55 protein-coding genes and 2 pseudogenes (2 of these 57 only partly in view) are annotated in these 57,671 nt (G+C 42.9%); 7 read left to right on the forward strand and 50 right to left on the reverse strand.

From position 1 onward, the window contains the following. The 9 genes from AOU00_RS04935 to AOU00_RS04975 form a co-directional block, all read right to left on the reverse strand. Positions 1–381, reverse strand: partial view of an aminoglycoside adenylyltransferase domain-containing protein gene (locus AOU00_RS04935; protein WP_061829670.1) — the beginning only. The gene continues 408 nt to the left of window position 1, outside the view; the window shows 381 of its 789 coding nt (coding positions 1–381); its start codon is at positions 379–381; its stop codon lies off the left edge, out of view. A gap of 203 nt (positions 382–584) precedes the next feature. Further along, entirely contained in the window at positions 585–1,118 is a 534-nt protein-coding gene (locus AOU00_RS04940) for a YfiT family bacillithiol transferase (protein ID WP_061829669.1), read from the reverse strand. Positions 1,119–1,384: 266 nt separating this feature from the next. Beyond that, positions 1,385–1,816, reverse strand: a complete 432-nt coding sequence (locus AOU00_RS04945) for an NUDIX domain-containing protein (RefSeq protein ID WP_061829668.1) — start codon at positions 1,814–1,816, stop codon at positions 1,385–1,387. Positions 1,817–2,153: 337 nt separating this feature from the next. Next, positions 2,154–2,612, reverse strand: coding sequence for a GNAT family N-acetyltransferase (locus AOU00_RS04950; protein WP_172828264.1), 459 nt, complete (start codon positions 2,610–2,612; stop codon positions 2,154–2,156). Between the two features lie 330 nt (positions 2,613–2,942). Next, complete coding sequence (locus AOU00_RS04955) at positions 2,943–3,635, reverse strand: hypothetical protein (protein ID WP_237166279.1); 693 nt, start codon at positions 3,633–3,635, stop codon at positions 2,943–2,945. Between the two features lie 214 nt (positions 3,636–3,849). Next, positions 3,850–4,785: a hypothetical protein gene (locus AOU00_RS04960; protein WP_069290072.1), complete on the reverse strand. Its 936-nt coding sequence runs from the start codon at positions 4,783–4,785 to the stop codon at positions 3,850–3,852. Positions 4,786–5,154: 369 nt separating this feature from the next. Then, complete coding sequence (locus AOU00_RS04965) at positions 5,155–6,156, reverse strand: hypothetical protein (RefSeq protein WP_069290073.1); 1,002 nt, start codon at positions 6,154–6,156, stop codon at positions 5,155–5,157. A 223-nt stretch (positions 6,157–6,379) separates the two neighbouring features. Continuing rightward, positions 6,380–6,877, reverse strand: a complete 498-nt coding sequence (locus AOU00_RS04970) for a hypothetical protein (protein ID WP_069290074.1) — start codon at positions 6,875–6,877, stop codon at positions 6,380–6,382. Between the two features lie 200 nt (positions 6,878–7,077). Beyond that, a complete protein-coding gene (locus AOU00_RS04975) occupies positions 7,078–7,281 on the reverse strand; it encodes a helix-turn-helix domain-containing protein (protein WP_010345194.1) in 204 nt (67 codons plus the stop codon). 171 nt (positions 7,282–7,452) lie between these two features. On the opposite strand from AOU00_RS04975, the gene AOU00_RS26530 reads away from it, so the two are divergent. Next, positions 7,453–7,740, forward strand: a complete 288-nt coding sequence (locus AOU00_RS26530) for a hypothetical protein (protein ID WP_061829662.1) — start codon at positions 7,453–7,455, stop codon at positions 7,738–7,740. Between the two features lie 292 nt (positions 7,741–8,032). On the opposite strand, the gene AOU00_RS04985 is transcribed toward AOU00_RS26530, so the two are convergent. From AOU00_RS04985 to AOU00_RS05020, 8 genes and pseudogenes are all read right to left on the reverse strand, one after another. Then, positions 8,033–8,500, reverse strand: coding sequence for a GNAT family N-acetyltransferase (locus tag AOU00_RS04985; RefSeq protein ID WP_061829661.1), 468 nt, complete (start codon positions 8,498–8,500; stop codon positions 8,033–8,035). Positions 8,501–8,651: 151 nt separating this feature from the next. Then, positions 8,652–9,469 (reverse strand): annotated as a pseudogene (gene xerA, locus AOU00_RS26950) (site-specific tyrosine recombinase/integron integrase). Between the two features lie 505 nt (positions 9,470–9,974). After that, the gene (locus AOU00_RS05000; RefSeq protein ID WP_069290076.1) at positions 9,975–12,038 is read right to left on the reverse strand and encodes a methyl-accepting chemotaxis protein; all 2,064 of its coding nucleotides are present in this window, start codon (positions 12,036–12,038) and stop codon (positions 9,975–9,977) included. Positions 12,039–12,389: 351 nt separating this feature from the next. Next, positions 12,390–12,929, reverse strand: coding sequence for a CueP family metal-binding protein (locus AOU00_RS05005; RefSeq protein ID WP_061829658.1), 540 nt, complete (start codon positions 12,927–12,929; stop codon positions 12,390–12,392). A 142-nt stretch (positions 12,930–13,071) separates the two neighbouring features. Beyond that, a complete protein-coding gene (locus tag AOU00_RS05010; protein WP_069290077.1) occupies positions 13,072–15,459 on the reverse strand; it encodes a polyprenyl synthetase family protein in 2,388 nt (795 codons plus the stop codon). Positions 15,460–15,694: 235 nt separating this feature from the next. Further along, entirely contained in the window at positions 15,695–16,633 is a 939-nt protein-coding gene (locus AOU00_RS05015; protein WP_069290078.1) for an ADP-ribosylglycohydrolase family protein, read from the reverse strand. Between the two features lie 129 nt (positions 16,634–16,762). Further along, positions 16,763–16,954, reverse strand: coding sequence for a hypothetical protein (locus AOU00_RS25650; RefSeq protein ID WP_081112441.1), 192 nt, complete (start codon positions 16,952–16,954; stop codon positions 16,763–16,765). Positions 16,955–16,956: 2 nt separating this feature from the next. Further along, positions 16,957–17,949: a hypothetical protein gene (locus tag AOU00_RS05020; RefSeq protein ID WP_061829656.1), complete on the reverse strand. Its 993-nt coding sequence runs from the start codon at positions 17,947–17,949 to the stop codon at positions 16,957–16,959. A 212-nt stretch (positions 17,950–18,161) separates the two neighbouring features. On the opposite strand from AOU00_RS05020, the gene AOU00_RS05025 reads away from it, so the two are divergent. Then, positions 18,162–18,812, forward strand: coding sequence for a hypothetical protein (locus tag AOU00_RS05025; protein ID WP_069290079.1), 651 nt, complete (start codon positions 18,162–18,164; stop codon positions 18,810–18,812). A 32-nt stretch (positions 18,813–18,844) separates the two neighbouring features. Next, complete coding sequence (locus AOU00_RS05030) at positions 18,845–19,414, forward strand: DUF1697 domain-containing protein (protein WP_061829654.1); 570 nt, start codon at positions 18,845–18,847, stop codon at positions 19,412–19,414. Between the two features lie 115 nt (positions 19,415–19,529). On the opposite strand, the pseudogene AOU00_RS05035 reads toward AOU00_RS05030, so the two are convergent. Beyond that, a pseudogene (locus AOU00_RS05035) lies at positions 19,530–20,441 on the reverse strand (methyl-accepting chemotaxis protein); the annotation flags it as partial. Between the two features lie 271 nt (positions 20,442–20,712). On the opposite strand from AOU00_RS05035, the gene AOU00_RS05040 reads away from it, so the two are divergent. After that, positions 20,713–21,297, forward strand: coding sequence for an RBBP9/YdeN family alpha/beta hydrolase (locus AOU00_RS05040; RefSeq protein ID WP_061829653.1), 585 nt, complete (start codon positions 20,713–20,715; stop codon positions 21,295–21,297). Positions 21,298–21,376: 79 nt separating this feature from the next. On the opposite strand, the gene AOU00_RS05045 is transcribed toward AOU00_RS05040, so the two are convergent. The 13 genes from AOU00_RS05045 to AOU00_RS05105 all read right to left on the reverse strand — a co-directional run bounded on the left by AOU00_RS05045 (position 21,377) and on the right by AOU00_RS05105 (position 34,352). Continuing rightward, positions 21,377–21,913, reverse strand: a complete 537-nt coding sequence (locus tag AOU00_RS05045; protein WP_061829652.1) for an SMI1/KNR4 family protein — start codon at positions 21,911–21,913, stop codon at positions 21,377–21,379. A 56-nt stretch (positions 21,914–21,969) separates the two neighbouring features. Continuing rightward, positions 21,970–22,629 carry a DUF2625 domain-containing protein gene (locus AOU00_RS05050; RefSeq protein ID WP_061829651.1) on the reverse strand — a complete coding sequence of 220 codons (660 nt, stop codon included), beginning with the start codon at positions 22,627–22,629 and terminating at the stop codon, positions 21,970–21,972. A 36-nt stretch (positions 22,630–22,665) separates the two neighbouring features. Further along, positions 22,666–23,184 carry a hypothetical protein gene (locus AOU00_RS05055; RefSeq protein ID WP_069290080.1) on the reverse strand — a complete coding sequence of 173 codons (519 nt, stop codon included), beginning with the start codon at positions 23,182–23,184 and terminating at the stop codon, positions 22,666–22,668. Between the two features lie 32 nt (positions 23,185–23,216). Then, positions 23,217–24,371, reverse strand: coding sequence for an immunity 26/phosphotriesterase HocA family protein (locus AOU00_RS05060; RefSeq protein ID WP_069290081.1), 1,155 nt, complete (start codon positions 24,369–24,371; stop codon positions 23,217–23,219). Between the two features lie 79 nt (positions 24,372–24,450). After that, positions 24,451–25,461, reverse strand: a complete 1,011-nt coding sequence (locus tag AOU00_RS05065; protein WP_069290082.1) for a phosphotransferase — start codon at positions 25,459–25,461, stop codon at positions 24,451–24,453. A gap of 258 nt (positions 25,462–25,719) precedes the next feature. Beyond that, entirely contained in the window at positions 25,720–26,163 is a 444-nt protein-coding gene (locus tag AOU00_RS05070; protein ID WP_013311306.1) for an Hsp20/alpha crystallin family protein, read from the reverse strand. Between the two features lie 214 nt (positions 26,164–26,377). Then, the gene (locus AOU00_RS05075) at positions 26,378–27,379 is read right to left on the reverse strand and encodes an ABC transporter ATP-binding protein (RefSeq protein WP_013311307.1); all 1,002 of its coding nucleotides are present in this window, start codon (positions 27,377–27,379) and stop codon (positions 26,378–26,380) included. After that, positions 27,363–28,352, reverse strand: a complete 990-nt coding sequence (locus tag AOU00_RS05080; protein WP_069290083.1) for an ABC transporter ATP-binding protein — start codon at positions 28,350–28,352, stop codon at positions 27,363–27,365. The genes AOU00_RS05075 and AOU00_RS05080 overlap by 17 nt, the downstream gene beginning before the upstream one ends. Positions 28,353–28,413: 61 nt before the next feature. Continuing rightward, positions 28,414–29,349 (reverse strand): DUF1177 domain-containing protein, encoded by a 936-nt coding sequence (locus tag AOU00_RS05085; RefSeq protein ID WP_069290084.1) that lies wholly within the window; start codon positions 29,347–29,349, stop codon positions 28,414–28,416. Positions 29,350–29,362: 13 nt separating this feature from the next. Further along, positions 29,363–30,634 (reverse strand): M20 family metallopeptidase, encoded by a 1,272-nt coding sequence (locus AOU00_RS05090; RefSeq protein WP_069292006.1) that lies wholly within the window; start codon positions 30,632–30,634, stop codon positions 29,363–29,365. 134 nt (positions 30,635–30,768) lie between these two features. Continuing rightward, positions 30,769–32,361, reverse strand: a complete 1,593-nt coding sequence (locus tag AOU00_RS05095; RefSeq protein ID WP_069290085.1) for an ABC transporter substrate-binding protein — start codon at positions 32,359–32,361, stop codon at positions 30,769–30,771. 35 nt (positions 32,362–32,396) lie between these two features. Beyond that, entirely contained in the window at positions 32,397–33,305 is a 909-nt protein-coding gene (locus AOU00_RS05100; protein ID WP_061829644.1) for an ABC transporter permease, read from the reverse strand. 36 nt (positions 33,306–33,341) lie between these two features. Next, on the reverse strand, positions 33,342–34,352 hold the full coding sequence (locus AOU00_RS05105; RefSeq protein ID WP_172828265.1) for an ABC transporter permease: 1,011 nt from the start codon (positions 34,350–34,352) through the stop codon (positions 33,342–33,344). Between the two features lie 309 nt (positions 34,353–34,661). Between AOU00_RS05105 and AOU00_RS05110 the strand changes: the two genes are divergently transcribed. Continuing rightward, the gene (locus AOU00_RS05110; protein ID WP_061829643.1) at positions 34,662–35,663 is read left to right on the forward strand and encodes a hypothetical protein; all 1,002 of its coding nucleotides are present in this window, start codon (positions 34,662–34,664) and stop codon (positions 35,661–35,663) included. Here AOU00_RS05110 and AOU00_RS26195 read toward each other — a convergent pair. Both AOU00_RS26195 and AOU00_RS05115 read right to left on the reverse strand, forming a co-directional pair. Continuing rightward, complete coding sequence (locus AOU00_RS26195; protein ID WP_155729697.1) at positions 35,641–35,802, reverse strand: hypothetical protein; 162 nt, start codon at positions 35,800–35,802, stop codon at positions 35,641–35,643. The genes AOU00_RS05110 and AOU00_RS26195 overlap by 23 nt on opposite strands. A 171-nt stretch (positions 35,803–35,973) precedes the next feature. Continuing rightward, the gene (locus AOU00_RS05115) at positions 35,974–37,176 is read right to left on the reverse strand and encodes an MFS transporter (RefSeq protein ID WP_069290086.1); all 1,203 of its coding nucleotides are present in this window, start codon (positions 37,174–37,176) and stop codon (positions 35,974–35,976) included. A gap of 504 nt (positions 37,177–37,680) precedes the next feature. Here AOU00_RS05115 and AOU00_RS05120 point away from each other — a divergent pair. After that, complete coding sequence (locus AOU00_RS05120) at positions 37,681–39,417, forward strand: methyl-accepting chemotaxis protein (RefSeq protein WP_039274425.1); 1,737 nt, start codon at positions 37,681–37,683, stop codon at positions 39,415–39,417. A gap of 304 nt (positions 39,418–39,721) precedes the next feature. After that, a complete protein-coding gene (locus AOU00_RS05125; RefSeq protein ID WP_061829641.1) occupies positions 39,722–41,299 on the forward strand; it encodes an S-layer homology domain-containing protein in 1,578 nt (525 codons plus the stop codon). Positions 41,300–41,387: 88 nt separating this feature from the next. Here AOU00_RS05125 and AOU00_RS05130 read toward each other — a convergent pair whose 3' ends face one another. The 17 genes from AOU00_RS05130 to AOU00_RS05215 all read right to left on the reverse strand — a co-directional run. Then, the gene (locus AOU00_RS05130; protein ID WP_069290087.1) at positions 41,388–42,350 is read right to left on the reverse strand and encodes a helix-turn-helix domain-containing protein; all 963 of its coding nucleotides are present in this window, start codon (positions 42,348–42,350) and stop codon (positions 41,388–41,390) included. A 147-nt stretch (positions 42,351–42,497) separates the two neighbouring features. Beyond that, positions 42,498–43,472 (reverse strand): sensor domain-containing diguanylate cyclase, encoded by a 975-nt coding sequence (locus tag AOU00_RS05135; RefSeq protein WP_069290088.1) that lies wholly within the window; start codon positions 43,470–43,472, stop codon positions 42,498–42,500. A 24-nt stretch (positions 43,473–43,496) separates the two neighbouring features. Beyond that, entirely contained in the window at positions 43,497–44,303 is an 807-nt protein-coding gene (locus tag AOU00_RS05140) for an alpha/beta fold hydrolase (protein WP_061829638.1), read from the reverse strand. Between the two features lie 86 nt (positions 44,304–44,389). After that, positions 44,390–44,740 (reverse strand): hypothetical protein, encoded by a 351-nt coding sequence (locus AOU00_RS05145; RefSeq protein ID WP_061829637.1) that lies wholly within the window; start codon positions 44,738–44,740, stop codon positions 44,390–44,392. A gap of 112 nt (positions 44,741–44,852) precedes the next feature. Continuing rightward, positions 44,853–45,689 (reverse strand): methyl-accepting chemotaxis protein, encoded by an 837-nt coding sequence (locus AOU00_RS05150; protein WP_061829636.1) that lies wholly within the window; start codon positions 45,687–45,689, stop codon positions 44,853–44,855. A gap of 266 nt (positions 45,690–45,955) precedes the next feature. After that, a complete protein-coding gene (locus AOU00_RS05155) occupies positions 45,956–47,413 on the reverse strand; it encodes a glycoside hydrolase family 1 protein (protein WP_069290089.1) in 1,458 nt (485 codons plus the stop codon). Positions 47,414–47,444: 31 nt separating this feature from the next. Continuing rightward, positions 47,445–49,358: a beta-glucoside-specific PTS transporter subunit IIABC gene (locus tag AOU00_RS05160; protein WP_069290090.1), complete on the reverse strand. Its 1,914-nt coding sequence runs from the start codon at positions 49,356–49,358 to the stop codon at positions 47,445–47,447. Between the two features lie 106 nt (positions 49,359–49,464). Beyond that, complete coding sequence (licT, locus tag AOU00_RS05165) at positions 49,465–50,298, reverse strand: BglG family transcription antiterminator LicT (protein WP_069290091.1); 834 nt, start codon at positions 50,296–50,298, stop codon at positions 49,465–49,467. A 586-nt stretch (positions 50,299–50,884) separates the two neighbouring features. Then, positions 50,885–51,901, reverse strand: a complete 1,017-nt coding sequence (gene moaA / locus AOU00_RS05175) for a GTP 3',8-cyclase MoaA (protein ID WP_069290093.1) — start codon at positions 51,899–51,901, stop codon at positions 50,885–50,887. A 43-nt stretch (positions 51,902–51,944) separates the two neighbouring features. Beyond that, on the reverse strand, positions 51,945–52,178 hold the full coding sequence (locus AOU00_RS05180; protein WP_069290094.1) for a MoaD/ThiS family protein: 234 nt from the start codon (positions 52,176–52,178) through the stop codon (positions 51,945–51,947). Beyond that, complete coding sequence (locus AOU00_RS05185) at positions 52,171–52,614, reverse strand: molybdenum cofactor biosynthesis protein MoaE (protein ID WP_039274531.1); 444 nt, start codon at positions 52,612–52,614, stop codon at positions 52,171–52,173. The genes AOU00_RS05180 and AOU00_RS05185 overlap by 8 nt, the downstream gene beginning before the upstream one ends. Positions 52,615–52,699: 85 nt before the next feature. Then, positions 52,700–53,719 carry a ThiF family adenylyltransferase gene (locus tag AOU00_RS05190; protein ID WP_069290095.1) on the reverse strand — a complete coding sequence of 340 codons (1,020 nt, stop codon included), beginning with the start codon at positions 53,717–53,719 and terminating at the stop codon, positions 52,700–52,702. After that, a complete protein-coding gene (locus AOU00_RS05195; protein WP_013311332.1) occupies positions 53,712–54,866 on the reverse strand; it encodes a nitrate/nitrite transporter in 1,155 nt (384 codons plus the stop codon). The genes AOU00_RS05190 and AOU00_RS05195 overlap by 8 nt, the downstream gene beginning before the upstream one ends. Before the next feature lie 165 nt (positions 54,867–55,031). Continuing rightward, complete coding sequence (locus tag AOU00_RS05200; protein ID WP_172828330.1) at positions 55,032–55,562, reverse strand: hemerythrin domain-containing protein; 531 nt, start codon at positions 55,560–55,562, stop codon at positions 55,032–55,034. Between the two features lie 22 nt (positions 55,563–55,584). Further along, positions 55,585–56,232, reverse strand: coding sequence for a response regulator transcription factor (locus AOU00_RS05205; RefSeq protein WP_023989699.1), 648 nt, complete (start codon positions 56,230–56,232; stop codon positions 55,585–55,587). Positions 56,233–56,239: 7 nt separating this feature from the next. Further along, positions 56,240–57,304 (reverse strand): PAS domain-containing sensor histidine kinase, encoded by a 1,065-nt coding sequence (locus tag AOU00_RS05210; RefSeq protein ID WP_039274412.1) that lies wholly within the window; start codon positions 57,302–57,304, stop codon positions 56,240–56,242. Further along, positions 57,305–57,671: the 3' portion of a GAF domain-containing protein gene (locus AOU00_RS05215; RefSeq protein ID WP_029515512.1), read on the reverse strand. The gene runs 86 nt beyond the window's last position; 367 of the gene's 453 nt are visible here — the last part of the coding sequence; its start codon lies beyond the right edge, outside the window — the gene reads right to left on this strand; its stop codon occupies positions 57,305–57,307.

Consider the following 57,671-nt stretch of genomic DNA (forward strand, 5'->3'; position numbering starts at 1 on the left):
TGAATACATTGTGAATGTATCGAGTTGATTCTTCTCCCACATCCGTTCTCCTCTCGTTCCCCACCACAATGCTCGTCCCTGTTCGCCGAAAATCAACTTATATGGTAAAAATGCACCTTCCAACATATCGGTATATAGATCTACCAATACATTTCTATATATGACCCTCTGTTCATTCAATCTCGTGATCTCTTCCATAGTAATATTCTCAGAAAGCAAAGCTAAAAAATCCAAATCTCCATAACCAGGACTCAAATCGTTATGTAACGATGAACCATATATGTAAACACTAGTTAATTTATCCCCGAATATAGCTCGTATATCCTGAATGAAAATACGAAGAGTTTCTTGAAGTTTTTCATCTTTAAAGTGTTTCTTCAATGTGTCATCTCTCCTTTGGTTTTTTAACGTTTTGCGCCATTTTCTTATAACGTTTCTGTATTCATGAACCCTAAAGGGGTTGTCTGCTGAAATTCCTCTCCGAAACCCTTCTCACAGACCCAGGCTCCAAAGGAGCCGCAGCTTGAATATTATGTTATGCGTTGTTACTGCCATCTTTGAACTCCTTACAATTACCCTCTTTCTTATATGTCTTTCCATTTCTCTCTTCTTATTAGGTTTTCGATTTGGGATGCATGGTGTTTGTTGTGCCAAATAAATCTTTGTATAGCTGTCTCTAATGTAATTATTCCTAATACTTCAGTCTGTATAGTCCGTTTATAGTCTTCTATACTAAGTTCATTCAGCAACACCAAAAAGCGATGATGCAATACTTCAATAAGTGATAGCGAATTCTCTACGGGCAACTTCTTGTAATCAATTAATTCTCCCCACAGATCTTCTCTATATGTATTTGCTAATGGATTATTTTCAGTTAATCCTCTTTTAAATCTTAGGTACGCATTCATATCATTATCAGCTAAGTGATGTATGACCTGCCTTACTGTCCAACCATTCGGCCGATACGGAGTCTCCAATTGGTATTGTTCGAGACCACTCAGCAATGTATTTAATCGCTTAATTAGTTCAGGAATTTGTTTAATAAGATTTATTATTTCATCATTTGAAAGATTGTTTTTGGGTTGAAATTGACCAATCGGATATTTGATTTGATCCATTGTATTTCTCCTTTCTTCTTTAGAATTGTAGTAATTACGCGTAACGTTCTTGTATTCACGACGTCCCACCACCTTAACCCCGAAGGGCGGCCGCGATGCGGTTAGGTGGTCCGGATGTGTCGGGCCGAATATGCTTCCCCGCTACTGAGATGCCTCTGCGAATAACATCGTACTTCTGCCGGACCGAGGGCCGGATGGACCGAAGCTTGAATATGGTGTTATACGCTGCCCTTGCCCTCTTAAGTGACTATCATATTGTTCTTTATTCATTCTATTACGAGGTAATTATCAATGTGTTGATCTTTAAATACGGTTTTATTGTTCGTTACTGCATCTATCAATCTTTCTACTGTAAAATTTGAAATCGGTCTTGGTAAATTATCAATATCAAAAAATCCATATTCATCTATTTCTTTATTATCAACTTCTATGCGACCAACATATCCATCTGACTTAAAAGTATAAATGTATCCATTCCGATGAGACATAAAATAGATACCTGATAAATCCATTTCATTGACTTCAATATTGACTTCTTCCTTCAGTTCTCTTCTTGCACCATCCCATACTGATTCCCCTTCTTCTACTACTCCGCCTGGTACAGACCATTGTTTCTTTCCATATGTTTGATGAACCAATAGCACTCTATTATGCTCATCAATAATGATAATTCCTGAGGCATCATGGGATCGCTTCATTTTGTACCTCTTTCCTTTTATTTACTCTAGCAAGGGTTGCGTATAACGTTTCTGTATTCACGAACCCAGCACTGCCTTAAGGTAGTGCTGGGTTGTCGCATAGATTCACTTCTTTGCCACTGAATTATCTACATAGTGAAATTGCTTCAATGACTTCGGGCAACCAAGGGGCGGCGCAGCCGACCCACAGCGTGAATACTTTGTTATCTGATTGACCGGTCCCACTTCTTCAAATAGAGACAGGACCTCGGCCCACATGATATTTATCTAATTTCCGATTTACCCACCGATCATTTACTGATTCAGTACACAAGGGTCGTTTGAATTTTCCCATATATTAGTTCTCAAGTATTTTTTCCATTATCACATTTCCATCATTGTCCTCAACTACTTTATATTTTAGTTTATTATATAGATTGTAGGCTGGTTCATTGAATTTAAATACACTAAGTCTGAGTTTTCTAATTCCTTTATCTTTGGCATTCTTCTCAATCAATTTCATAGTTTTAAATCCATATCCCTTATTTCTGTAATTTTGCATAACCAAAAAATCACAAATGAATCCTGATGTATTCTCTTTTTCATACCAAATAAAACCAATTTTTTCTAAACTATGATTTATCATTACATATAAGAAATTATTTTTTGTTGATAAACCCATCGGAAGTAGTTCATTGAATTCTTTTTCAGCACATTTATAAGCATCTTTATCGCTACTCATTTTAGATTTGATTAAATCTTTTGCATAGTCATTAACAGACCACTCTTTAAATTGTTCAAATTCCTTTTCTGACATATTTCGAATCTTTATCATTTATTAACCCCTATTCATTTAAATTTGAATTCCTTGTTCCTATTTTTCTACAAAACATGTTTGAGTTGTACAAAAAGAAAATCCTCTAAATAATTTTGTACATCAGGCAACAGGACGTTGCAAACGAATTACTTTCAAAGTTTTTGGGGCCGATCTTTCAGATAACGTTTGTGTATCTACGAACCCTCACCACCTTAAGGACCGTAGGTCCGGCCGCGATGCGGTTAGGTGGTGCAGGGTTGTCTGGTGAATAGGCTTCCTCGAAATCCCTCTTGCAGACCAAGGCCGTCAGGCCGCAGCGTATATACGGTGTTAACTGATGTTGCGGCCTCCTTCGAAATAATCAATACTCTGGTCTTTAAATAGTTCTTTCAATTCCCTTGATGTTTCACTAATAAAGATCTTAATAATTTCTGCTTTAAAATAGATAGGTGCTATATGAGGTTCATTCTTTAGATCTTGCAGCCATCTCACCTTACTATCCCTATACTGATTGACTTCAAGCTGCGTAATGTAAGGATTTATTGTATAGCCCTTGGCTTTTAAGAGTTTTGTAAACAGTTTTTCAGTACTTTCCATTGATCTTAAGAGATCAAATTCTACTTGGCTAACTTCAAGGTTATATGTCTTTCTAATATCATTCTTTTCGCCTTTGTAGTTTTTCTCAAAATCGAAATAGACGGTATCTGTCCACCTTAAATCTGTATAAATATGTGAAAAGTAACCTATAACAAAGTCCTTCCATTCTGGCCCCGCTTGCTTCAGTAAATATTCCTTGCACTTCTCCATGATCAATTCCTTGGCTGGTAATTTATCGTTATGTACGAGATGAGTCACACCTTTTTCTTCCCTGGATACCTTCCCTCTCATATGAATCGCATCCGGAGCAATACTGCCTAATAAAAAATTGGGTGAGGGGTCATTAATAGAAAGGTTTTCTGAGATTGCAAAGTGTACCATAGGCCAAGGCAAATTAATTCCTCCTTTGATATTTCCTTCAATCATGAACTTGCCGGAATTTCAATTAACGTTCCCGCATTCACGACGTTCAAGCAGCTTAAGGACCGTAGGTCCGGGTGGCTCTGCCACTTAGCTGGTTGAATGTGTCCGGTGAATTGACCTCCCTGAAATGCCCCTTCCGGACCATGGGTCGAGCTTGTCTCGGCCCGCAGCGTTGAATGCGATGTTAGGCGATGCTCTCGACTTCTTCAAAATACCTTCAATTTATATTGTTAATTATATAATTCAGTGCCTTCAAATGTGTTTTTGATAAACCGTTTTTGTTCTTTAGTTTTTCAATTGTCTCACTCTCACTATGCATCGGTCTTTGAAGCTCACTTCTAGCGCTCACATAGTCTCTACTAATATAAAAATTACATGTTACAATACTTGCATTATTCGCTAGAACATAATCAATTATCTTTAACAATTTTTCAGGATTCCTTGTTATTGTTTTAAAAGAATCAGTAAAGAAGATTGGATAACCTTCGCTTATTGCTTTAAGCACATTTGACAAATAAGGGTCAATATTAGGATCCATACCACTCAAGACTACTGTATTCTTCTTAAAATATTGGTCAATTCTTAATAAATTATCAGATTTCTGTTTCGAATTCTTAACTATGCTTTTGTTAGTCTTGTCATCAATAATCGAATATTTCTTATTTTGAAAAACGATTTTTCCTAATTCTTTTATAATGCCCCATGCTAGTGGATATGAAGACATTAGCTTACCGTAAACATCATTATCAGTAATAACACTTTTTGAGACTGTACTAATATCAATACAACAGAAATACTTTATTGCATCAGAGGTAAACTTTCTGATATCTCGTTCAGGAATAATTGTCTTCTGCAGCCCCATTAACTTTGCGGCTTCATTAGTGCTCGCAAGATCCTCTATTAGACTATTTCTAATAGTCAATACAACAAGACATCGAATTTCTATGTCTTCAGGAGGCTGATAATAATGTGCTTCCTCAACACTCGTAACTAACAACGCTCTTCTATTATCACAATTATTCCAGTTATTAAATAAAGACAAGAGCCGGGTCTTTATATCAAGTCCTACTCTTTCAATGATGTCTTTATTCATTTCATATTGTTCAAATCGTGGGAACAATACATTCTGTAGATAGTTATCAATAACTTCCATGTAATTCACTCTTTCAGTTAATATTTTTGAGAGTTTCGCCTAACATTCCTGTATTCATGAACCCCGAAGGGTTGTCTGCTGAAATGCTTCCCTGAAATCCTTTCTCGCAAACCAAGGCTCCAAAGGAGCCGCTGCTTGAATACTATGTTAGGCGATACTAACGGCATCTTCGAATAAATTTACCAGTTCTTCGTAAGTCTTTTTATTCTTTCTTTGACAAAATTCACAAGTACCTTGATTCAAATCCGATGATAATTTCAGTTAGCTTGCGGAGAATAGCCTTTTATTTGTTTTTTGATCGTTTCTATAAAAACCTTCAACAATTTCTCCTAACGCTCTTTAACAACACGGACTCGAGCGAGTGCGGTTCTAATAATGCCATTCTGACGTCCCATAATGTTCCATGGACATTCTAATTAATTCATTCCAAAAATCTTCCAAATCACTAAATAGACGGTTTGTGTTTACTAATTCAATCAATTGTGAAATATAACTACTAAAGCTCAGTTCATCTGCATTGAAGGACTTCATAAATCTCAATTTATCTATTTCGCTATCAGTAATACCGAGTTTTTTGACTTCTTCTACCGTTTCGAAAACATGACTAACCCAAAGCAGGGAATAGAACGATTTATACATACTCCTCCCTTTGATATTGGATTTTATTAATATTTCTCTGTAAATTTTCCTGATTGCGTCGAATATATATGCCGAATCAGGTAACTCATCTATTTCTTTTCTGACATACTTCGAAGTTTGAATATATCCACCCTCTACATCAATTACATTAGAAGGTCGGTATATAGCTCTGTCTCTTACATAACAAAGCTTTTCATAAAGCCCTTTAATACTTTCATTTGGTTTATTTTCATCAGCAAATATAAAGTTGTTATAAAGTATTCTAAATACCTCATCCAATTTTTCACTTTCTTCTCTTAAACAATCACAATATTCTTTAACGTCAGTATGTGTTATCAGTGTTGAAAGGTCTTGTTCAAGTAATTTAAACTCATTCCATACATTTGGTAATTCGGAGGGATCTGATAAATCATTAAAATTGACTCCAAGATTTACAATACCGTTCGAGCATAACCTTTTGGGAACTTTTAAGTTAAAACGCTCATCTAATAACATTAACGAAATAAATAAATGATACACCGAGTAGTAAGTCAAAACTGCCCTACTAATTCTTAATCCCCCAGCACTCTCTACATCTTTAACTGATTCAAGTGCCCTTAATTCTGATAAACCAATAAGAATTTTATGAAATGAAAGTGCAGAACATGAACACAAATAAACCATATTGGTGATATTAGTTCTATCCAAATAATTGAATTTCCCACTTTGTATATATGTAAGTTCTTCTTTCATTTACCTGTCTCCTTATATAACGTTTTGGTCTTCTAAAATCTATCTAACAAATCTCACAGCTTTTATACCAGCCATCTTCTCATTTTTATAGTTTTTCAAGAGTTTCGCCTAACGTTCCTGTATTCACGACCCAGCATATGCTGGGTGTCCGGCGCATGCCGGGCCAAGGACGAATGTCCGCAGCGTGAATATTATGTTATGTGATGTCTGCTTCTTCTTCGAACTACTTAGACAGCTTGTTTGATTTCTTTGCCATGCTTTTAAACTCTTCATATTTCTCTTTAGCAGCTTTAATTTTACTTTCCACTACATAAGGAGCATCATCTGAAAAACTGGGTAGTTTCTCATTTATGTAATCGTATAATGATTTTTTCTCAGCAGTCGTCGGAATTATCGGCGCAACAGGTATAGGTAGTGGCTTATCTTCTACTTCTATTCCTTCATGCAAATCAGCCATCCCAAAAGAAAGAAAATTATGAATAGCTCTTTTTCTATCTTCTTCTGTCTGTTTATAATTTCCGTCCGAATCTAAATGGAATCTATCAAATTCCACCATAAGTAGTTTATGCGGCTTCCTGTCTTTATTCCTGTAATATAAGATCACTTCAAGTACTTCCTCACCTGCTAATTGAGGAACAAATTTATGCTTATGATCTTTAGGTCGGGCGATCTTTATAACTTTGCCTGCACGAGATACAAATAAATATCTGCTTTGAATCATCTATCTCACTCTTTCTCTCTTATTTAAGCTGATTTCACATAACGTTTCTGTATTCATGAACCCCGTAGGGGTTGTCTGCTGAAATGCCTCTCCGAAATCCTTCCCGCAGACCAAGGCTCCAAAGGAGCCGCTGCTTGAATATTATGTTATACGATGGAATCTTCTACGATTAACCAACATTCATTCTTGATTCTAATCTGTCATTGTTCTGCTATATGTTCCAATAAATCTCCTGGCTGACAACCTAAAGCCGCACATAATTTATCAATCACTTCTAACGATACATATTCGTTTGTATTGAGTTTCGCCATTGTAGCAGACGAAATACCCGTCATTTTCAATAAATCCTGCTTCTTAATCTCCCTGTCGATCAATAATTTTTGAAAAGGCTTATAACTAATCATCTGATATTCCTTTCACACATCAAGTGAATTTTTCTTTAATTATATGAAAGTATATTTTCTTTATCAAAAACATCTTCAACATGTATTGACTTGATTATTTGACATGATAAAATTATATTTAATAAGTTGAACTTTTATTCATAAAATCAAATACATTGGATGGTGTTCAAAATGCATAATTCTTTAGAAGTCTTACTTGATTCACTGATTCAGACTCGAATTGAATCTTTATATGGCAAGCTTATCAAAAACAATCCCAGCTATAACCAGTTCTCATCCGAACGGAATCTCTACTTCAAGCAGTTACATGAAGGAGTACCGGAGAATATACAGAAGACCCTATTTCTTTACGATGATGCTGAGCTTTCTGTTCAAGCTATTTTAGAACGTGAAATTTATTTGCAAGGTTTTAAGGACGCTCTTCACCTGCATAACGAATTACATATATCTTTAAATTGAGAGCCTTCTGGCTCTTTTTCATTTGGATTCTGTCGTATAACGTTGTTGTATTCCTGAACCCGAGAGGCTTAAGGTCCGTCAGGACCGGGTGGCTCCGCCACTTAGCCTCGCAGAGTTGTCTGCCTGACTCCACTTCACTGGAAAACCTCGGGCAGACCAAGGTTCGGCGTAGTCATTCACAGCGGGAATACGTTGTTATACAAAGTCACTTAATTCACCGAATTTACTTTCAAAATCCTAAAATCAAAACACTATCCTTATTTGATATCTCTTAAAATCGTTCTTCGAGACCTTATTCCTTGATTAAATTCTTTGTCATTATTATATCTCTACCAAAATCTTCAGACTCTATTATTTCTAATGCATGGTATCCAAGCTTCTCATAAAATCCTTGTGCCGTAATGCTACTAGGAAGCTTAAGTGATGTAGTCCCGGAATCAAGAGCTATTCGTTCAATAAAATCAATCAGAACTCTACCAATTCCCTTATTGTGGTGGTGAATATCAATAAAGACTGTGTAAATGGTATCTTGATCAAGGCTTGCAGTACCGATTATCTTATTACCTTCAACTACAACATATACTTTTCTGATTTTTGATATCGAAGATATATATTCTGAGGTGAAGATTCTACTCATATTCTTTATTATCTTTTCTGGATAATCTTTGATGTTTACGTTTATTAAATTTTCTCTGATAATGCTTGATACCATTCCGGAATCATCGTCAATAAAATCCCGAATCAATAAATTAGTATTCAATAATCTCACCTCTTATTAGAATAGAATTAAATGTTTGGGTGGTTTCGTATTAACGTCTTATTTACGAACTTCAGAAAAAATGTTCTCTTCGTCATATTCACGAACTTCGTGAATCCTGCACTTTGTTCCTGATTTCCGCACTTTCTGCGTTTCAATCCTCCTGCCCGCTCATCCGATCCAACGGACTTTGAATCCGCACAATGTCCCGCCTGCTCACATGTGTATACCGCTCCGTCGTTCGCACACTCTGATGCCCTAGCAGTTCCTGAATATAGCGAAGATCAATCCCATTCTCCAGCAAGTGGGTCGCAAAGGAATGCCTTAGCGAATGGATACTCACCTGTTTGCGAATGTCCGCTTCAGCCAGCGCTTTTTCAAACACTTTCTGCGCTGAACGTTCCGTCAGGTGGCGGCCTTCCCTCTGCCCTGGAAACAGCCAGTCTTCTGGCCGCTCCCCCCTATATACTGCTCGACCACCGTAAAAGCCGCTTCGGAGAGCAGCGTTTGCCGTTCCTTCCTGCCCTTTCCCTGACGAACTTTCAGTACTTTCCGTTCACGGTCGCAGTCTTCAAGACGCAACCTCACCACTTCGCTTACCCGCAGCCCGGATGTATACGTCAGGTACAGAATAGCCTTATGCTTTGGATTTTTCACTACTTTCAACAGACGCATGACCTCATTCAGGGACAGCACATCCGGTAGTTTACTCTCCTTTTTCGGACGAACATAGGCGGAGGATTTGGGCTGCTTTAGCACATGGCGAAAATAAAATTTCAACGCACTGATCGCTTGGTTAACATAAGCGTGCGAAAGGCCTTTTTCGAGCAGCGCCAACGCATATTTTTGCACCGTCGCATCATTTATGCTTGCTTCGGTCCCTTGCAATCTTGCAAAAAAGCGTTCCGTTTGCGATATGTATGCTTTAATCGTCTTGCTGCTGTAGCCCCTTGCCACCAATGCATCGCGCATTTCTTGCCGCTGATCCGGGTTCCATTCGCCTCGTTCCGAAGAAGAGGGAACCGCATTAGCCTGCGTATCCCGTCGATTGTTTTTTCATCCCGATAAAGTAGGTTTATCTTCATCTCACTTGCCTCCTTAGTATATCAGCCGTTCAAAAAATTGGAAATCTAATTTCACACAAAAAAAGGGACTTAAGATGGATATTCATCTTAAGTCCCTGATTCTTTCAGAGTAAATTATTGATCCATTAAGTCCAATTTTCATCATCATAAAGTGTCTTGCCTTTACTTGTCCAGTTCTTCCGTCACATCATCCCATAGCACTGCCGCCACCTTTTCCAACAAATCCCCCGGCACAAGGTTCAGTAGGTATCCTTTTGGAACTCTCCCACATCACCGAAGAAACAAAAGAATAGCCTGATTATTTTATTAAGAAAATAAGGATAAGCCGCTAAAAAAGCCCGCGCAGCTCGCGGGCTTTGCTGTATATTTAGTCAAAATCATGCCTAGATTTGTTACTCCACCTTGAACTGTTTTAATTCGTCTTGAAGCTTATTGGACAATTGGTTTAATTGTTTGGATAGTTCAGCAACCTGTTCGAAGCTTTCCAATTGTTCCTGCGTGCTGGCGCTGACCTCTTCGGTTGAAGCTGAGTTTTCCTCCGTGGTGGAAGAAATGATCTCCAGCGCCTGCAAAATCTCATCTTTGTGCTTGTGGACTTTGGAGGTGTTGGTGCTGATCTGGATCATTCGCAATTTCAAATCTTCCAAATCCTTATTAATGCTAAAGAATACTTGCTTCGTGTCCTCCACCGATCTGGCATTTTCTTCTGCAATTTTCAGACCGTGAACCGTATGCTCAACCGATACGCTGGTTTTTTCTTCAATCACACGTACCTTCTTGTAGATTTCCTGTGTCGCCAGTGCAGTCTGCTCAGCCAGCTTGCGAACCTCTCCGGCAACCACAGCAAACCCTTTGCCCTGTTCTCCTGCACGTGCAGCTTCAATGGAAGCATTAAGCGCCAGCAGGTTGGTCTGCGTTGCAATTTGGTTGACCGTATCCACGATGCTTGAAATCTCATGACGGCTCAGATCAATATCCTGAATAATAGACGACATCGCTTGTGTGGAATTGTGATTTTCTTCCGCCCATCTGGATAACTGATCTACTACAGCAAGCCCCTGTCCGCTTTGCTCAGCAGAGATCTGCACCATCGTTTCGATGGCTTTGGCATCATTGGCAATTTCGTCAATTTGGCCGGATAATGCTCCGGTTTTTTGTAAAATGTTCTCCGTTTCGATGGATTGGTAGTTCGTTGCATTGGCAATCTCATTAATTGCTGTCGCCGTATCGTTCATCGTGATCGCGGTTCTGGAAGAAATGGATTGCAGATCGTGAGAAGACTGATTCAAGACTTGGGCTGAGCCACCCACCATTTGGAGCATGCCTTGAATTTTTTGAACCATATTGTAAACTCCTTGATGAATTTGCCCGATTTCGTTGTTGGAATGCGTATCAAACTGAACGGTCATATCTCCATTTTCAATCAGCTTGATTTTTGCAAGCAATTTCGGGATTGCTCTTAACTGATAGCGGAGCGTTATATAACAAATCACAACGAGCAGGATGGTGGCTGCCGAAAAACCGCCAATCGTAATCCAGGTAAAGGTTCTTAATTCTGAGAGCGCCTCTTGTTGCGAAATGGTTAAGCCTACAGACCACCCCGTATCTTTACTGGTTCCATACCCGATATAACGAGGTTCCCCATTATCATTAATCAACTGTACTCCAGACTCACCGGCAATCATTTTCTTGCCGATCTCGCCAAGATCATCTGTGGTTTCGTTAATCTTTTCTTTCAGCACTTTATTTTGATCAGGGTGATACAAAATATCACCTGTTTTGGATGCAAGAATCGAATAGCCTGTGCTTCCAAGCGAATAGCTTTGCATAATGGCAGGGATGTCTTTTAAGGCAATATCAACAACTGCAAATCCGATTAATTGGTTACTGCTATCCTTGATTGGATAGAAAATGCCCATGATCACATTACCCGAATTGACGTCCTTATAGGGTTCAGAGTAGTATAAACCGTCTGCTTCAACAGCTGGCTTGAAGTATGGGCGTGTATGAATATCGAAGTCCGACTTGGAAACAGCACCATCATTCTGAAGAAAGAAGCCTTTGCCAGATATTCCTGCAATCCAGGCATCGGCAAAAGATGGCTCTGCCTTTACAATCGCTGCTAAGGTCGCTTCGGTTTCCGCAGCATGTGGAGAAGTTTTCACCATCTCAACCGATTCAGTAGTCTCTATATATTTCTTAAAAAGATTGTTCGTTGACATTTGTTGGACAAGCGAGCCCTTTTCCTTAAATAACGCATCAAATTGACTGACGACCGCTTGCGTCTTGGCCTGAAGCATGGCCTCTTGCTGCTTGACAAGCATGCTTTGCGTGCTTGAATACATGAACGTCCCCAAGGTTGCAAAAACGAGAACGATAATGACTAACAAGACCATGGCCAATGTGTTGGCCATGCTCAATGATCTGAATAGGCGATTCTTAATACTTTGTGACATGGTGTCATCTCCCCAAGAATAGTGAGCGAAAAGCTCTTAAATAATATGTCGGAAGTTTACAGTTGTATTAATATACTTTTGAATGAATTTTAATGAATTTTTAATAAACGCAATTTAAGTTTTGCTATCTTAGTCTTAAGCTATGGCTCCAAAGAAAAGCTTGGCTTAACAACTTTAGTCGCCAGCTAACCCCTTATAGACCCCCTCAAGATTTGTTCTGCAACCTAACAAAAGCAGCACAAAGAGCCTCCGTTCAGACGCAGGCTCTTTTCCAAAAACTATGAACACGCAGGGTTATGCGGACTTAGAGCGTTCCAGCGATCAGTAAGCGTAATCCTTTATTCTCTGTCGTTAACCCAACTGCATCGTTGTGATACACGTATCGTTTTTCTCGTATGTAGAGAATTCAGTTTCAGCCGTTTTACCTTCACGATTCACGCTAATGCGGTATGTTTTATCCCTCGGTAGCCATAGATCAATAAAACCATTGGATTGTGATTTCATGGCGGCATTCTCCATGATGACATTCCCTTCGGAGTCGTGAACGGTCACATTGAACGCACCGTTTTTTATTTCGCCCTGGCAGCCCGTTAGACTATGAGTTGCACAAGGGTGGGTCTGTTCCACATATGGCGCAATCGAAACAAAAAACTCGTTGTCAGGCAAATCATAATTCACGGTCTGAGTATCGTCCCCTGTGACAATCAACTGACTGGAATTAATGGAAGCGGACTGGGCTGTTGCCTTGCCTGCACTGATATCATGCACCAATTGCTTGATATTTGTCTTCCCCGGGTTGTCCGTCCCTTCTCTCTGAATATTCCCTGCAATTAGGTACGTCCCCAATGCGGCAACAACCAACCCTGAAGCGACCAAGATTCCTTTTTTCATCTGGAGTTCATCTCCTCGTCTGTTTTGTATTATTATAAGGGAGAATGCACCATAATGGGCAAAATGGGGTGCTGAAGTCACCGGATATTCACATATCTGTGTTGTGTGCTCAGACATATTTATAATGGGATACACTCGTTTTTTAACGGTCCCGGTTCACGACATAATGTATTAAGTGCTTCAGAAAAGCAATATTGCGTGGGATCTCTTTCAATGCTTCCATCGCGAGGCAATAGTGTTCCCACATCTCTTTACTGGCACCTTCTAGACCAAGGATGGACACGAAATTCGAATTGTTGTTATCCGAATCTTGGCCAACAGGTTTTCCGAGTAAGAGCATATCTCCTTCCACATCAAGCAAATCATCTTTAATCTGAAAAGCAATCCCCATATGATAGGCAAATTTCTTCAAAGCAGCAATTTCCGACTCCTTGACCTGTGCAAGCATGGCTGGCATAACCAGACAAGCCTCAAACGCCACTCCTGTTTTGTAAAAGCACACCATATTCAGCTGCTCCAAGGTCAGTGCCTTTCCTTTGGAATCCAGATCCATCGCCTGCCCCATACACATATCTTCTGCTTTCTGGGCCGAGTATTGTATCAAAGAAAGCACCGTTTCAGCATTGAACTGGTCAAGGGACGATTGTTCCCCAATCGCCTTCTGGATCAGATACAGACCAGTTAGTTCCGCAGTGGCGCTATTGTGCACCTGATGCAAGGTCTGACGCCCTCTACGGGTAGACGCATTATCCTGGGAAGGAAGATCATCAAAGATCAGGGAGGCGGTATGCATATACTCTAGTGATCTCAGAAGTGGCACGATTGCCGATGCATCTAGTCCATATTCGTTCACGCCCATGACCCAAGTCAATATAGGCCGTATCCGCTTCCCGTCCCCTTCAAGACTGTAATTTGCAGCCTCAATAAGCTGTTCTTTCATGGCCGGAATCCCTTGAGGCTTGGTAATTTTCAATTGGTTGTTAATCTGCTCACGGACCATTTTGACCGTATTGAAAAAGTCTTCCTTTTCCCTCGCATCGTTTTTCAGATGGGTAATCATTTGGTCCCGAAGCAGCTTATCTAAGAAATCTACATCATCCGCTTTTTGTACCATCTTCTGAATGAGATTATTAAATTCTGGATTTCCGGATGCAAAGATCTCCATCATTTCATTATACTTTTCTATACCTACACGTTCTTTATAACGTTTGAGTCCATTCATTGCACGATCCAGTATCACCTCACGAGCCATGGCATCGGAGTCATATACGTTATGGATCAAATAGGAAATAACCGCCCAGTATAATTCAAAGGGATTGATCAAATCCGGTCTCTGATGATGATATTTTAAATAGTAGGTATAAGGTGTTACCGCACCGTCTCTCATATCGTCAACCATATCCGCAAAATCATCAGCAAGCTGGTTATAGATACCATAAAAGAATGTTCGTTGCTCAAAGCCCTCATCCGCAGAAGCACTAATCACGGAACGGACAATCAAGCGGGACGAAGAGGACTTCAAAATAACGGGTATATAAAGCTCTTCATTGGTATAAGTAGCTCGCGTTAGATCCTTAACACGGTCAATATCTTGAGAATGAAAAAAGACATAGGCCTGCTCGAAAAATGTTTGCTGTGTGTCCGGTCGCTGATGTTCCTTAATATACTCAAATGCATCCGAGAGCTCCGAATGTATGTATTGAATCAACTTCATATGATTTCCAGTCCAATTGCCCAACTCAGGCACAGATCCACTGAGAAGCGCGGCACGTATCATACGGGAATATTGTTCTTTCTCTTGAACGTTCAGAACCTGGGAATCGAGAAGATCATCGATGAAAGGATAGGTTAGACCATAGGAGTACCCAAGCCTGATGGCTTCATCAAGTCTGCGAGCACGTTCCATAGGCGACACTGTATCGTCCATTTCTTCCATCACATGCAGAATAACCCCGACAATGATCTTAATCAGTTTGCGCTGGGCTTGCTCGGCATCCATCTCCTTGGGAATATGGGAGGATACGGACCTAAGTTTGTTGATCACCCAAATTATCGCGGTCTCTATACCTTCCCTCTGGGCCCACCGATACACCCCGGCCAAATTCATAAATTCCGGTTGGTCTCCCCCGTTTGCACGGGTGGATTGGATCAAGTGTTTTTTTACGTCTGCAATCACACGCTGAATCCGGGTATGTGTGTCAGGAGAATCCAGAGCTTTGCCTAGGTCCCTCATATAAATATAGGAGACACTTCGGTCCAGATAATCATCCAATTTGCCTGTATAATTTAGCCATTGAATGTATCTATTATAGTCCCGAGTATCAGGTTTTCTTTTTCTCCGCGAAAAAAAGGATAACCATGAGGAATGTTGAAGATGATTTTCTTTCCACTTTTGAATGTCTTCTGTTAGGGTAGTCACATAAGATTTGTCTATGACCTGATCATACAGTAATGCAAAATACTGAATCGCCTTCCGCTCAGCCAGCTGATATCCTGTATTGGCTTGTAATTTTTCATTCATATGATGCATTACCTCTACTTCTCATTTTGTTAAACATGGTTGCATTTCTCCCTGAGGGAACGAATTCGGATCATGTTTTTATCTTTATACGGAAAATAATCTGTGAGGTTACGAAATTTAATGGGGTCGAGGCGATATAAGAAGTAATCCCAAGAGGTGAATCGTCATGAAATATAGTGAACAAAAAAAGCTGGGTTCTGCTTCATAAGAAAAGCAGACCAGCTTGATCTTTATAGATATCTCCTTAGAGTGTTTGGTCATTCTCAACCTTCTGCCATAAAGCCTCAGTCAGTTCATCTATCGTCTCCTTCATCGCCAGCTTCTCGCGCCAACGACTCGGGATACCACTTATTCCGTAATAAGCTCCTGCAATTTGCCCGTACACCGCCCCGGTCGTATCGGCATCATCCCCCAGATTCACTGCCAGCAGTGCGCCCTCTTCAAATGAAGTCGAATGGTGGAATGCCCACAACGCAGCCTCAAGGGAACGAATGACATAACCGGTTCCTTGTATTTCGGGCGGCCCTTTATGCCGGTAAGATCCCCGAATTATTTCTTCAATGGCTGCCGAATAAGCCGGCTCGTCCTGCCGCCACTTATAACAGACCTCCGCCGATAACATGGATTCTTTGTCCGCTCCTCGCAGACCTGCCACAAGGATTGAAGCAAGCACAGCACAAGCCTCCACACTTTCGACTGCTCCATGGGTGGTTCGCGAGCTCATCTCAGCGTACTTCACCGCCTCTTCCGGACGGTTCGCATAGGCCATAGCCACAGGTGCAAGCCTCATAATAGAGCCATTGCCGGCAGTCATGGGGTCAACGGACCCACTGTACGGATCTCCGGTAGCTTCGAAGCGATGCAGTGCTGCTCTCGTTGCACCACCGATATCAAAGCACGTTCCCGTACTACTCATATATCCCAAGTGGTACCAATTGGTGTATCGGCGCATTTGATCTGCCGGATCAAAGCCATCTTTACGTACCATACTCTCGGCCAAGCAGAGCGCCATCGACGTATCGTCTGTCCACTGGCCCGGCTTTAACCCAAATACACCGCCGCCCACGATATCCGTTACAGGTTCAAATGTACCTGGACTGCTGAATTCCACAGTGGTTCCCAAAGCATCGCCCACAGCCAGCCCAACCAGACATCCCAAAAAACGATCCTTGATAAGTGCCATTTTGGTTTACGCCCCTTTTCAAATGTAATAACTAACGCATATTTTCCCATCTCGCCAGGAAGGAAGCAAAAATGCGGTAACGCCTTTTATTCGTAGATCAAGGCTGTACAACGGCTATTCGGTTTTAATTCAATGAAAATCCCCGCCTCGTGACGGTAAACGAGTGCTGCCAGAGCGAAGTTCTAGTCTCCACAGTTCTGCTTGTGTGTTTAGTGCCAGCAGGGTTATGCTTTCCTGAGAGTCGCCCTGTAGTGGATGAATGGCTGTAAGGCGTCCGATAGACGGTGGTAAATCAGGTAAAGAAACGTGATGGAATGGCATCATTAAACCCCTTTTATTCTGGATAAATAATAATTTATACCCGCATTTGTGAAGCTGGATTTATCAACGAAAAATCTGATATCAAGCAATGCAGTCAATACTTTCATAAAAACTCCCGGTTTTTTCTTGCAAAACAACTTAAGATATGTAATTTCGCTAGGATCTCTTTTGAGAACAATATAGGAGTAATTCATCAAGATCAAGTTGGAGATGAACTGCTCTGTTGGAGATTGATGCTCATTGATACAGTCGATCAGCACCTCTAATACCCTATTTTTATTAGAGTTATAGGCTTGTATAAACATCGTTGCTTCTACAAACGGCTTGTTGAAATCATCGAATGGAAAATCATATACATCATGACTACCCAGCATGAAGTTAACCCATTGGCCTTGTAAAAATTTTATTTTTTCCAGCGCTGCTTGGGTATCCATATCCATCTTACTTTTGTGAATATGCTCATGCAAAATGTTAATAAGAATGTGCAGATCATAATGTTGTGCGTCTTCCATTCTGTACATAATCCTATTATTTTCAATCGTTAAACGATCATAAATGTCGTCACCTAAACCCAGTTCAAATAAAAGATGTTGAAGGAAAAATAGTCTGTCCTGAGCAAACGTGAATTCATTGCCTCTATCTGCTAGATGTGAAACTTGATATTGATAATAAAAACAAAATAAGTTTTTTCTCCTATAAGCAACATCTTTATGTATATCAAAAACATTAAAAATGAGCGAAAGCAATCGAATCAGGCGTTCAGCATCCAGTTCGCTTCGAATGACATGATCCATTTTTGTAAATTGCGACCTGTCAAACAGATCATGCCATCGCACTAGAGAAACATAATCCTGCTCGTTTATATTCAGGGTTAATATTCTTAAATTTTGCTCTTGATCGGGATAAGAATAAAATAGATATTCATGACTTAAATCAGAAATACGCTCATTAAAATAAGCTCTTAATTTGTAATCGTATATTTTAGAAAATGACATGCTTATCCTCCTTACAAGTAAGCCTGAGCATATTAAACTAAGCACAAAACATGTTCGAACTCCTATATTGTAAAATTAATCTGGTTAGACTGGCAAGGTGGCACAATTACAGAAACATATGTTCTCCATGTCTGTATTATGATATCTTTATGCTAGAAATGAAACGTTATTGTCGGAGGTCATAGCCTACAATTAGAAAGGAATGGAAATCCTTGAAACAACTAAGTGAAGCTTTGTCCCGTTTTGTACAACAACAAAACTTGTATAATGAAGCCTACGGGCTGTTCCAAAACCACGACATCCAGCCCCGGATGGAGAAAATTTCAGATTGCTGGGACAGCCAGATTCCTGTATCCCCCGAACTTGAGTATCTGTATAGCCATTATGAAATGATCGATGCTAAGGCAGCAGGTACACACAAATTGAAAAATGCGGCAGTTGAAATTGGGGATGCTGCTGTCCTCTTTTTTGCTGCACCAGAACATCTGTATCGCCAACAACTAGGCTATCGCTGGATTACATCTGGTGAGCTTGTCCAAGAATCTTCTTCGTGGCCGCCCCATCATGTCGTGATTGCCACTTTTAATGACGATCCAGTCATTGTCGATACTAGCGGACCCGATTCCCCTGTATATGCTGCATTCGAAGGCGGTGCGCCGCAGCAGGTGGCTGACTCTTTGGCTAACTTCTTTACTGCTCTTTCCATCCTGATTGAAGGTGCCTGTACCTTTAAGGGAGAAGTGAAAGATGAAGAAACATACGAAACCAAAGCAGCATATATCGAGCACGTAAAACCATTGCTGCATTCGCTGTTGAGCGAAAATCAAACTACGTTTTTATTGGAATACCTATCCCTTTGTTAGAAATCCTTTTTTTGAAGAGAGGTGGAGCTTATATGATCTATATCGCATTACTGCGGGGCATCAATGTCGGCGGCAATAACAAAATCGAGATGAAGAAGCTCAAGCAAACGTTTGAAAATGCAGGTATGGAGCATGTGACGACTTACATTAATTCTGGAAACATTATTTTTTCTAGTCAGACCCAGTCTAACCAGGAGCTTTCATTCATATTGGAACAGGCGATTCTGGAGGATTTTAGCTTACCCATTCGTGTCATCGTTCGTAATATGAAGGAGATTCAGAGCATTATGGAGGCACTGCCGAATGAATGGTCTAATGATACACAGATGAAAAGTGATGTATTGTTCCTGTGGGATGAAATTAACGATATTTCCGTTCTGGACAAACTTCCTTTGAAACCCGGAATAGGCCATGTAATATATACGACCGGCGCCGTTCTGTATTCTGTCAGCAAAGAACAAGTCACAAAAAGCGGGTTAACGAAATTAGTCGGCTCCAAGCTGTATCAGCAAATGACGGTGCGGAATGTGAACACAACACGACAGATTTACAAGCTGATGCAAATGGCTGAACAGGAAGAGTTACAGGATACGAGCTCCTGACTGTAGTCCAAAAGCAATCTTGGAAGAGTAAACTCAAAAAAGGGAGCCTTTTTACGGCTCCCCAACTGTTTTTCTTCGATGTAATGTTTTCCCTAGTCTTTGTGTATTGGCCTCGTTAAATTTTAAAACCTTCGACCAGTTCATTCAGTCGCGCAGCACTTTCCTTCACCTGATCAGACTGGTGTGCCACTTCAAGAGATTTCTCCGTCGATGAAACCATATTCTCTGCAATGTGCTGAGTGGATATAGCAGACTGTTCGCTGGCTGTTGCAATCTCATGGATTGCTCTCACCATGGTTTGGATCGTTTCATTCACCTGCTTAGAGGTGGCGTTCAAATCATTGACCGTGTTCGTATGCTCCACGGCATCATTGTAATATTGTCCTGCTGTATCCTCAAGCAGCTGATAATCCTTGCCTACCTGAGCTTGCAGGAAGTGCAATAATTCTTCGGCATTAGTAGTTAAATTCTCTACAGATTGCACAACTTCTTGAGTAACACTCTGAATTTGGTCTACCGCGTGTTTGGAGCCGTCTGCCAACTTGCGAATCTCGTTAGCCACAACCGCAAACCCTCGACCTGACTCACCCGCACGAGCTGCTTCAATGGATGCATTTAGAGCCAGCAAATTGGTTTGTGCCGTAATTTCTAAGATAGACTGAGAAAGTAAACGAATTTGGTCTACGCCCTTGGCTCGTTCTAGCGCTTCCTTCATCTTTTCATTGGCCTTCCGGTAAATTTCCTTGGCTGCTTTATTGGATTCACTAGCCGCATGCTTCAATGTTTCGGCTTTTACACTTGTATCATTGGCAGACTGAGCTCTTTCTTGAGTTTTGACCGAAATGTACTCTGCTGCCCGCTGCATTTCTTCCGCAGAATGGTTCATATTTTCGGTGTATGCCGAAGTCTCTTCCATAGCTGCTGACAGCTGTTCGACCGTGGCAGATACATCTCTAATCCGCTCATTGAGATCTGTCATATTATGATTCGTCTGGTCACTCAGTTGGTTAATTTGGCGTGACTCATTTCGTCTATGGATAATAGTTCACGCTGCAGATCACAGAACGTGATGATATATATATCTATATATCGGTAGAAAACGCTTAAATTTATAAGTAAAATAACGGTACTGCAAAAATAAGAATATTATAGTAGGCAACTTCATATTTGGATTTGCTATGTAACTCAAAATTTTAGATATTCATGGGCTTAAAGAATTTGTTAAACTAGAAGAGGAGTCCTTACACGAAGTGGGGCACATATAAACAACGACGCTGAATGATGGGAGAGAAAGTATTGTGACAAACATACAAAATAAAAAACAAGTATATATAATCCACGGATACACAGCTTCGCCAGCCGATCATTGGTTCCCTTGGTTACAAGACAAATTACAGGAAGATGGAGTATCGGTAGGTATACTGGAGATGCCCAACTCGCAATCCCCCAAACTTAATGAGTGGATCGAGCATCTATTACAAAATATTAAAGTTCTACATAAAGACACCTATTTTATTGGTCATAGCTTGGGATGTGTATCCATATTAAGATACCTACAGCAAGTAAGTATCCCAGAACCACTTGGTGGTCTCGTTTTCGTTTCCGGTTTTACTGATCCAGTGCCGAGTCTACCGTCATTAGATGAATTTACAAATGGCCATTTGGATTATCAGCAAATCATGGATTCGCTAAAAGCGCGTTCAGTTATCGCTTCAAAGGATGACACAATTGTGCCCTTTGCACTCAGCAAGAAACTAGCTGAAGACATCCAAGCCGATTTCCATGAAGTAGACCATGGAGGACACTTTTTACAAAGTGACGGTTTTACCACCTTACCGATGGTACATCAAGTGTTAATTGAAATGATGAATGCAAATAAGTAGCATGACAGGCTTAGTTTGAAAACTTACATAACCCGCAAAATGGAACCGGCGAAGGGTTCATTATTGCGGGTTCAATACATCAATATAATGCCCATTTTTCCGTACACAGCTCTATAAATGAATGGGCAACCTGTTCACATTCGTCATATCCCAAACTACCAGAATGAGCAAAAAGAACGGGATACTCATTGTTTCTTTTTTCCTCTCTCATATCAAACATATAGTGGTTTCCGCACCCATCCATCGCAAACGACACAGCACCCGGCATATATTCCGGTAACTCGTAGGCGAGGTTCATTTCTCTCAAATCTTCGGTATTGAAAAACTGAAAATAACGTTCTCCATTTTGAAACTCCCCGCCGTTAGAGTATCTCAAAAAATCCATATAGCTGTCAGGAAATTGCCCTTGGGGCAGATGCCAGCTCACAGGATCTAAAGGTTTATATTGATCATAGAATGGAGACGACTTTGGAAAAGGGTTCACTTGTCTTTGCTTGATTTCGTGAATCTCTTGTTCCGATAGCTTTATGTTCCATGTTTTTAAAAAATTCGCGATTTGTTCATCCGTTGCTTCCGGACTTTTTACAAATTGTTGTTCAAAGTGAATACTCCACATATCAACCAACCTCCATACCTCGATGCCTCTAAGAGTTGTTATTTCTACCGAGCAAGCTATTCCTTATCCACTACCGCCTGCCATACTTTTGTAATGTCTATAGGCGACTTGCTGCTAGTCTCCCCTCCACCTTCCTGAGTCCATAGCGGCGGATAATATGCAAATACCTCTCCCGGCTGAAGTTGCTCCATATCCTTCTGCCAACCGTTCCAGCGGAATGTCTGGTAGAACAAGTCCAAATCTCCCTCAGCCAACCAGCTCAAGAAACCGGAATAGGCCAGCTCTGTGGATTCCCATTCCAATGCATCTGGTGCAAAATAGTAGATATGACCGCTACGTCCGAATTTCCCTGTATCCAATCCAAAAAATCCACCTGCTGCATCATAAGCCACCATTAGCATCCCCTCAAGCGCAGGAACACTTTCCGGCTCTTGAAGCCCGTTCCATGAGGTCAAGCTACCAAAAATTCCAGAGCCACCTGCACCCAGCAAGGTGATCCAACCGTAATCAAACACGATTCCTCCTGTCTCATAGGCAACTGTTCCCAAATACGATTTCGTACTCACCTGCAAACGGTACAGCGTGTCCCCTGGAGCGGATTCCGATTTGGACGATACAATGTGATGAGAATTCCGGCCTTCTTTCAGAATATTTGCGACCTCTTCCCATGCATGGTTATCCTTATCCACCAGTTCATCAACCGTTAAAGTATGCATGTTCATTCCCCTTCCCGCATATCCTAAAATTCCCTTTCAACCTACAAACTGATGTTTGAAAACCTGCGTTTGATCTAAAATCACCCACTGATTCACTTCGTCGTATCCTTTTACAATTGCCGTGACCTCATGCTTCGGATACATCCACTCGGATGGTGGCTTTTCCTCATATGTACGAGTGTCTGACAATCCGACCGCATGATACTGGAAAATATGAATAAGCGTACCGTGTGGGAAAAATGCTTCAATATAACCCTTTACCTTAGTCCCAACGGGCAGGGCATTTTTGATTTGATGCCATTCCTTGTTGAAGGTGTGAAGATAATTGGACCAGATTTCTTCAAACTCTTTTTTTGTAATTTGCGTATAATAGGGCTCTGTATCATCAATCGCTTTCTCAGCTAATAAGAAATGATACTGCTCGTGCTTGCGATTAGAGGCGATATACGTGCCATCATCCTGGATGACAATTTGTCGATAGGCTATTCCATCCGAATCTATTTCAAAATACCAGGTTCCCATGCCTGGCTCCGGGCAATCTCTAAGATACTTCATGTGCTCCTCCTATTAAAAAATCAAATCCGTTTTCATCCTTTTTTCCCGCCATAGATTCTTATCAAATATGCGAGATATTCTGAACGTGTCAGTCCTCCCGCTTGGCGGTTGAACTCATCATACGAAATGTCTTCCAGGAATCCGAATTCGGCCAGTGCTTTTCGACGCTCCTCCCGATGCAACGGATTATCCAGCGTTTTGTGCCACTCCCGCTCTTCCCAGGAGCCAAAACAGTCGGCAACGATACCTGAATAAGCACCGTTATTTGAAAATTTTCGCGAGGACTTGAACACGGTCTCCCCTTCCGGTTTGGAAACCGTGCCCGTTCCCCAGGACAGACTATATGTTCTTTCTTTTCTGCTATCCGTACTACAGCAGTAGCCGATGGGGAACACAATATCCTCTTCCACCAACAGCTTATGCCCTACCCGCTCATAGGCCCCCCGCATAAAGGAATCATCCATAACAATCCAGGTCGTTTCGGATAATGGGGCGTCTATGATGGACTCCAAAGCTGTTGAACGGTCACGACTCGTGAAGAAATACGGACGCACGAATAAAGGCATGGTCATGACACTGTTCCAAATGCTTTCCTCTGCAAACAACTGATCCTTTTGCATTTGGCGCAGATCTCCAATGACCAGTACATATCCATCTGTGAAAAGGTCTATTTCCACGCGGAAGATGTCTCCCGGGATTGTTTTATAACGCTGATTTTTCATATGCTTCAGTCGGTGCAGCCTGCGATCGTAATCCTTGGGCACAAGTGACGGATATTGCTGAAGCCAATCGATGATCTCTTCTTTACTATGTAAATGCTCGCATCCCGTAATAGGGAGTTTCACACCCGTTTTGCTATTCACAGCAGTAACATAACTAAGAGGACGATCCCTTCTAATGCCTGCTGAAAAGGTTACGCCTTCTGCCTTGATGCTCGAAACACTTGTGTAATTCAGCTTTTTCTCTTTGCCACGAGCCGTTTTAGGCAAAACAAATGCCCGGTCACGCGTAAGAATCTCTACATCGGTTTCTCCATAGGTATCCTCAGTGGAAGAAATTCGCTTGCGAATGACATCCCCATCCATACAAATAAAGTATCCATTTTTAATTTCTACCACGTCCCAATGTTCTTCCAGCGTCTCCAGCCCGAAGTACGGTCGTAACGCGTTCGTTAGCCAACTATTCATCTGCTCCTCCTGTTCCGAGTACATCTCAATGGACTCAGCTCAATTTTTCCAGAGACTATAACATAACATGGCATACAGCTCATTTATTCCTATACATTACAGCTTGGATCAACTCCTCCTGAATCCAGCTACTTTTGGTAGACAGTTGGAGCAAATCAGCAGAGATCTGTTTGACTTGCTCTTGCAACACGTGTGACTGATCCGTTCCTTCCAGAAAGCGACTCAAAAAATGAAAAAATACGTCTACCTTCCTAAGCAGCATCAAAATAGGCAAAGCATCAATCTCGTTGTGGCTTAGATGCACCTGGCGGCTGAAGCCTCGGCAAAAATCCCGAACTGCTGTCGTCTCCTCCGGTTGTCCCAAAAATCCAGATAAGATGACCGCCGGCTCCATGACCCGAACGTCTAGCGTACAAAATTCAAAATCAAGCAGTGCAGTTACTAGACTATGATCCGAATCCTTTACTAACAAATTGGAAGCGTTCAAGTCTCCATGTACAAGCTGATGCGGCAACTCTTCTAATGCATGAAGCGAATCTGTAATCTCTTCATAAGCTGCTCCTATTAACCGCAGCTCTTCATGCAAATCCTTTAGAGGCTCAGGCGGATGTAAACAAAAGCCTTGAACCGTTTCCCGGTTACACAATGGATAGGATTGCTGCAAAGCATAATACGGTCGATAGACTGGGGTCATATCAAGATTGAATGTCGCAAGCACAGCCGATAATTCGCCCGTAGCCTCACCCAAAGAATAGGCAAAGCTTGAATCCTGCTTCAGGGGTGATATGCCTTCTATGTATTTGAACAAACACACATATTTACCGCTTTCCCTCTCCAGTTGAGCAAGCGTCTCTCCCGTGACCGTCGGAATAGGCTGTGGTATTCTGAATGATAGAGAATGCTTACTCAGCTCCTGCAAAACCGCATGCTCAAATTCAATTTTATCCCGATCCCTGTGTGTATCGTAGACGCGCAGCACCCCGCTTCGTCCACCACTCTTAACAAAATACGTCGTATTATTCCAACCCCCGGTTCGTTTCTGCAGCATTCCGTTCCACTCCGGCCAGTGCCGTCTTAGTATTGCTTCCAAGGATGTATCCTCCCTTCTTCATGTCCATAGCATCGGCTGACTCCGGCATGCGAGAAGTATGGTTATAATAGCTTAACAGGTAATTTCATTATTTTAGCATAGCAGATAGCCTATTTTATAGCAGAGGGAGACTCTAATTCATAAGAATTTAAACCGAAGGAGGAATACCTCACTTACAATGTGATCGAGTCTTTTTAAACAGGACGTACACAAAAAATAGGACTGATTAATCAGCCCTGTCTTCTACATCATACCCCTTTAGTCAATCTGGATCTGTCTGCGGGAACGATCGTCACCCTGACGTTTAGGAATTTCAAGTTTCAATACGCCTTGATCCAGTTTTGCCTTAATGCCTTCTTCATCAACATGATCCACATAGAAGCGTCGGACAAATTCCCCAGAACGGCGCTCCCGTCGAATCATTTTATTCGTATCATCCTTCTCTTCATGATATTCATTCCGTTTAGCACGGATCGTCAAATAATTATGGGCAATATCGATGTCGATATCTTCTTTTGCAATGCCTGGAAGCTCAGCTTCCACCAGATATCTGTCGTTTTCTTCACGAATATCCGTCCGAAATGTCTGAGAGTTGCTGCTAAATGGAGCAAGCCAGTGGTCATCAACCATACCATTGAAGGATTTAAACATTTGTCCAAAGAAGTCTTCATTTCTTTTACGAAATGGGATCAGATCAAACATGAAAATCAGCTCCTTTTAATTGGTTGTTGTTTGTGTTCCTTACGATTCATATTATAGTACCGAAAGGAGCGAGGCTCAAAGTTCAAAAGAGGCTGAAAATACTGAAATAACCCGATCCTAAGCGATCTGTCAAAAATAGTTTTAGATTTCAATCGATTTGACCTTTTTTGACCTTTTGACTTCACAAGAGACTACATATTCTTTGCCAGCCAACTCAGGCTTGCCCTGCTATCGCTTGTTCCGGTGTAGAAGCTGGGTACAAGTGACAGGCTACCTGCCGCCCTGGTGCAGCTTCGGCAAAGATGGGCTGTACTTTGCTGCATATCTCCATGGCTGCCGGGCAGCGGTTATGAAACGCACAACCACTTGGCGGATTTTCTGGACTGGGCACATCCCCTTTAAGTACAATCCGATCACGTTCCGCTTCCGGATCAGCTACAGGTACCGCAGACATTAACGCCTTTGTATACGGGTGCAGCGGCTCTCTGAACACTGCTTGGGTCGGTGCGAGTTCGACCAGCTTGCCCAGGTACATCACACCCACGCGGTCGCTGATAAATTTGACGACCGACAGATCATGGGAAATGAACATATACGTCAGGTCATATTGTTTTTGCAGGTCCTTCATCAGATTGAGCACTTGCGCCTGAATCGACACATCGAGGGCCGAGACTGGCTCGTCACACACGATAAATTTGGGATGAAGCGCCAGTGCCCGTGCGATCCCGATCCGCTGGCGTTGACCACCCGAGAACTCATGCGGATAACGATGAGCGTGATAAGGAGACAATCCGACCACTTCGAGCAGCTCTTCCACCCGCTCTTTGAGCTGCGTTTTGCTTAGCTTTTCATGCGTGATGAGCGGTTCTTCCAGCACCTGCTGTACTGTCCATCTGGGATCAAGCGAAGCAAACGGATCTTGAAACACCATCTGCATATCCGTTCTGAATTTGCGCAGCTGCTCTGTGTTTAGCTTACGTATATCCGTGCCATTAAACAGAATCTCTCCATCCGTCGGTTCGATCAATCTGAGAATTGCCCGTCCAGTTGTGGATTTGCCGCAGCCGGATTCTCCCACGATTGCCAGGGTTTCACCCTGCTGTACAGTCAGGTTAATACCATCCACCGCTTTGACTGCTCCCACCTGTTTGGAAAAAAGTCCTTTTTTGATCGGATAGTGTTTTTTCAAATTACGTATTTCAAGCAGTGTACTCATGATATCCCTCCTGCTGTAGCAAGCAGCGGCTTTTGTGTCCGGGTTCCACTTCTGTAAGCTCCGGGGCCTCTGCACGGCAAATTTCCTTGGCAAACTGACAACGTGGTGCAAAGCGGCAGCCTTTTGGCATATCGAGCGGGTTGGGAACCTGGCCCGGAATGGAAGCCAGACGCTCCTGATCACTGTTCAATTGCGGCAGTGAGGCTAGCAAACTTTGTGTATACGGATGCTTGGGATCTTTAAAAAGCGTTTTAACATCCGTTTCTTCTACGACTTGTCCGGCATACATAATCACGACCCGATCGCACATTTCAGCAACGACACCAAGGTCATGAGTAATCATCAGAATGGAAGTTCCTTCGGACTTCTGTAGCTCACGCATCAAGTCAAGAATCTGTGCTTGAATGGTTACATCGAGTGCCGTTGTCGGTTCATCGGCGATCAGCAGCTTCGGATTGCACACCATCGCCATCGCAATCATCACCCGTTGGCGCATACCGCCCGAGAGTTCATGCGGATAAGAAGCGGCTACTTTTTCTGGACGTGGAATTCCCACTTTCGTCAGCATTTCCACAGCCATGTCTTTTGCTTTGTGTTTGCTTACACCGTGGTGGTAGCGGGCAGACTCCGCAATTTGCTTGCCGATTTTGAACACAGGATTTAGCGAAGTCATGGGCTCCTGAAAAATCATAGCCATCTCGTTGCCACGAATCGAGCGCATTTTCCGCTCCGAAAAATCCAGCATGTTTTCACCGTTAAACCGTACTTCGCCAGCGGCTACTTTCCCAAGTCCCTTGGGGAGGAGCTGAATAATAGAAAGGGAGGTAATGCTCTTGCCGCACCCGGATTCGCCAACGATTCCGAGTGTTTCGCCTTTGCCAACCGATAGATCGACGCCGTCCACAGCCCGGATGGTGCCAGCCGCAGTCTTGAACTCCGTCCGAAGGTTGGTTACTTCAAGCAGTTGTGTCATGCCCTCTTCCCTCCTTGTCCATCATTGAACCTTCATGTTCTTTTTATCTTAGGGAATAAGCTTATTCAGACTTACCCATCGTTTGCAGATGCTTCATGGTACCGTACAATTTAGTAATATGTTGAAACTCCTTTTCCGAATGAAAAGAGCATTGCCCACGTCCATAAGCTTTGGCTGTTTCTACAGCCAATTTGGCCGCCAGCGCAATATCGCTTTCGTGGCTGGCCCCCGTTGCACTGCCTGGGACAGGAGCAGCGGCCGTGATGGCTACACCAACCACTGGAGCGGAAGTGGCCACCGCTGGCTGCAAAATGCTGTTGATGTGATACAGATCGTTACCATAAGGTGTGATATCCTGCGTTGTTACAGCAAACGTGACACAGGGTTCGCCAGTAACAGTCTGAACAATATCGACGAGGTCTTCACTAATGCGTAGCACGTAGCCTTCACGTACCGTTGGGGAAATGGCAATACCTTTATGGTTAATGACCCGATTCCCTTTGGTCGTATCAATGGACAGGATCGCTTCCATTTCGGGTGTCACTTCATATTTGTTCATTGTCAAAATATCTACGGGTGAATCCATAAATGGAACCGGATCATGGGGCTGAGTAGGTGCATCTGGACAAATATGTGTACAGATGATCACATCTCCGTCAAGCGCATCTCCTTTGGACTGCATGCTCAAAAGTTTAGCCGCCGCCGAAATTGCCGCTGCCGCACCGTCACCATCGGATACAAATCCGATCATTTCCGGCCGTGCTCCTAGTCCACCAAGTCGCCCTACTACACCCAAGGTTGGAGAATCGCCCCCCTGAATGCGACCCGTTTTACCGACAATGACAATTTTAATAAAATCCGTAGAACCCTTTTCACCTTGCACAGTGGTGACCGTAATCTCCGCTTGACCCAGTTGTTCCAAATAAGCTTTGACTTCTGCCCCGCTGGCGAACGGATTATCCAAAAGGTCATAAACTTCAAAAACTTGTTTCATCATACGGCAGATCCCCTTATGCTTCTTTTTGTGTTGTTTTCAGATATTTAAGCGCCGTCAAGGCGTATACTTTCGCAGATTGAATGATCTGCCATACCGGAGCTTTTTCATTAAAATTGTGAATGGTCGACAGTTCGGCAGGCCCGTATTGCAATACCGGGATATTGTATTTGCGGAATGCACGTGCATCGCTGGTTGCCCATTGCAGTACGCCATAGGCCTCTTTACCGCTGACTTCAGCGATAGATTCCACAAGCTCATGTACAATCGGCTCGGTGGGCGGGGTCCAGTTGGCATTACCATAAAATCCGAATTGTCTGGGCTCCGCGTCAATGCCAACACTTGCAAGCAATTCTTTGGCTTTGGCCAGTACATCCTGGTGGTCTACGCCAAATGGAACACGGGAATCCACTTGCACTGTGCAACGGTCCGCAACCACATTGACTTTCGTGCCCCCCTGGATCGTACCAATGTTCACCGTTACATGATCAAACGCTTGTCCATAGCTTGGGTTCTCTCGTTCGCTTGCATAACGCTTGGAAATTTCAATGATCTCTTTGACTTCTTCCGGGATGTCCGGCTTGATGTCCCACAGTTGTTGCAGCGCTTCAATCCCTTTTGCAGCCTTCAAAATAGCACTTTCACCTGCAATTGGCTGCAAACTGCCATGACCCGGTGTGCCTTCAACAGTAAATTCAAACCAGCAGCTTCCTTTTTGACCGATGGTCGGGTTTTGCGGGCCTGAAGGCTCTGCAATCACAGCAGCTGTTCCTTCGATCAGTTTTCTTTCCAGCACCCAAGGTACTCCAAGATGTCCCCCGGTTTCCTCGTCTGGAACTACAAGCAACGACAACGCACCTTCGAGCGGTACGCCCAATTTGGAGAACAGCGCAACGGTAAATATTAATCCACCCAGGCCGGCTTTCATGTCCGAAGCGCCGCGGCCCAGGAGATAGCCATCACGAATTTCACCACAGAACGGATCAAAATCCCAACGAGTACGATCCCCTGCCGGCACAACGTCTGTATGCCCACAGAAAATCAGTTTTTTTCCGTCCGCCGTTTCAATGCCATAATCAGAAATGAGATTCCACATATTCGGCCCGGATTCATGCACCGTTGTTTTTATACCTGCTTCTTTAAGATAGTCCATAATGAACTGACTAATTTCGCGTGAATCACCTGGAGGATTTTCCGAAGGAAATTGAATCAACCGCGAGCATAGCTCAAGCAATTCGTCCTGCCGTTTATCTATTTCATCAAGAACTAACGTTTTCCAATCTGTCATTTCCATTCAGTCCCTTCACGTTTTCCATTTAGCCAACTACATTTTTTACGATCCATCGGGATCAGCTTCATCCTTCAGGTGTAAAATGATAGCCTTCGGCTGTAAAAACCGAAGGCATAAGGTAAGATCACAACTTACTCTTTATTCAATGAATAGAATCGGATAACCTCATCTGGGTAGTAGACATATCCAGTGACGTCTTTGCTCATGCCAACAACCCGATTGTATTCATACAGGTACGCCCATGGCGAATCTTGATTTATAAGCTCTTGTGCTTTGCCATACAGCTCTTTACGTTTATTTTCATCTTGCTCTTTGCCTGCTTGCTCCCAAAGCTTATCCACTTCTGCATTAGCGTAATGCATATAATTCGATGAACCGCCGCTGTACATCAGAAACCCGAGATGATAACCAGGGTCGTTGACGAAGGAAGTCCATTTGGAAATGTATGCTGTCAGGTTGCCTTCTCGTTGCTGTTCAAGGAACTGTGCACGAGCAACATTGACAACATTCATCTTTACGCCAATCTTGGCAAGTTCAGCTTGAATCAATACGGCATCATCTGCCCAGTCCTGGAAGCCGGAACCCAGTGTCAGGTCAAAATTAAACCCATTAGGATAACCCGCTTCTGTAAGCAGCTGTTTTGCTTTGTCCAGGTCGTGCTTATAGCTGTAACCCGCATCGGTGTAGCCAGGCGTGTTACTCGCTACAGAACTCTTCATTTGTTTCGCTTGACCGTACATGACATCATCGATTAATTGGTCGTAAGGGATGGCATAAGCAATCGCTTGACGCACTTTTGGATCATTAAAAGGTTTGACTTTGTTATTCATGGCGAAATATAGAATCCGGTTACTTGCATTGGATTGAACCTTCAGATCAGCGTTGGTTTCCAGCTTCGAAACATCCTTTGCAGGAATCTCAATCGCCATGTCCACATCGCCTTTATCCAGCAAAAGTACACGGTTGGAAGCTTCCTTGGTAAACTTCATCGTTACTTTGCTCAGATTTGGCGCTCCTTGCCAGTAGCTGTCATTAGCATTAAAGACAGCTTCTGTCGCAGGGTCCCATTTTTCAAGTTTGAACGGGCCTGAACCTGCCGCATGTGTTTTCAAATAGTCACCATCGCCATTTTCTTTGACAAGCACATCATCCACAATGGAGAAGTTGTACAATGACAGGATTTGCAGAAACATATGATTGGGTTGGGACAATGTAACGACAACGGTGTGCTCATCTGGCGCTGTAGCGGTTTTAATGGAGCTCATACCATACAGAAAGCTACCGGAATCGGAATTTTTAAGCCGCTCAAAGGAATACAACACGGAATTGGCGGTTAGCGGGTTGCCGCTTTGGAATTTAACGTCTTTACGCAGATGGAGCGTATAAGTCATGTTATCTGCGGACACATCCCATTTTTCAGCCAGCATGGGCTTAATGGCTTCCGTATCTGCCACTTCGCCGCTATCCGTAGACTTTTTGCCGTAGGTCACAAGCTGATCATAGAGCGCAAGCACAAGGGTGTCCGATGTAAGATCACTTGCTTCAGCAGGGTCCATGGTTGACCCTCCCTCCGAGTAAGCAAGTGTAATCGTCTTTGGTGGGGATGGGGCATCTGTGCCCTTCTCTCCAGATGAAGCGGACGGGCTGTTAGCATTGCTCGCACAACCTGCCGTCCATAGCAACGTAGACAAGACGAAAATTAGAGAAAGACTTTTTTTCAACATGGCTTACGTTCTCCCCTTTAATGATCTATTTATTTTTATTTGCTAGAGCGCAGTCTAGGATCAAGAACATCCCGCAAACCGTCTCCAAGCAAATTGAAGCCCAAAATAGCTGTCGCAATTCCAAGACCCGGGAAGGTTACAATCCACCACTCACCGGAAATGATATACGCTCGCCCTTCTGAAATCATTGCGCCCCATTCAGCAATTGGGGGTTTCACACCGAGTCCCAGGAAGCTGAGACTGGCTGAGGTCAGGATGGCGAAGCCCATTCCAAGCGTTGCATTCACAAGCAGTGGGGCAAGTGCATTAGGCAAGATGTGGCGAAACAGAATCGTTCCGTTCGTTACACCAATCGCCCGGCTGGCCTCAACAAACTCCTTTTCCCGGAGAGAGATGGTTTGTCCGTGAATCAGCCTGGCGAATTCGGGTATGCCTACAATACCCACAGCGATAAGTGCACTCATCAGTCCCGGTCCCATCGCTGCAGCAATGGCCATGGCAAGTACCAGCGACGGGAAAGCCAACAGAATATCCATACAGCGCATAATAATGCTACCCATTCGCCCGCCATAGAAACCTGCGATGGCTCCAAGCGGTACGCCGATGATAAATGAGATCGACACGGCGATCATTCCGGTCCATATGCTGATTCTAGCTCCGTAAATAACACGGCTGAGAATGTCGCGTCCGTAATTATCGGTCCCAAACCAATGTTCTACACTTGGCGGCAGCAGCTTGTTCGCCGGGTCGGTTACATAAGGATCATGTGGAACGATCCATGATGAGAGGATGGCAATGAGCGTCCAGCCAACGATAAAAATGAATCCGATTAAAGCGAGTTTATTGCCAAACAGTAATCGCCAAAAGGTCTTACGTTTCGGTATAGCGGCTGCATTGGGCTGAGGTACAGCCGCTTTTGCCACCAAATCACTTGCAGTGCTCATCCGAGTACCTCCCCCTACTTTTGTGCTTCATTGTTATCACTCGTACCGGATACGTGGGTCAATCAATCCGTAGACCAAGTCGACTCCAAGATTGATAAAGCTGTAAATCAGCGCACTTACGAGGGTAAATGCTTGAATCGGTGCGTAATCAGCTGCCAAAATGGAGTCCGTCACATAACTGCCCACTCCTGGCCAGGTAAAAATGGTTTCTGTAATAACCGCTCCACCAATCAGGTAACCGACCTGCAAACCAAGTACGGTAAGCGTTGGAATAAAAGCGTTAATGAGTGCGTGCTTATAGATGACAATTCCTTCGCGCAGACCTTTGGCTCTGGCTGTGCGAACAAAATCCTGACCGATGACTTCCAGCATACTGGAGCGCATCATCCGTGCCACAATCGCCATAGTGCCTGTGCTGAGACAGACAGCTGGTAGAACCAAATGGGATAAACTGCTTTTTAAAGCTACAAAATCACCGGTCATCAGACTATCGAGTACATAAAGTCCCGTAACGTGCGTCGGCGGATTGATATCACCGCTAATTCGACCCATGGGCGCAGGAGCGATGCCCCATTTAGCATAGAAAATATAAATGAATAACAGGCCAATCCAGAAAATGGGCATACATGCACCGATCAAGGAAAACACGCGCGAAATGTGATCAACAATCGATTCTTTACGGGTTGCCGCCAGAATACCGATCGGGATTGCCACCAGAATCGCAATAACCAAGCTTGCCAGCGCCAACTCGATGGTTGCTGGAAACCGGGTAGCAAAGTCGCTTGCCACTGACTGTCCGGTGTGATAAGCCTGACCCAGATCACCATGGAACAATCCCACTACATAATGAAAGAATTGAATGTACTTCGGTTGATCCAGTCCCATACTGCTGCGAATATTTTCAATCGTCTCGGGTGTAGCCTGTTCCCCCGCAAGCATCACAGCAGGATCACCTGGAAGCACTCTTGAGATCATGAATGTAATGACGACAATACCAAGCAGTGCTGGAATCATTTGTACCAATCTACGTAGTGTGTATACGGCCACAGTCCGTCCCCCCTTATCCGTAATCCCTCGTCTCTTTGTCATCTTTCTTTTCATAACTTGTTATTTTTATCATTGTACTAAGGAACAAGAACGGTTTCCACGTCCTGAATAACTAAAAATAATGACGAAATTTGTCGTCCGTGCACTAAAGTGACTCAATATGTAGTTTAAATGTTATGTATTCATCCGGTTTGAGAAATCAAAAACAGCATAATGCAAAACAGGCAATCCCCTTTTAAAAGGAAATCGCTTGTTTTTTGTAAATATGGATTGTAGTATTAGGTCGATCAGGAAAGGAGAATCACAGTATTGGAAACGAACTACAGAAAGCTGTTGGATCAGATGATAACACCCTATGATGAAATGCTGCAGAGTCTAATAGGTAATCACGCCGATTTTTCGAAGGTCGATTATTTGGAAAAGCACAGTGAGAAATATGGAAAAAGTGATGCCAATTATACCAATCGCTTGAAGGTGCTTTTGGCTTTGTATAATCGCGAGGATCGATATGCCCCGCATTACGAACCGATTGTTAGAAGGTTGCTCGTTAATGAGATTATAGACAGGGAAACGAACAGTTTTCAGGGGATTGGCGATGCTCTGTATTACGCCGTTTTTTTACTGCAAAAGTATGAGCGTGAGCAGGACCAAATCTTGTTCCAGCAGGCCAAGGAGGCCAATTTCGATACATATGCCGGGTTTGACCCAGAGTTGATTTTGGAAAAATATTTATTCAGCAAAGATGCAGCTAATATCGAGGATTGCATCAATATCGCGAGCGAGCTCGGGGAAGATGTTTATCTATCATTATTTATCGATTTGTGGATCAAGGATCAGACGAATTGGAACAAAGAAAATTTGCAGACACTCGTTTATCATGAGAGATGGCGCAACCATGCAGAAGGTGAAATTGAAGCTCTTAAAAAGCTGACCGAAATAGAGAAAACCGAAGGGAATCATCATAACTACTGTTTTACTGCATCTAGCCTGGCAGAGAAGTTCATTGAAGCAGGACGATTGGATGAGGCATGGGAAACGATGGAAACCATTATTCCGCTTATTACTAAGGAAGAAGAATGGTTTCTGTACGGACTTGGACGCAATATTATTACGGTCTGTATCCACATCATCTTCCATTTTGGAGCAGAAAGCCGGCAGGCCGCTTCGTTATGGCAAACGATAAAAGAGATTCTTCAACCTGCCGCTAACCATATGGGGACCGATCAATATCAGCTTGCTGTATCTGCCAGCAAATTTATGGGAGATACCAAATTGGAGCAGAGATTAATCAGACTTCAGAAGCAAAGGTAGTAATCCAGTTGCGATGAGGGGCCTGTCGCGTGTTCTGCAAGGAACGAGGCATTCGACTCAGCGCTCGCCGCTCGGTCGCCCCCCGAAGCAGCGGTTCAAAGGTATATCCAATATTGTCTTCGGCTACAGCTCGAACCATTCCGCAGCACGCTCCTCTTCTTCCAGCACCCTGTACATTCCTTCCCTCCACTTCACCGCATCTTCGCCACCAATATGAAATAGACAATTGAGACTTTTTGACTATCATTCAAACCAGCAAACAAAATAGGCTTCTCGTGAATATAGCGCGAAAGCCTATGGGTTCATCAAATTATTTGGCCTTCTGAGATACCAGTTCACTATTCCCTTTTCTCTTTCTTATCCCCAACATAATGACGGCCATAACAGCTACCAGAACTGCTATAAGAGCAAAAGGAATATATTTATCCACCCGATATAGCGTCGTTGTCAAAATAGGAGCAATAATCGCAGAAATGCCTTGGACAGTGGCCACCAGACCAGCGGCTCCTCCTTGCTGTTTTTTACTGACAGAAAGAGAAGCCCCGGCCATAAATCCAGGCATTAGCAAGCCTGTACCTATACCAAACATAAAGAACGCAAAATAGTACACGACCATGCTGGCTGACATGAGGAATAGCAGCATACCGACAATAAGGAACAGAGAGCCGAGCAAAATCATCGGCTTGGGTTGCCATTTAAGCCATTTCATTTGAACGATCTGTACAATCAACATCGCTGCCCCAGAAAACATAAGCCCAAAGGAAACCACTCTTGCTGTTTCTTCGGATGAAAGGCCTAATTGATCTTGAAAATAAAATCCACCTATAACCTGGATGGTGACAATACTAATCATCGTAACCAAACCTGCAAACAAATACATTCGTAGACCAGGTTGAAAAGGGTTAATCCGAGCTGGCTTTTGCTGAATAACGGGCTTGGCAGACGGAATTGCCAGCAAGGCCACTACAAATGCTACAGCCGCAATCACGATTCCAAAATACAGAGGCCACAGCAAGCCTATTAAAGTAAAGGCGCCTGCAATAGCGGGCCCAAATACTAATCCAAGTCCATTGGCCGCGCTAATGATAGCCATCCCACTACCTCGATCTTCTCCCTCGGTCACGTCTCCCATGTAAGCTTGGGAGGATGATAATACCGCCGGGATAAACCCGCCGATCAAGCCGCGTGTAACAATCAGCAGGACTAACAGCATTCCCCCGCTGAGCCAACCCTTTAATCCTGCAAAAAGAGTAAGCGTAAACAGCAAGCAGCTTACACACATCCCTATGAATCCAAGCAAAATCACAGGCTTGCGTCCCTTTGCATCACTCAGATTCCCCCAAATTGGAGCCATTAAGGCCATCGTTATGGAGCCAAGCGATATAATTAACCCAGAATGACTTTCTCTTAACCCCAGCTCACGAATAAGGGGCGGCATAATTGGAGCAATGAGCATGAGCCCTAGCATAGCCACAAAAACACTGAAAAAGATGCTCCCTTTGATTCTGTTCATCCTCGCACACTCCTCTGGTATAGATTCTCTCTATGCAGAAGTATACGGAGCATACCAAGAAACTACTGCCTGTATACGGATAAATTTGCGGTTAAACGGATTTAATTTAGCATATAAAACAACGGCCAGCCTTCAGCACAGTATAAGATGATCTTAATTCTATGATCCAATGGGTTCCGTTGATTATAGTGGCCTTGACGCATAGTTCACCTGGGGGCCGTAACATGATACGAAGTTTAGACGGTTGGAAAGATATTATCTTTCCCGAAAAGGGAAGTCTCTGAAAGAACCGGTCTCTTTTATAAAGGTCGCTCCTTCGTTGTGAAATGAACCACATCGCTCTCTTCATCGCTGACTAGATGAAAGAGCTTAATTTCCTGGCATGTTATTACGATATAGGATGTACAGTCTTTTATCTTTTGTAACTACCGTAGTTGTGGGTTGAGTCTGTATATCGATGTCTAAGGGGGAAATGCAGTGAACAAAACAAAGATAGGATCAATAATGAAGGTAAGATCGTTAAGAACAAAGTTAACCATAATGTGCTTGATTATTTTAATTGTACCCACTTTCGTGATTGGAATCAGTTCTTATTTTGTTTCCAAGAATGAAATGAATGAATCAGGCAAAGTGGCACTTAAGAATAGTGTGCAAATGGTAATTGGTATGATTAGTTTCCTCAATGGGCAAGTCGAAGCCGGTAATTTAACATTGGAGGAAGCACAGGAAAAACTGCGCATCGAGCTGCTCGGTGTAAAAGATGCTAATAACAAAAGACCGATAAAGATTAAATATACTGTAGGTAAAACAGGTTATCCGTGGGCAGTCAACCAAGATGCCGTTTCAATGATGAACCCTTCAAATGAAGGCCAGAATTTAATGAATGCCGTGTCGGAAGACGGTGTGCATGTGGGAAAAGAGTTTGTAGAAGTCGGTACAAACGGCGGGGGATTCGTCACTTATAAATGGGCTTTACCTGATACAGATCAAGTGGAGACGAAAATTTCGTATGTTGAAAAGGATCCTTATTGGGGATGGATCATCGGTTCTGGAGCATATTTTAACGAATTTAACAGCGGAGCGACCAAAGTCCTTTATATTGTCCTGATTATTACGACTGTTGCGGTTATTCTGGGAGCAATTATCGTAAGCTTTGTTTCGGGACGTTTTACGAAGCCTATCATCATGATCGCAAAACGACTTAACGCAGTTGCGGACGGTGATTTAACGGTCGAAGAAGTCAAAATTCATTCAAAAGATGAGATCGGCGAGCTTGCACAGGACTTCAATCATATGATTAAAAATATTAGATTTCTGATCGGTGAGGTAAATTTGTCCACAAAGCAGGTAGCTACTTCCTCGAAAGAATTGACCCTTGGAGCAGAGCACACTGGACAGGCAACCGAGCACATCACCATCGCGATTCAAGAATCGGCGGCCGGTGCTAAGGAGCAGCAGGTGATGCTCCAGAAGACAACCAGCTCGCTTGAAGAAATTTCAATAGGTATGCAGCGGATCACGGAGAGCTCCTTGGCCATTGCTGATTCGTCTGCAGACGCGATGGAAATGGCGAGCGTTGGTGGTACTGCTGTACAACATACGGTGAAGCAAATGGACCTGATTAACCATTCCGTCAATGAAACCGATGCGGTTATGAGAATGCTGGATGAACGCACTCAACAGATCGACACGATGCTGCATGCCATTACAGATATCGCACAGCAGACCAACCTGCTTGCATTAAATGCTTCGATTGAGGCTGCTCGTGCAGGCGAAGAAGGCCGCGGTTTCTCCGTCGTTGCTTCAGAGGTAAGAAAGCTGGCCGAACAATCAAACCAGTCTTCCGGGCAGATTTCCGAGTTGATTCAGAATATGCGCAAAGATATGGAGCATTCGCTTAAGACCATGGAACGCGTAAAACAGGATGTAGACTCCGGTATTAAAATTGCCAATGAGACGGAGCAGCAGTTTAACAAAATTGTGGCGTCCACCAATCATATCGCACAGCAAACGGAAGAGCTCGCGAGCATTACGGAGCAAATAACCGCAAGTGTCCAGGAAATTTCAGCGAGCGGAGAGAACGTATCGAGTCTAGCGCTTCAAGCGGCGGACAACTCGCAGAATATTGCAGCGTCTGCAGAAGAGCAGCTGGCTTCGATGCAGCAGATCACCAGCTTGGCAACAACCTTGTCGGATATGTCACAGAAATTACAGGATCTAACGGTCAAATTTAAATACTAGTGGAATAAACTGTAGTTTCCAATATGGTTTCATGAAGAGCCTTCTTACCGTGAGATTAGCATTAGTTCATGGTAAGAAGGCTCTTTTTTTTTCCGAAAACGTCGCGCTAAACTGACCATTTGTATTATGAAGGGCTCGCAAATCGTGATCTGTTAATTGGGCATGGTTTTGTCGATTTTGTTCAGAATTGGTTCAGAAACATTTAGTATAGTAATCCAGTAGTGTAAGAAATCATATTAGCAGGTTAGTCATCATGGAGGATCCTTAGTCTGTTCATCGTGCCAGAAATTTATGGAGGAAGTTTATGAGTAAAATCAAGTCTTTTTGTTTATCTTATCTTGCTGTTATCGTCTTATTTGGGACCTGGACATGGAGTTTTTCTGGGAGTGCTGTGTATGCGACCTCCTCACCAGTACCTAGTGTAACAGATGCTGTGTATGCTACTGAAACCACGGTAACGAGTTGGACAAATCCTTCTAAACAAGGTCAATCCGTAACGTTTAGCATCAAAACCATCTCAACCCCACAAATTACGAAGGATTTAACTGGCACCGTGGTTCTTATGGATGGTACGAATATATTAGATACGCTTACGATGACGCCAAATGGCATTGCGAATGGATATGCCACTGCGACCTATACCACAAGCAATTTAAGCGTGGGAAGTCACCCGATTACTGCTATATATAGTGGGGATGCTCGATTTGTCCCCAGTACATCTGAGCCATACATTCAGGTCGTAAATGCACCTGCGCCTACAACTTCACTGAGACCTACAGCAACTACAGTATTGAGTTCGCTGAATCCGTCTAAGCAAGGTCAAGAAGTAAGATTTAGCGTGAGGACAACTTCAAACCCACAGACTTCGGGCGACTTAACCGGAACGGTCATCCTTATGGACGGCACGGATGTATTAGATACGCTTACGATGGAGCCAGTGGGCATTTCGAATGGCTATGCCAATGGGTACTACACTACAAGCGACTTAAGTGTGGGAAGTCACTCGATCACTGCTATTTACAGTGGAGATGTTCGATTTGCCCCGAGTACCTCTGAAGCGTATATACAGGTTGTAAATGGAGATGCAGACACTGGGAATACTGGCGGAACTGGTGCTACTACTGGTAACGGCAGCAGTAGCAGTAAAAAAGATAAGAAGGATAGTACAGATAGTAGTGAGTCTATTTCTTCTAGCGAAACAACCACACCTTCATCACCATCGGTTTTACCGACAGATTTGCCGACTCCGGAAATCATGCCAGTAGAGCAATCAGAGGTTGTGCATGAAAAATATATAACCGGTTATCAGGATGGCACATTCCGGCCGGACCAGTCAATTACACGAGCTGAAACTGCCGCGATGATGGCTAGAATTATGAAGTTGGAAACAAAAGAAAGCTCATTGGCATACAAAGATGTACCTAACACGTATTGGGCGAAGGATTCGATTATAGCACTCACGACACAACACTTCATGAATGGATATGCAGATGGAACATTTCGGCCAGAGCAACCCATTACCCGTGCAGAAATGGCAGCAATACTCGCATCCTGGAAGCAGCTTAAAGGAACGCAAACCGCAGCATCTCCTTATACCGATATCGAAAAGCATTGGGCAAGAGATTCAATTAAAGCGCTAGCTGAGGCAGGATGGATTACTGGTTTTAACGACAGTAGCTTCCAACCCAATCAATATATAACACGAGTGGAAACCGTTACAATTTTGAACACTATCTTAAAACGAGGACCCCTGGAAGGTACGACCCAGGCTACATGGAAGGATGTACCCGCAGATTACTGGGCATTTAAAAATATTGAGGAAGCGTCTCGTACCCATACTTCAACCATCAATTCAGAGGGTACTGAAACTATCGTGAATTAAGCACCAAATAAAAGCTGGAATCCTTTCTATACAGGGTTCCAGCTTTTTATTTACCTGATATTTTTAAAAAAAGGTCAAAAAATAAATTTTAAAATACCTTCTTTAAGGAGGATGGCTTCACTCCGTATTCCCGGAAAAATTGCTCTGAAAATGCACTCACATTGCTATATCCTACAGCCATCGCAGCTTCAGTCACATTGCTTTCTTGGCTTCGGAGCAGCTTCATCGCATAATCGAGACGAATTTGGCGCAAATATTCAAATACAGTAGTTCCAAAGCAGGCTTTGAATCCTTTTTTTAATTTAAAATCGTTTAATCCAACCTTTTGGGATAATGTGATCAGCGAAGGTGGATCAATCATGCTGGATTCAAGGATCTCCCGAGCCATATGCAGCTTTCTGACATCTTCTTTAGACAAACCTTCGGGCATAGGTGTTAAATCAAATAATTGAATCATAAATCGATTTAAAATCTCAAGTGCTGCTGCTTCCATTAACAAAGGCGATTTATGCACACTTTTCAAGTCTTTGATCAAATGTTCAATCATCACTATACTTCTGTGATCCAGTTCAAAACTAAAGTGATGGAATGCAGCTCCCTTAAGAATTTGATTAAATTCAATAGCTACCTGCCGACGAGCCGCTAACTGTGAAGCCGCATAATTAAACAACGAAATCGGAATGCCAAGTGCAAATGATTGGTATTGTTCGTTAACCGGAGGATGGAAACATGCTTTGAAATCCTGTAAAAAAATAAGAGCACCCTGCCCCATCGGGAGTGTATAATCCAGACCAGCCACATTCACATGACGTTGACCGGAAAGCGCAAATTGAAGTTCAATCATTTGTCCTCTGGAAGAAAAATTGGTCGGATACGGCTCGTGATATTGAATGTGCGAATATACAATTTCAATTCCGCTGTAAGTTGTAACTCGGTAAATATGCCCATGACCCGCTTCCGGTAACATCATATACGTATGCTCATTCTGTTGTCTAAACGGAGTTTTTTCCAAATAATGCTGATATATTAATGATAACGAGTTTGAATTCACAAGCGTCCACCTCAAATGTTTTCATTCATTCCGATGCCCCAAATGAGAATCGTTATCAATAATAGTAGCCGAATTTGAATGGTTTGACCAGACCTATTGGAGTAAGCTCAACTCTTCATTCAGTTTAAGAAGCCTCTATCTATTTCTTTACGAGACTGCTGAATGCGTGACCCGGTTTCTCCCGCCACTCTTGGAAGCATACAGTGCCAAATCCGCTTGATGAACAATCGTTTGTTCCGTATCCTCTTGCGTAACCGTTGCCACACCAATACTCACAGTAATGGCATATTCTCCCCAATCCATCGAGGCTGTCGTGGAGCGGTATCTTTCTGCTGTACGAATGGCTTCTTCTTGATCGTTGTCTGGAAGAATAATTACGAACTCCTCGCCCCCATATCGAGCGACAATGTCCCTGTCCCGTGACATGGATTGGAGTATTTCTGCCAGATTAGTGAGCACCAGGTCGCCCACCGGATGACCGTAAGTGTCGTTAATGCTTTTGAAATGATCAATATCAATGAGCAGCAGCGAAAAAGGTATTCCAGTCTCTTGAAAGGAGGCTAGGCTAGCCAGTAACTGATCTTGAAAATATCTTCGATTTCTAAGACCGGTTAACGGGTCAGTTGACGCCATCGTTTCTAGCTGGAGATTGATCCGTACCAGTTCCTGCTGTTTGATTTCATATTCTGCGTGCAACCGTTCAAGCTTCTGGTTCGCTTCATTCGTAGCTTGATATAATTCCTGAAGCTTGGTTTTGGTCTGTAGTATATCTTTCTCGTGTTCAATACGCTTACGCATCACAAGCACTACACAGTCAATAACAAATTCTCCATTTCGCTCCTGGCGAACTCCGTTTAGTAGTACAGGCACATCCTGTCGATCACTTGTGCGAAACGAAAAGTACATCTCATCGACACGCCCGTACAACTGGATGTAGGGATAAAAATAAGTATGAAAAAATAGCTTGTTGGTAACAGACATTGTCATTTCAATCGGTCGTCCGAGCAATTGATCACGTTCATACAGAAGCATGTCCAACAAAGTTTGATTTACCGATTGAATGATCCCAGTGTCCGAAATTGAAAAGTATCCACAGGGAGCTTTATCTAATTGAATATCCATTGCATGACTGCCTTTCATACGATATTACACACTGGCTAAATATTCTTTGATTAAATCGCTCGTTTCTCCTGGTTGACTTAAATGAGGATAATGCCCCTTTGCCCTCATCTGTTGAAGCATGCTGTTTTTAAGATGACTATGTAAATAATCCCCTACCTCAATCGGAGCAATACTATCGTCTGAGCACTGGAGAATAAGTGTAGGAACCGAAGCATGCTGAAGATCGACACGGCAATCCGAAAAAAATGTAACCTCTGCGAATTGCCGTGCAATATGAGGATCTCTTGAGCAAAATGCCTTTTCCAATTCTTCGGTTAATTCCTGTCGTTCAGGATTCTGCATAACAATGGGTGCCAGGTAACTAGCCCAGCCAATAAAGTTCATTTGCATCATATCCAGTAATTCATCAATATCACTCTTATCGAAGCCTCCATAATAAGAAGGCAGGTCATTCACATAGCGTGGAGAAGGACCGAGCATGACAATGCGTTCAAAATATTGAGGGCTGCGGATGGAGGCGAGCATTCCGATCATACTGCTAACGGAGTGTCCGACAAATATGGTATTTCTTAAGTCTAACGCTTCCATAATATCCAGCACATCTTGGGCATACCCTTGCAAGTCACTGTATTTTTTCGAGTCATAATACTTTATTTGAGAATCTCCGGAACCTACGTAATCAAACAAGACGATTTGGTAGTTGTCGATAAAGCTAGGGACGATATAACGCCACATATCCTGGTCGCATCCAAAGCCGTGAGCAAACACAATCGTCTGGCTGCCTGTGCCTATTACTTTTACATTATTACGTCGGAGAATATCAACGGTCATTGTGAATCACCTCTCTGAGGTAGTATCTGTTCTATAGCTTCTCTTCCCTATTATATCGGAAAAGTTTCGATTATGGATAATGACTCTCATTCATAAATCCAGCGTTCAATGATCCCCTTTACTCTTTGCACATGTTGCTGTGATAAGGAACAAATAATAACCAATTCGTTTTTCCCATTCGTATCTAACCATTGGTGAACGTCATCCTCTTCATTAACCGTTTCATGAATGATTCTGATGGATTTATGACTTATTTCTGACTTAGCCGAAAAAATGGGGTTCATATCCATGATTTTCTGACCATTAGAAAAGGAGGTGTTGTAATAAGGAATCACCCAGTTCTCCTTATCCTGATCTTGTACTACATTAAGAAATACACGCACCCAATAATCCTCTAGTTCTGTGTAACTCTGTTCATTCAACCCATTCAAATTCATATATGTATCCACTCCAAGTTATTCATTAAATAAACATAAAAAAGTCTCGTCCAGTGATCTACATTTCCATGACGGAAGCACAATTCACAGACCGAGACTTCTTTTTCATTCTTTATTTTACATCAACATCATTTGTGATTTTCTCTATTAAACCTCTCAAACCTTGGTTGGTTTCATTTAATTGATCGATAATATTCATAAACTCCGACACAAGCTTGGCCTGCTCTTGGGAAGATACAGTAATCTGCGTAATCTCTTGTTCCATGTTATAAACGGATTGTCTGACAGCTTGCAAGGATTGCTCGATTCGTCCAGTTGCTTCCTTGGTGCCCGTAGACATCTTGCGGATTTCAGCAGCGACAACTCCAAACCCTGCTCCTGCCTCACCCACCCGAGCAGCTTCAATGGCTGCATTTAATCCAAGCAAGTTTGTCTGCTCTGAAATATCCTTGATGTAGCCTGCCACCTCAGTCACATTACCAGAGTCCTCAACCGCCTTTTTCGTATTGCTTAAAATGTCCTCGGCCGTCGCACTAAGCTCCTCCGAATGAGCCGCCACATGCTGAATCCCTTCAACTAGCTTGCTTGTAACATCCTCTGCTTGACTCATCAACTTCTTCAATTGATCTTGATCATCCATACTATAGGTGATGCACATTACTGCCTCGATCTCATTCTGTTCATTCTTAATCGGATGAAAGTAAGCATCGGCAGCAAACCCGAAAACTTCGGCATCATAACGCACTCTGGTCTTTTCTCCGCCTACTAGCATTTTGAAGTTCTTGTGTACATCAGGAAGAGCTTCGCCTGCCTTGAAGTCGTAGACTAAACTTTTACCCGACTGAAAGAATAGAAATTTTTCCCGATCCATTACGGAAATTAAAACATCTTGTCGTGCAGCTTCTTTGATAAATGGCATGGCGGTCAAAACAGCTTCTACTTGATTCATAATATGTATCCACTTCCTTATATTTTGATATAAGTCCTATCCTCTATTTCGACATTTTCATCCCACGTGTTTAGTGAATTTAAAAGATGTTGAGTCCCTAACCTATAAACAATCTCCGTAGTTTCCTGAAGGAAATCCATTTTTACGGCCGGGATACATATCCATTCAAGGTATTGCTTTCATGTCAAAATGTAAATTCAAACAGCGCATGCCTACTGAATAGGCACGCGCTGACGGTATGACTTTTATGAAACAGGTACTAAGATTTAATCCAGCTGCTCTCCATTGGTTTCGATCACATTCTTATACCAATAAAAGCTCTTCTTTCTGGATCTGGCAAGTGTCCCTTTGCCTTCATTATCCTTATCAACGTATATAAACCCATAACGCTTTTTCATTTCACCGGTTCCCGCGCTTACCAGATCAATACATCCCCAAGGCGTATACCCTATTAGGTCTACTCCATCAGCAATCGCTTCTTTCATTTGCTCAATGTGTTGCTTCAGATAATCAATTCGATAATCATCGTGAATGGAGCCGTCTTCCTCCACTGTATCTACGGCGCCAAGGCCATTTTCAACAACCATTAACGGGATTTCATATCGGTTATAAATGTGATTGAGGGACCATCTCAATCCCTGTGGATCGATCTGCCAATCCCAGGCACTTGCTTTCAAATGAGGATTCTTTAAGCCCATAGATAAATTCCCTCCCACCTTCTCTTGGTTAGGATCGGCACTGACACAAGTAGAGGAATAATAGCTGAAGGTATAGAAATCTACGCAGCCTTCTTTTAAGATGTCCTCATCCTCTTCTTGCATTTTGATCTGAATGTTATGATCTCTAAAATAGCGTTTGGCAAATCCCGGATAAGCTCCTCTTACTTGAACATCTGAGCATAGGAAATTGCTTAAGTTATCCTTTTGTTGAGCCAGTAGAATATCATCAGGATGACATGTAAGTGGGTAGGAACACATATAAGCAATCATACAACCGATTTTAAAGTCCTTGTTGATTTCATGACCCAGCTTTACAGCCTTTGCACTGGCAATAAATTGATGATGCAACGCCTGATACAGAACCTGCTCATCCTTCACTGTAGCATGGGCAAGCTCTCCATTCCCCTCCGGCATCATAGCTCCAGCCATGAACGCGCCAAATGACAAGGTTAAAATATTGATTTCATTAAAAGTTAACCAGTATTTTACGACATCTTTGTATCTATTAAAAAGCACTTCACAATATCTCACATAAAAATCTACGACTCTGCGATCTGACCAACCATTATATTTTTGGGTCAAATGAAACGGTGCTTCATAATGTGAGATCGTAACCAAAGGCTCAATATTATACTTTTTCAATTCTGCGAATACACGATCATAGAACTGCAAGCCTTGCTCATTCGGCTCTGCATCATCTCCGTTAGGAAATATTCTTGACCACGCAATGGACATTCTAAAGACCTTGAATCCCATTTCCGCAAATAAGCGGATATCCTCTTGATAGCGGTGGAAAAAATCAATAGCTTCGTGACTCGGATAGTTCACCCCTTCTTCCAGTATAGGTGTAATTCTTCGGGAAGTCGTATGCGTTCCAGCCGTAATCACATCAGCAGTGCTTAAGCCTTTACCTTCTTCATTATATCCACCTTCAAATTGGTTGGCAGCCGTTGCACCTCCCCATAAAAATCCTTGGGGAAATTCCAATTTAGTTGTATTTTTCATTGTTTAATTCCTCCTCAACATTTAATTAAGATCAGACTACGACGGTCAATAAATCCTCTTGATACTCAATCGCCTTCTTCTCTGTTTCAATGACATCCAGGTAATTCGTAGTATTGGCAACGATAACAGGTGTGGTCAAAACATAACCAGCCTCTTTTATAGCTTCCATATCAAACTCCATAAGCAGCTGGCCTTTTTTAACAGCATCTCCCTGTTTCACTTTAGGATAAAAATGTTTGCCTTTTAATTTGACCGTATCTTTGCCTACATGGATGAGGACCTCAACACCGTGGTCACTTGTAATTCCAATCGCATGACCTGACGAAAATAATGATGTTAATACACCATCTACAGGTGAAACGACCTTACCTTCAGAAGGTTCAATGGCAATCCCTTTACCCAGAGCACCTGTCGAAAAGGCTTCATCTGTTACTTCAGATAAAGACTTCACTTCACCTTTTAATGGACTCATCACCGTCTCTTGTTTTACTAAAACTTCTCCTTTGGCTGCACCTGGTGTGCTGTCTTCCTTTTTTGCTTCTTTCACTTCATCATCTTTAAATCCGCCAAAGAACATAAGCAAGAAACCTAATACAAAGCTTACCAGGATACCGATAACAGCCCCATAAAATCCATTGTCTATTCCTGCCGGACTGATATAGCTCGGGATAGCGAAAATACCCAATCCACCAATGATGTAGCCTTTAGTTCCCATCATTCCTATAATACCGCCGCCTACTGCAGATGCGATACAGCTTAAAATAAATGGTTTCTTACGTGGTAATGTAATCCCGTAAATCGCTGGTTCTGTCACACCAAAAATCCCGGAGATGACAGCTGGAATGGAAAGTGATCTCAGTTTTACATTTTTGGTTTTAAACAAAATCGCCAGTACGACGCCTGTCTGAGCAAAGGAAGCTCCCAGCGTAGCCGCAAGAATGGGATCGAATTTAAGCACTGCTAAGTTGTTCATAGCGATAGGAACAAGTCCCCAGTGTAATCCAAAAATAACAAACACTTGCCAGAAAGCGCCCATGATTATGCCTTCAATAATTGGACTTAAGTTATACACAAAAAGGGTTGCTGCCCCAAGCAGTTGACCTGCCCAAGTCGAGAGAGGTCCAATTACAATCAATGCTAAGGGTACAATAACTAACAATGTGAAAAACGGAACCAAAAATGTTCTCACTACGCTAGGGATTACCTTTTTAAAGAAGTTTTCTATTTTTGAGCCTACATAGGTGGATATGATAATCGGAAGAACGGTTGACGCATAACTCATCAGAATGACCGGAATACCTAAGAAAGTGATATATACCGGTGACTCAAATATAGTCCCGCTAAATAGAGTGTATAGTGGTTTGCCCGAAGCTGTTATCGTGCTAAATGTCGGATATACAAGTGATGCACCTATAGCCATACCTATAAAAATGTTGGCATTGAACTTTTTAGCTGACGTATACCCCAGGAAAATAGGAAAGAAGTAAAACAAACAATCACCTAAAGCATTGAGAATTTGATAGGTACCCGATGTAGTGGTCAGCCAGCCCAAAGCTACAAATAGGGCAGTGAAGCCCTTAATCATACCCGTGGCACTTAAGACACCCAACGTGGGTGTAAATACACCTGAAATAGTATCAATGAATCTATTGAACAAACTCGCTTTTTCACCTGAGGCTTCTTCTGAATCTCCTGTCTGAAAACCGCCTACAGCAGTAACTTCAGCATAAACCTCAGGTACATGGTTACCTATAACAACCTGGTATTGCCCGCCACTCTTTACCACAGTGACAACACCATCCATATTTTTCAAAACCTCTGTATTGGCTTTACTTTCATCTTTTAGTTTGAAGCGCAAGCGTGTAATACAATGAGTTAGACTATTCACATTTTCTTTGCCGCCGACATTTCTGATGATGTCTTTTGCTAATGTCTCATACTTCATTGTAACTTCCCCTTTATTTGTATTTATAAAAAAAGGCGAAACCAAATAGATCAAATTCGATCTAGGTTGGTTTCGCCTGCATTACCAGTAACAATCCAAGGGTTATTCAATTTTGTCTTTGGGTCACACGCTGAATATGAATCGTTATATACAGCTTCTCCTCATCTGACAATACCGTATCCAAGTATTTCTCAATCTTCAGCATGCACCCATAGGCCTTTTTGTACTTTGCTTTCACTTGCCTCCACAAAAAATCGTCTTCCAGTTCTACTTTTTCTTTTTTATTTAATCGCTGAAAGAAGAATCTTAAATGTGTAATAAATCGCTCATAACTGATCGAGTGTTCATCTATGGTGGTATTATAAGAGTATTTAATAATATTCAAGATGTCGTGTATTTTTTGAGTTTGCTGAGCAACGTCTGCTACCTTGTTGTAGGAGCTGTTTACTTGAGCGTTGATTAAATGAAGAGCAATATTACCTGCTTCATCTTCTGACAATCGTTTGTCTGTTTCTTCTTCAATAAACTCCAGTGCTTTTAAGCCAACCGCAAATTCTTTGGGATAAAATTTTTTAATCTCCCAAATTAACGGATTTGCATTTTTAAACCCTTCATCAAACATTTTAAATGCATTGTTCATGTGATCTGTAAGCGAAACATATATATAATCGCTCAATTGTGCTTCTAATATGCTTTTTCCATATTCAATGATGTCATAGCATAACGAAACATATTCTGATGGAACATCCTCTAACAATAACTTGAATTTCTCTGAAGCATCTTTATGTTTAAGCACAAAGACCTTTTCAATTAGATGCTCTTCTACTTGTTCGCCTGCACTCTTTTTGAATGCAATACCACGACCCATAACAACAAATTCATCTCTTTTTTGATCTTTGGCTATTATGGCGTTGTTATTAAATATCTTCGTTATGATCATCTAACTGCCCCCCTTATCCCATCAAATTTAAAAAAGGATTTAGATGCTGGGCGAAATTTCAGATAGGTCACAAGACGGTAATAGCCGATCAAATCTTCGTCGTAAATCAAATTCAAATGTATTGATTTACAACTTCACTTTATGAAAACGCATTCATAATAAGAGACAAAAGCCTTACGTTTTCCATCATTGATCTTTAGTGCTCCCAAACCGATCTGATATTCCGTTCTGAAAATGGATATAGTCGGTTAACCACGTCCCATGACATCATTTTTCGGATGTCGATTCGTTGGTCGACGTCATCATCTTTGTTGTTCAGCACTTGTAAGGCTTTATATCACTCACCTTTCTGCGTTATGGCTGGGCAGATATTCATATCATGCAGGATATCGTAAAGCTTGTATTCTAAAAAGAAAAGGCAAAACCCAACACATGGAAATTGAATTCCATGCCTCGGGTTTTGCCTTTTCAGTAACAATCCCAAAATCATAATAACATCGAATTTAAGTTTTGCCAACAAAAATGTTTGCGCTTTCTTTTCCGGAGCAACCACATCAAATACAGCACATTATTATGGTATAAAATGTCATCCACCAATGTAGGACATGTTAATCTTTTTTTTGTTGTTGGCTGTCTGCTCCGTACGTTCATCGGAATACCGATCTGTGCGTTGTTCCCATACTGAAGTAATCACATCGAGCAATTCCTGGTCATTCGCCCCGTTGCGAAGCATCTGGCGTAAATCAAATCCGCCTGAAGCAAACAAACATGTATAAAACTTGCCATCGCACGATAAGCGGGCACGTGTACAAGACGAACAAAACGATTCAGAAACTGAAGTAATAAAACCAATCTGTGCGTTGCTGTCTTTATAACGATAACGCTTTGCCACTTCTCCAAAGTAATCCCGATCCATCGGCTCCAGCTCGTACGCACTCTTAAGTCGTTCAACGATTTCTTTTTTGGTTAGTACCTTTTTGAAGCTCCATCCGTTGTCATTCCCTACATCCATAAACTCGATAAAGCGAAGGGTTATTCCCTGCTCCTTAAAATAAGTAGCCATCGGCAAAATCTCCGAGTCATTAACGCCTTTTTGAACTACCATATTGATCTTGATTTCAAAGCCGATTTCTCTTGCATATTCGATCTGCTTCAAAATAACATCAGGCTTAATCCCCCGGCCATTCAACCGCCCAAATAGCTCGGGGTCGAGAGCGTCCAGACTGACATTAAGCCGTCGTAGCCCCGCGTCATAGAGAGGCTTAGCCTGCTGTCCTAGCAGCACACCGTTGGTGGTCAAGCCGACATCTTCCACTCCGTCAATGGACAGGATTTGGGAGACCAGGTCGGATAGATTCCTGCGCATTAATGGTTCACCGCCCGTGAGTCGGATCTTTTTTACGCCCAGGGATACAAAGAGCTTCGTCAGCCGGTGAATCTCTTCAAACGACAGACATTCATTTTGGGGAAGAAAGGCGTAATCGTCACCGAAAATTTCTTTAGGCATGCAATAGGAACAGCGGAAATTGCAGCGGTCTGTAACCGATATACGCAGGTCACGAATGGGCCGCTGCAACTTGTCTTTCAGTGGATGAAAATTCATACGCCCCCTCCTTTCTAGTTGTTTAGCATCGTTATCGTTATCATTAGCCGCCGCTGACTGGGGGAATGAAGGCTGCAATGTCTCCATCCTGTAATACATCCGTAGACAACGCATACTCTTCGTTTATCGCAATTCGTACAGACTGGATTGGCATATCTGGATATTGATCTGTTATCCAATTGGATAAATCGCCTACCGTTTGGCCCGCCAAATCTGCCAATTCTTCTGTTTTTCCCGTCACCTCACGGAGTCCCGCAAAGTAGTACAGCTTAATCATGACTGATCTCCCCCGGCTTTTTCTTTTGACCTCCGACCCACTGCGTTCCATCTTCCCAAATCTCTCGTTTCCAAATAGGAACTATTTCTTTAATTCGTTCGATCGCGTATTCATTTGCCTCATACGCATCCGAACGGTGAGGTGAAGAAACGGCAATGACAACGGCGATATCACCGATTTGAAGCTCGCCAATGCGGTGCGCGATTGCCACTCGCGTCCCTTCCCATTTCTGTTCGATTTCGCGACCAATCTCTGTGAGTTTTTTTTGGGCCATGGGGACATAGGCCTCATAAGCAAGGTATAAGGTCCGTACGCCTTGAGTCCATTCTCGTACGTGCCCTGTAAAAATAGTCACCGCTCCTGCTTCCGGCCTTAGGACATAATCCGCATAAGCCTGCGGGATAATGGGCTCCGTTACGATTTCAAATACACTCATCTTTTCCACCTTCCAGCCACCGGACAAGCCACTCTCCGGTGACAGACTCTTTTAAATGTTTCTGCTTTTTGTATCTACATCTCATTTAACCGAACAGCTGATGATATAGTTTTTGACCGTTGGCAACACTCCGTACACCGTGTATGAGAAGCCTTCCGTTTTTGAATAAAATCATTCGATGCTTAAAAGCATAAAATTCAACGAAATAAGGGGTTCTTTTTACACGATCTGCTATAAGCCTGCCCATTTTCTCTGCATCATCGAGCGTGATCGGACGTTGTGGGTCTGGAAGAACCTGTACCACGTTCCGTCCGCACAGAGCCGCATACGCCGAGCGACGTGATGCTGTCAGTGCAGGAAACGTAGGATGCTCTCCACAGGTTGGACAATCTTGGTTACGGATGCGGGAAATCCCTATGTCCATCTGCGTATTCTCCCATAGATCAAAAAGATGAACCTTGCGGCGCATCTTATCACGCCTGCCGCTCAGCCACTTCATGGCTTCTGCACATTGGAGGGCAGCTGTCACCTGGACTGCGGGTGAGATGATTCCAGCCGTATCGCAGGTCTGATTGATCGCAGGCAATGATGGCAGAAGGCAGCGTAAACAAGCAGACTCTCCCGGCACGAATGGAAAAACAACGCCTGTGCTTCCAACACAGGCTCCGTAAATCCATGGAATTCCTGTCTTCAGTGCAGCATCGTTGATAAGTAGACGAGTTTCGAAATTGTCCGTAGCATCCATTAGCAATATACTTTTGCTGGCAAGTTCTTGAACAAGCTCGGCATCCAAGTTATCGAGATATGTGTGCAAGCGCACGTCTTCTCGTATGGCTTTCAGCCTTTTTTCGGCTGCCATGACCTTGGGCTGCATTTCCGCAGCGTCCTGCTCCGTAAACAACTGCTGACGTTGCAGATTCGACACCTCTACATAATCCCGGTCAACAAGATGCAGCTCTCCAACGCCCGCTCTTACCAATGTTTCGGCAATGGCGGAACCCAGTGCCCCGCAACCGATAATGGTGACGACAGCAGCGGATAGATTACGCTGCCCTTCGCCACCAATGGGTCTAAATAAGATCTGTCTGGAATAACGTTCATTCATTAGATTGTGTCCCTTGATAATACAGCCATATGACGAGGATCAGGCTAGCCAGCGCCACTTGGGAGAGGAGCATGAATCCAATGGAATATTGGCCAGTAGCGGCATGAATCGTCGATAACAGGATCGGAGGGAAAAAGCCACCGAGACCGCCCATCATGGATACAATTCCGTTAACTATACCTGCTTGTTTATTAAAATAAAATGGAACTAGCTTGAAAATGACACCGTTCCCCACTCCAGCACTTACAGCGATCGCCAAGCAGCCTACTGTATACAGGGTAATCCCTGGTGAAAAAGCCAAAAGAATCGCAGCGACCGTATAAACTGTGAACGTGCCTACCAGCAGGAACAGGGGCTGAAACCGATCCGCCAGCCAGCCACCGATGGGACGGAAGAATGTGGCAATCGCAATAAAGCCTGCTGTACGCATCCCTGCATCCACTTTAGCCAGCTCAAAATTCGATACCAGGAAATTCGGCAAGTACACCGTGAACGCTACAAATGAGCCAAAAGTAATAAAATAAAAGAGCGAGAAAAACCAAAGCTTTTCATTTTTGTAAACCCCTTTGATCTGTTCCATAATAGGCGTCTTTACTTTAGCTTCATGACGATCCCCTAAGAAGAAATTCAAAACGATAAAAACAAGCAGCAGAATGAGATACAGCTTCACTGTAAGGGCCCAGCCAATTTGTGTAGCCACAATAGGGGCCGAGAAGGTAGTGACGGCTGTTCCCAAATTCCCTATACCATACATTCCATTTACAAACCCATGTTTTTCCTTTGGATAATACTTCGGTAGCGAAGTCACCCCAACCGAGAACACAGCTCCTCCAATCCCAAGGAACAAGCCACCGATAATTAAATCCGTCATCGTAGAAGCTTCACTAATGTAGTAGACGGGAAACAAAAGCAAAATAAAGCTAACGAGAAAAACGATTCTTGCTCCAACGATGTTGGCATAATAACCAAGCGGAATGCGCAGAATCGATCCAAGCACGACCGGAATCGCCGTAACCATGGCCAATTTCCCGGGTGGAATAGCAATATCCTCCGTAATGAACGGCATAAGAGAAGAAATGATAACCCATACCATGAATCCAAGAATCAAGTTCAATGTTTGTAGCGGCAACTGCATTTTTCTAATCATTTAACTCACCTTTTCAACGTTTTTTCTGTCGAATTATTGATTTGAATTTATGTCCCCATTGTAGCCGCTAGTTGATCTGTTCGAATATAGGGGACTCCCCTTTACCTGACAGGGGACTCCCTGAAAATATAAAAAGCCGCTTCTATAAGAAGCGGCTTGGTCAATTCAAGAGATAAGCGTATTTAATTTGTCACATAACTTGGTCAGATCATTCCGATTGATCTGTTGCTCTGCCATAGGAAAAAGTACGGTTTCTTCTTTTATAAAATGTACAGTCAGCACTTCAAAGGCCTCTCCCGCGTTCTTGGCTGCCTCTTGAATGTCATCAAGCGTGAGCAAACTCAAATCGCCCTCCGTCTGATGAAGAAAATGATCGATATAGCCCTCTATTTCACGGTGCTCCTCCTGTATACCGACGAGCGGCCCCTGCTCAAAACCAATGTAGGTTCCTAGCATAGAAAAGAAGTGTTCTTCTTCCTTTTCGGTATGTTTCTTGAGGGGTACCCTAAAGTCGATAATCTGCATTCTCAGTTTTTCCAGTTGCTTGCGGCCTTCTTCCAAATCTAGTATTCTGTGCTGCTCAAACCACAATACAATGGCATGCCATTCATCCATCAGATAGGTTAGATATCGATGCTCATTTTCAAGAATACGCATGGCAGGTTTGGAAAAGCGCAGTTTCTCATTTTCCAGCACGCGGATTTCCTCCATTCATCGGCTAAAAATCCAGCATTTTTTTCTTTAATGCATATTGGACCAGTTCAGGCCGGCTTCTTAAATTCAATTTTTCCATGATCTTCGCTTTGTTCGCTTCCACCGTCTTGACAGAGATGAACAGCTTTTCCGCAACTTCCTTGTTACCGTAACCTTTTGCGACCAGAGGCAGAATCTCCAGTTCCCGCTTGGACAGGATCTCATAAGGATCTTCTGATTGTGACGTCGTATCTTTTTTGATGAACTCACGAACGAGAGAAGTAGCCATTTTAGGATGGATATAAGTCCCACCCCCATGAATGGTTCGTATAGCAAGCAATAGCTCCTCATCTGGAGCATTTTTCAAAACATACCCTGAAGCACCATTCTTTAAAATATGAAAAAGATATTCTTCATCATCATGCATGGTCAGAATCAGAATTTTAGTATCAGGGTGGTCTTCTTTAATCTTGCCTGTGGCGATCAATCCACTCTCGCCTGGGGGCATGCTGAGGTCCATGATCAGAATATCTGGACGATATTTAGCTACCATTGTATACGCTTCAATGCCGTCTGCAGCCGTTCCAACAACCTCCATATCCGATTGGAAGTTCAAAATCATGGAAAATCCGCTCCGTACAATTGCATGGTCATCCGCTAACACAATTTTGATCACGTCTTTACTCCTCCTCATGTCCAATCGGAATTTTTAAAAATACTTTGGTTCCTTGACCAACATTTGAAAGAACGCCAAAACTTCCACCTACCAGTTCTGCTCTCTCCTGCATGCCATATAAACCAAGTCCCGTTCCAATAGGATTGCTCCCCTTTTCAAAGCCAACCCCATCGTCCTCTACAGTCAAACGAAGCGTATGATCGTGCTCAGACAAAGAAACTTTAACCATATCTACCTGGGCATACTTCAAGGCATTGAGAACAGCCTCCTGGCAGACACGGTAAATGACCGTTTCCTTTTCACTTCCATATCGCTTTTGGGGAAGATCCGACACAAATTCAACGACAAGACCAAAGCTTTGTTCAACCCTCTTAAAGTGGGAACGAAATGCTGCTTCAAGCCCAAAATCATCAAGTGTGGCGGGGCGTAGTTCCACAGACAGGTTGCGGATATCATCCAGCAATCGCGTCATGGATGCTTCAGTCTGCTTCATGTTTTTGATAAGCTGTTCATCATTCGTCATGTATTTTAACACCCGCAGCTCAACAACCGCACTCATCAATTCCTGGGCGACGCTGTCGTGCAGTTCCCTGGAAAGCCGTTTACGCTCATTTTCCTGCGCTTCAATGACATGCTTCATCATTTTGTTTTGATACAATTTTTCCTGCGTCTGAAATTGCGGAGTCAAGTCCCTCAACATCAACACCCTTGTTCCATGTTCAGAATCAATGGTGTGAAAAGAAGCGGCATAGGGGATCATTCCGTTGCTCTTTGTTTCCAGATAAACCTGAAAAGAAGCGAAATCCTTGGATTCTGGCATATTGAAATAACAATCAAGGCAGGTACGGGGCTCCGTTTCGCTTGTATAGCCCCTGCATGTTCCACACAAAGCTTTTTCCTTCCCTTCATAGAGTTGAATGAGGACGTCATCGCTCACAATCTCCTCCGCTGCCGGGTTCATAGCTAGGGTGTTCCCTTGCCCATCAAAAAAGAAAATGGCTTCTGTACTGTTCTCAAACAACTTCACCATTAGCGCATTCAAAGAGCCAGTCCCTACAGATAATGTCAATTACATCACTTCCTTCCCGTTCAACTCTCCAAATCCCCTATGCGCCAAAGCTTCCAAATCACGCATCATGGCTGCGGTCATCAGCAGTTCTTCCCGAAATCCACCAAGCAGTACGCCCGCGACGCGAGCATCATTCCATAGGGGAACAGCCCCGAGACTCTTGAGCTTCTCGGATTGAACGATCGGGTAGTTAAACAGGTTGTCTGCCCCCACATATTGATGAACAGATGGAATGAAAACGGATTTCCCAGTTTTGAACACGACTCCTGCTATGCCCTTTCCGGATTGCAGTACAATTCGCTTAAAGCGATCATTTAAATTACCGGCTGCATTTTTCCATTTAATTACGTATTGATATTCGGCCGGT

It is taken from the genome of Paenibacillus polymyxa, from assembly GCF_001719045.1.
Lineage (GTDB): Bacteria > Bacillota > Bacilli > Paenibacillales > Paenibacillaceae > Paenibacillus > Paenibacillus polymyxa_B.

Excerpts from the sequence above, each read along its gene's own strand:
- AOU00_RS04940 (WP_061829669.1), bottom strand. The coding sequence starts at position 1,118 with ATGGATCAAATCAAATATCCGATTGGTCAATTTCAACCCAAAAACAAT.
- AOU00_RS04945 (WP_061829668.1), bottom strand. The coding sequence starts at position 1,816 with ATGAAGCGATCCCATGATGCCTCAGGAATTATCATTATTGATGAGCAT.
- AOU00_RS04950 (WP_172828264.1), bottom strand. The coding sequence starts at position 2,612 with ATGTCAGAAAAGGAATTTGAACAATTTAAAGAGTGGTCTGTTAATGAC.
- AOU00_RS04955 (WP_237166279.1), bottom strand. The coding sequence starts at position 3,635 with ATGATTGAAGGAAATATCAAAGGAGGAATTAATTTGCCTTGGCCTATG.
- AOU00_RS04960 (WP_069290072.1), bottom strand. The coding sequence starts at position 4,785 with ATGGAAGTTATTGATAACTATCTACAGAATGTATTGTTCCCACGATTT.
- AOU00_RS04965 (WP_069290073.1), bottom strand. The coding sequence starts at position 6,156 with ATGAAAGAAGAACTTACATATATACAAAGTGGGAAATTCAATTATTTG.
- AOU00_RS04970 (WP_069290074.1), bottom strand. The coding sequence starts at position 6,877 with ATGATTCAAAGCAGATATTTATTTGTATCTCGTGCAGGCAAAGTTATA.
- AOU00_RS04975 (WP_010345194.1), bottom strand. The coding sequence starts at position 7,281 with ATGATTAGTTATAAGCCTTTTCAAAAATTATTGATCGACAGGGAGATT.
- AOU00_RS26530 (WP_061829662.1), top strand. The coding sequence starts at position 7,453 with ATGCATAATTCTTTAGAAGTCTTACTTGATTCACTGATTCAGACTCGA.
- AOU00_RS05000 (WP_069290076.1), bottom strand. The coding sequence starts at position 12,038 with ATGTCACAAAGTATTAAGAATCGCCTATTCAGATCATTGAGCATGGCC.
- AOU00_RS05005 (WP_061829658.1), bottom strand. The coding sequence starts at position 12,929 with ATGAAAAAAGGAATCTTGGTCGCTTCAGGGTTGGTTGTTGCCGCATTG.
- AOU00_RS05010 (WP_069290077.1), bottom strand. The coding sequence starts at position 15,459 with ATGCATCATATGAATGAAAAATTACAAGCCAATACAGGATATCAGCTG.
- AOU00_RS05015 (WP_069290078.1), bottom strand. The coding sequence starts at position 16,633 with ATGGCACTTATCAAGGATCGTTTTTTGGGATGTCTGGTTGGGCTGGCT.
- AOU00_RS25650 (WP_081112441.1), bottom strand. The coding sequence starts at position 16,954 with ATGCCATTCCATCACGTTTCTTTACCTGATTTACCACCGTCTATCGGA.
- AOU00_RS05020 (WP_061829656.1), bottom strand. The coding sequence starts at position 17,949 with ATGTCATTTTCTAAAATATACGATTACAAATTAAGAGCTTATTTTAAT.
- AOU00_RS05030 (WP_061829654.1), top strand. The coding sequence starts at position 18,845 with ATGATCTATATCGCATTACTGCGGGGCATCAATGTCGGCGGCAATAAC.
- AOU00_RS05045 (WP_061829652.1), bottom strand. The coding sequence starts at position 21,913 with ATGTGGAGTATTCACTTTGAACAACAATTTGTAAAAAGTCCGGAAGCA.
- AOU00_RS05050 (WP_061829651.1), bottom strand. The coding sequence starts at position 22,629 with ATGCATACTTTAACGGTTGATGAACTGGTGGATAAGGATAACCATGCA.
- AOU00_RS05055 (WP_069290080.1), bottom strand. The coding sequence starts at position 23,184 with ATGAAGTATCTTAGAGATTGCCCGGAGCCAGGCATGGGAACCTGGTAT.
- AOU00_RS05060 (WP_069290081.1), bottom strand. The coding sequence starts at position 24,371 with ATGAATAGTTGGCTAACGAACGCGTTACGACCGTACTTCGGGCTGGAG.
- AOU00_RS05070 (WP_013311306.1), bottom strand. The coding sequence starts at position 26,163 with ATGTTTGATCTGATCCCATTTCGTAAAAGAAATGAAGACTTCTTTGGA.
- AOU00_RS05075 (WP_013311307.1), bottom strand. The coding sequence starts at position 27,379 with ATGAGTACACTGCTTGAAATACGTAATTTGAAAAAACACTATCCGATC.
- AOU00_RS05080 (WP_069290083.1), bottom strand. The coding sequence starts at position 28,352 with ATGACACAACTGCTTGAAGTAACCAACCTTCGGACGGAGTTCAAGACT.
- AOU00_RS05085 (WP_069290084.1), bottom strand. The coding sequence starts at position 29,349 with ATGATGAAACAAGTTTTTGAAGTTTATGACCTTTTGGATAATCCGTTC.
- AOU00_RS05090 (WP_069292006.1), bottom strand. The coding sequence starts at position 30,634 with ATGACAGATTGGAAAACGTTAGTTCTTGATGAAATAGATAAACGGCAG.
- AOU00_RS05095 (WP_069290085.1), bottom strand. The coding sequence starts at position 32,361 with ATGTTGAAAAAAAGTCTTTCTCTAATTTTCGTCTTGTCTACGTTGCTA.
- AOU00_RS05100 (WP_061829644.1), bottom strand. The coding sequence starts at position 33,305 with ATGAGCACTGCAAGTGATTTGGTGGCAAAAGCGGCTGTACCTCAGCCC.
- AOU00_RS26195 (WP_155729697.1), bottom strand. The coding sequence starts at position 35,802 with ATGGTTCGAGCTGTAGCCGAAGACAATATTGGATATACCTTTGAACCG.
- AOU00_RS05115 (WP_069290086.1), bottom strand. The coding sequence starts at position 37,176 with ATGAACAGAATCAAAGGGAGCATCTTTTTCAGTGTTTTTGTGGCTATG.
- AOU00_RS05120 (WP_039274425.1), top strand. The coding sequence starts at position 37,681 with ATGAAGGTAAGATCGTTAAGAACAAAGTTAACCATAATGTGCTTGATT.
- AOU00_RS05125 (WP_061829641.1), top strand. The coding sequence starts at position 39,722 with ATGAGTAAAATCAAGTCTTTTTGTTTATCTTATCTTGCTGTTATCGTC.
- AOU00_RS05135 (WP_069290088.1), bottom strand. The coding sequence starts at position 43,472 with ATGGATATTCAATTAGATAAAGCTCCCTGTGGATACTTTTCAATTTCG.
- AOU00_RS05140 (WP_061829638.1), bottom strand. The coding sequence starts at position 44,303 with ATGACCGTTGATATTCTCCGACGTAATAATGTAAAAGTAATAGGCACA.
- AOU00_RS05145 (WP_061829637.1), bottom strand. The coding sequence starts at position 44,740 with ATGAATTTGAATGGGTTGAATGAACAGAGTTACACAGAACTAGAGGAT.
- AOU00_RS05150 (WP_061829636.1), bottom strand. The coding sequence starts at position 45,689 with ATGAATCAAGTAGAAGCTGTTTTGACCGCCATGCCATTTATCAAAGAA.
- AOU00_RS05155 (WP_069290089.1), bottom strand. The coding sequence starts at position 47,413 with ATGAAAAATACAACTAAATTGGAATTTCCCCAAGGATTTTTATGGGGA.
- AOU00_RS05160 (WP_069290090.1), bottom strand. The coding sequence starts at position 49,358 with ATGAAGTATGAGACATTAGCAAAAGACATCATCAGAAATGTCGGCGGC.
- licT (WP_069290091.1), bottom strand. The coding sequence starts at position 50,298 with ATGATCATAACGAAGATATTTAATAACAACGCCATAATAGCCAAAGAT.
- moaA (WP_069290093.1), bottom strand. The coding sequence starts at position 51,901 with ATGAATTTTCATCCACTGAAAGACAAGTTGCAGCGGCCCATTCGTGAC.
- AOU00_RS05180 (WP_069290094.1), bottom strand. The coding sequence starts at position 52,178 with ATGATTAAGCTGTACTACTTTGCGGGACTCCGTGAGGTGACGGGAAAA.
- AOU00_RS05185 (WP_039274531.1), bottom strand. The coding sequence starts at position 52,614 with ATGAGTGTATTTGAAATCGTAACGGAGCCCATTATCCCGCAGGCTTAT.
- AOU00_RS05190 (WP_069290095.1), bottom strand. The coding sequence starts at position 53,719 with ATGAATGAACGTTATTCCAGACAGATCTTATTTAGACCCATTGGTGGC.
- AOU00_RS05195 (WP_013311332.1), bottom strand. The coding sequence starts at position 54,866 with ATGATTAGAAAAATGCAGTTGCCGCTACAAACATTGAACTTGATTCTT.